This window comes from Bradyrhizobium sp. CSS354 (assembly GCF_029051725.1).
Classification (GTDB): domain Bacteria; phylum Pseudomonadota; class Alphaproteobacteria; order Rhizobiales; family Xanthobacteraceae; genus Bradyrhizobium.
On sequence record NZ_JAACFU010000022.1, the window covers coordinates 1 to 57,671 of the forward strand.

Genomic DNA, 57,671 nt, shown 5'->3' on the forward strand with positions numbered 1-57,671 from the left:
GACGGCGGGTGGTGTTGTAGGGGCGTGATGAACTCACTGAGCTAACCGCAGGCACGCTGCCAATCCTTCTCCCCCTTGTGGGAGAAGGTGGCGCGAAGCGCCGGATGAGGGGTTGTCTCCGCGGATTCAAATGAGAGATGGATTCGCGGAGACAACCCCTCACCCGTCTCGCCGCTTCGCGGCGACCACCCTCTCCACAAGGGGGAGAGGGTGCACCGTCTGCGCGGCTTCAACCTACGTCCCGTAAGTGGACCCCTTCGGCAGTGGAAACACCGGGTCTTGCGTCCGGATGTTCGTCGGCCACACCACCGAGATGTGCTCGCCGGCGTTCTGCATCACGACCGGGGTCGAACGCTCGTTCTGGCCGGAGAGCGGCGTGCCCGGCGGGAAGAATTTCACGCCATAGCCCTGGATGGTGCCGCCGGCGGGAATGTCGACGTCGAGTGCGGCCTTGCGAATGGCCTCGGGCTCGAAGCTGCCGTATTTCTCCTTGGCGACCGGCAGCACGTTGTTGAGCAAGATCCAGGTCTGGTTGAAGCCCATCGAGCAGTGCGGCGGCACGTCGGTGGCGCTGGTCTTGGCCTGGTAGCGCGAGACCATGGTCTTGGTGAGGTCTCCGATTCCAGGCGCAAGCTTGGAGGCATCGAGCAGTTGCGCCGGCACCGGATCGATGTTGCAGAAATTGTCGATGTCGGGGCCGAAGGTCGCGCGCAGCTTGTCGAGCTGGCTGTAGCCGGCGCCCGCGCCGAACAGCATCTTGAAGCGCAGGCCGCTCTCGCGGGCCTGGCGCAGGAACAGGGTGATGTCGGGGTTGTAGCCGGCATGCGAGATCACATCGACCTTGGCGCGCTTGAGCTTGGTCACGAGCACCGAGAGGTCGGGCGCGGAAGCCGAATAGCCTTCGCGCATCACCACCTGGATGCCCGCCTGCTTGGCATAGGCCTCGTCCGCCGCCGCGACGCCGACGCCATAAGGGCCGTCCTCGTGAATCAGCGCAACCTTGACGTCCTTCGGGTCCATGCCGAGCTTGCCTTGCGCGTGCTCGGCGACGAAGCCCGCGAAGGCCTGGCCGTACTGATCGGAATGGATCTGCGCGCGAAACACGTATTGCAGGTTCTTGTCCTTGAACACGGCGGTCGAGACCGCGGTCGTGATCCAGAGGATCTTCTTCTGCTGCTCGACCTTCGCCGCCATCGGCACCGCATGCGCGCTGGAATAGACGCCGTTGATGATGTCGATCTTTTCCTGGCTGATCAGCCGCTCGGCCTCGTTGATCGCCACGTCGGCCTTGCTCTGCGAGTCCGCCGCAACAGGCACGATCTTGGTCTTGCCGCCGATGCCGCCCTTTTCGTTGACGAGGTCGATGGCGATCTGTGCACCGACCGAGGAGGCGACCGAGCCGCCGGCGGCGAACGGACCGGTGAGGTCGTAGATTAGGCCGATGCGTAAATTCTCGGCTTGCGCCTGGGCCCGTGTCCAATCGAGGCTGAGTGCGGCGGCCGCAGCCGCCGAGCTCTTCAGCAGCTGCCTGCGTGAAGTCGGCATCCTATCCTCCCTCAAAACCCGTCTTATGATTTGGTCTTGTTATTCTTTTTCGAAGTATGGGGAGCGGGGCGCCGGAAAGTCAACATGGCGAAAGTCGGGGGCCGGCCTCCGCGTCGCAGAACGCAATTGCGAAATGGGCGGCGACGAGATCGCGCGCTACTGTTTCAAGCGACGGGCGAGATAGCTGGCGGTCTTCCCGCCGGCTTCGGCGACCTCTCGCGGCGTCCCTGACGCGACGATACGGCCGCCTTCGTCGCCGGCGCCGGGACCGAGGTCGATGATCCAGTCGCTGTGAGAGACGACATCCATGTCATGCTCGACCACAACCACGCTGTTGCCGGCGTCCACGATACGTTCGAGCTGGGCGATCAGCCGCTCGACATCGCGCGGATGAAGGCCGGTGGTCGGCTCGTCCAGGACATAGAGCGTGTGACCGCGTTGCGGCCGCATCAGTTCAGTCGCGAGCTTGATGCGCTGGGCTTCGCCGCCCGACAATTCGGTGGCGGATTGGCCGAGGCGGATATAGCCGAGGCCAACCTCGCGGACGACCGATAGCGACCGGTTCAGTGTTGGATCTCCGCGGAAGAATTCGAAGGCCTCGTCGACGCGCATCGCCAGCACATCAGCGATGGACTTTCCGCGGATCTTCACCTCCAGCGTCTTGTCGTTGTAACGCGCGCCCTTGCAGGTCGGGCAGGGTGCGTAGACGCTGGGCAGGAACAGAAGCTCGACGCAGACAAATCCCTCGCCCTCGCAGGTGCTGCATCGACCTTTCGCGACGTTGAAGGAAAAGCGCCCGGCATCGTAGCGGCGGGATTTTGCCTGCGGCGTCGCGGCGAACAGCTTCCGGACGTGGTCGAACAGGCCGGTATAGGTCGCAAGGTTGGATCGCGGCGTGCGGCCGATCGGCTTCTGATCCACCACAACGAGGCGATCGATCTGGTCGAGGCCGGCGACAATCTTGCCACCCAATGTCTCGACCGTGGGTGCCAGGCTGTCGTCGTCCGCGTCCGCGGCCGGTGTATGGCCGAGATGGTCGGCCACGGCATCGACGAGGAATTGGCTGATCAGGCTCGATTTGCCCGAGCCCGACACGCCGGTCACGCTGGCGAGAACCCCGAGCGGGATATCGACGTCGAGGCCGCGAAGATTGTTGCGGGTCACACCCCGGACTTTCAGATGCGCCTTCGGCTCGCGGCGGACCGTCGGCAGCGGCTTTCGTGGATGCGCGAGATAATGGGCGGTTCGCGATTGCGCGACCTGCCCGAGCCCTGCGGGCGGCCCGCTATAGAGAATGTTTCCGCCGCCTTCGCCGGCGTCCGGCCCGACGTCGACCAGCCAGTCGGCATGCCTGATCACCTCGATCTCGTGCTCGACCACGAAGATCGAATTGCCCGCGTGCTTGAGCCGGTCCAGCGCCCGCAGCAGCGCCTCGGTGTCGGCGGGATGCAGACCCGCCGACGGTTCGTCGAGCACGTAGACGACGCCGAACAGGTTGGAGCGGACCTGTGTCGCAAGTCGTAGCCGCTGCAACTCGCCCGGCGACAGCGTCGGAGTGCTGCGTTCGCAGGCGAGATAGCCGAGGCCGAGATCGAGCAGGACGGCCAGTCGCGCCGACAGATCCTCGCAGATCCGCCTGGCGACGATGGTTTTCTCCGATGCTCCCTCGGTCGCAGTCTTCGCGAACGGCTTCATCATCTCCTGCAGCTGCTTGAGCGGCAGGTGCGACATCTCGGCGATATCAAGGCCGGCGAACTTGACCTTGAGCGCCTCCGGCTTCAATCGCGTGCCGTGGCAGGTCGGGCAGTCCTCGGTGATCATGAATTGCGCGACGCGGCGCTTCATCATCGCACTCTCGGACTTGGCGTAGGTTTGCATCACGTAGCGTTTGGCGCCGGTGAACGTGCCCTGATAGCTCGGCTCCTCCTTGCGGCGCAGGGCCCGTTTGACCTCGGCCAAGTCGTAACCGGCATAGACCGGAACGGTCGGCTGATCCTCCGTGAACAGGATCCAGTCGCGGTCCTTCCTGGGCAGCTCACGCCAGGGCTTGTCCACGTCGTAGCCCAGCGTGGTCAGGATGTCCCTGAGGTTCTGTCCCTGCCAGGCACTCGGCCAGGCCGCGACGGCGCGCTCGCGGATAGTCAGGGTGTCGTCGGGCACCATGGATTTTTCGGTGACGTCGAGCATCCTGCCGATACCGTGGCAGGTCGGGCACGCGCCTTCCGGCGTGTTGGGCGAGAATGATTCCGCATAGAGCATCTTTTGTCCGCGCTGGTAATCGCCGGCACGGGAATAGAGCATCCTGAGCAGGTTCGAGATGGTCGTCACGCTGCCGACGGACGACCTCGTCGTCGGCGCGCCGCGCTGCTGCTGGAGCGCGACGGCGGGCGGCAGCCCTTCGATGTCGTCGACTTCCGGGATTTGCATCTGGTGGAAGAGGCGCCGCGCGTAAGGCGACACCGATTCCAGATATCGCCGTTGCGCCTCGGCGTAGATCGTCCCAAAGGCGAGCGAGGATTTCCCGGAGCCCGACACGCCCGTGAACACAACGAGGGCGTTGCGCGGAATGCTGACGTCGACGTTCCTGAGGTTGTGCTCACGCGCGCCGCGCACGCGAACGAAGCCGTCGTCCTGCACCAGGCCATCGGGTTGTCTTGATCGGTCATCCATCTGGCTGCTCCGGCCCACGTTTGGGAGGTTAACGGCAGGATCGCAGGATGGGTCCACCGATGCCAGCGCACTGGTTGCGTTCTGCACACAACGAAGGCCCGTCGCGGTTGATGCGACGGGCCTTGCAAGGGTGATGGGGCGCTCGGTACCGAGCCCGGTGGCCGGCCCGGCGTGTTACTGCGACAGCTTCACGAAGCTCGGAAACTTCAGCTTGCCTTCCGCGATCTTCTCGGGCCAGACCACGACCTGCTTGGAGTCCTGCCACTGGAAGACCAGGCCGGATACGGTCGTCGGACCCGACTTGATGCCGTGGGTGAACTCGTCGTCCTTGCCGTAGAACTGGATGCGGCCGATCGTGCCCTCGTAGTCGGTCTTTTCGAGCTCAGTGACCATCTTGTCGGGATCGGTCGAGCCCGCGCGCGTGATCGCCTCCGTGATGAAGTAGACCTCGTCATAGGCGGTGTAGCCGGTATAGGCCGGTGGCGAGCCGAACTTGGCCTTGAAGGCGGCCGCGAACGGCTTCGTCTTGGAGGTCACGGCGACGTCGGGCGTTGCGACCGCCAGCGACGGGACGCCGTCGGCAGCGCCATTGGTGTCCTTCCAAAAGGTCGGGCTCAGCGCCTGCGCGCTGATGCCGAACATCGGGATCGGCACCTGCTGGTTCTTCCACTGCACCGTCGGCTGCACGCCGACATGCGAGATGCCGGTGACGATCACGTCCGGCTTCTTGGCCTCGATATTGTTGAAGATCGGCGTGAAGTCGGTGGTGTCAGGTGAGAACCGCACGTGCTCGACGACCTTGAGGCCTGCTTTCGGAAGACAGGCCTCGTAGCCGACGTCGAGCGGCTTGGTCCAGGCGGCATCCTCGCTCATGATCGCGACCGTCTTGAATTTGAGCTTGTCGACCAGCAGGTCCTTGGCGGCGTCGCAGACGAGCTGGGCTTGCGCTGCCGAGGTCAGATAGCCGTGAAAGGTGTACTTGTTCTTCTCGTAGTCGTTATGGATCGCCTTGGTGATCTCGTTCGAGGCGGCACCGGGGGTGATCAGTGGCATCTTCAGCCGCGCCGCCCAGGGTTCGAGCGCCAGCACGACCTCGCTGATGTAGCTCGCGATCACGGCGGAGACCTTGTCCTCGCTCACCGCGCGCTGGAACGCGCGCACCGAGTCCGCCGAGGAGCTCTTGTTGTCGTAGGTCACGATCTCGATCTTGCGGCCGAGAATGCCGCCCTTGGCGTTGATCTCGTCGGCGGCGATCTGCGCGCCCCCCGGCGTCGCGGCACCGGCGATCGATTGCACTTCAGCGATGACGCCGATCTTGATCGGATCCTTCGATTGCGCGTAGGCGGGAGCGGCAAGGCACAACGCGAGCGCGGAGGCGAGGAGAAAGCTGCTGCTCGGATTCGTCGATGGTCGCATGGTCGTTTCCCTTTCGTTTGTTTCTTGTTGATGCTTGCGAACTAGAGAAAATCGGCGCCAGCCTCCGCGGCGAAGCGGCCGGGATCGCCCTCCCAGACGATCCTTGCATGTTCGAGCACATAGACGCGGTCGGCATGCGGAAGCGCGAAGGTCACGTTCTGCTCGCCGAGCAGCACCGTGATCGACGTCGTCTGCCGCAGCCTCGTTAGGGCCTTGGACAAGAGTTCGAGGATGACGGGGGCGAGGCCCAACGTCGGTTCGTCCAGGATCAGGATCTGCGGCTGCATCATCAGCGCACGGCCGATCGCCAGCATCTGCTGCTCGCCGCCGGAGAGCGTTTGCGCCATCTGGCCCTGACGCTCTTTCAGGATCGGGAACAGCTCGAACAGCCAGGCGAGTTGTGCCGCGCGCTTGTCGTCGGCCAGATGTTGCCCGCCGAGGTCGAGGTTTTCCCGCACGCTCATCTCGCCGAACAGCTCGCGCGATTCCGGGCACTGCACGAGGCCGCTGCGGGCGATCTTCGCCGGCGTCGTGCCGCGCAGCTTCTCGCCGTTGCGCACGATCTCGCCACTATAAGGCAGGAAGCCGGAGATGGTGTTGAACAGCGTGGTCTTGCCGGCGCCGTTGAGGCCGACGATCGAGACGAACTCGCCCTCGTGGACGTGGATCGAGACGTTCTCCAGCGCCTGCGCCTTGCCGTAGAACACACTGACATTTTCGACCTGGAGCAGCGGCACCTTGTCCTTGAAGCTGGTCTCGGGCCGCGCATGGGTCTCGATGGCGCCGCCGAGATAGACCCGCCGCACCGTCTCGTTCTTCATGACGTCCTCGGCCTTGCCGGTGACGATCTCCTCGCCGAGATACATCGCGAGCACGCGGTCGACCAGCGCGGCGACACTCTTGACGTTGTGGTCGACCAGCATCACCGCGCGGCCCTCGTCGCGAAAACTGCGGATCAGGTCGGAGAAGATTTCGACCTCGGCCCGCGTCAACCCGGCAAAGGGCTCGTCCACCAGCACGACCTTCGGATCGCGCGCGATCGCCTTGGCAAGCTCGAGCCGGCGCAGGTCGGCGAAGGGCAGCGTCGGCGGGCGGCGGTTCATCACGTTGCCGAGCCCGACCCGGTCGGCGATCCATTTGGCGCGCTCAACCAGCGCCTTGTCCGGAAACAGCATGAACAGGCTGTCCGGCAGCAGCGCGACCATGATGTTCTCCAGCACGGTCTGCCGGTTCAGTGGCCGCGAATGCTGGAATACCATGCCAAAGCCTTTGCGCGCGATCTTGTGCGCGGGAAGGCCGGCGACATCCCCGCCCTCGAAGATCACTTCGCCTGATGTCGGGCGCTCGATGCCCATCACGCTCTTCATCGCGGTCGACTTGCCCGAGCCATTCGGCCCGATCAGGCCGAAGATCTCGCCGCTATTGACCTCGAAGCCGAGGTTCTTCACCGCCGTCAATCCGCCGAAGCGCTTGGTCAGGCCGCGGACTTCGAGCACGGCCCTGTTTGAAGATCGCATATCCATCACGAGCGCGCCTCACGCGAGAGGGCCGCTCCGAGGAAGCCGCCGGGGAAGAACAGCACGACGAGGAGCGCGACCGCGGAGACGATGAAGGTCGCGAGCTCGCCGGTGGGCCTTAAGAACTCGCCGGCGACGATCAGGAAGATCGCGCCCAGCGCCGCGCCAAGCACGGTGCGCCGGCCGCCGAGCACGGCGGAGACGATCACGTTGACGCCGACCGCGACGTCGACGACGGTGCCGACCGAGGCGGTGCCGAAATAAAACACCAGCAGCGCGCCTGATAGCCCCGAGAAGAACGCACTGACGATGAAGGCGGCGAGCTTGTGCTTGACGATGTTGAAGCCAAGCGCGCCGGCCTGCACCGGATCCTGGCCGCTGGCTTGCAGCACCAACCCGATCGGCGACTGCGACAGGCCATAAAGAATGGCCGCCGAAATCGTCATGAAGCCGAGCGCGATCCAGTAATTGACCCCGGCGTTGATGGAGATGACGTCGGGAATGGTCAGGCCGATCTCTCCGCCGGTGAGGTCGGCAAACACCACGATGAAATTCTGCAGCATCAGCACCGCGACCAGCGTGGTCAGGCCGAAATACGGTCCGCGCACCCGAAGCGCCGGCAGCGCCAGCACGAGGCCGGCGATGACGGAGGCAAGCGCGCCGAGCACGATGCAAGCGTAAACCGACCAGCCGAACTGGGCATTCAGGATGCCGGCGGTGTAGGCACCGACGCCGATCAGGAAGGTCGGCCCGAAATTGACCTCGCCGGCGAAGCCGAACAGCAGGTCCCAGGCCATCGCGAACACGCCGAAATAGAAAGCGACGGTGAGAAGCCCGAGCACGTAGCCAGAGACGTAGAGCGGCAGCGTCGCCGCAATGACGACCAGCGCGAACGAGATGAAGAACAGGCGTGTCGTAAAGAAGCTGGCCATCTCAGCGCCTCCCCAGAAGGCCCTGGGGCCGGATGTACATCACGAAGACGAGCAGCAGCAGCGCTGGAATGGTGCGGTAGGCCGGCGAGATTAGATAAGCCGTGAGCGTTTCGAGATAACCGACCACGAAGGCCGCGATCAGCGAGCCGGAGACGCTGCCGAGACCGCCGAGCACGACGATCGAGAACGCGCTCGCGGTCAGCGGTCCGACGCTGTAGGAGCTGACGCCGAGGAACATTCCCAGCAGCACGCCAGCGATGCCGGCGAGGATGCCGTAGATCGCCCATACCACGACGTAGATGTTGGTCAGCTCGAGGCCGAGCAGGGTGACGCCGCGCGGGTTCATCGAGGCCGCCAGCACCGCCTTGCCGGTGCGGGTGCGGTTCACCAGGAGCCACAACAGCGCGATGACGAAGCAGCACACGATCGCGGTAAAGATCTCGTTCCTGGGCGTGCGCACGCCGAGAATTTCGACGACGCCCTCGACGATCGGCAGTACGGTCTTGGCGTTGTTGGTGAAGAAATAAGCGATCACCTCCTGGATCATGATCCCCCACAGCAGCGTGCCGGTGAGGACGAAGATCTCCTTCTCTTCATTCGGGATGCGCCGGGAGTCCTGGATCGGCTTCACCACCGCGAAATAGGTCGCAAAGGATGTGAGGAGGGCGACACCGACGCCGATCAGTGCGCCGGCATAGGTGCCGACATTCAGGATGCTGGCGGCGGCCCAGGCCGCCACCGCTGCCGCCACCATGATGGCCCCGTGGGAGAGGTTGAGGACGCCGGAGACGCCGAAGATCAGCGTGAAACCGGTGGCACCGAGAGCATAGAGAGCGCTGATGGCAAAGCCATCGATCAGAATCTGGAAAGCACGCATCTAGGATTGGCAATCTGATTAATGAGAGACGATGTTGCTGGAGCCACGTGCGGCGGGAGCCGCATGTGGCAGCTCCCGGGAGTTGGTCCCAGGAGCGTGTCCTGCTAGTTCGAGAGCTTGATGAAGCTCGGGAACTTGATGTCGACCTTGGCGACTTCCTTGGGCCAGACCGCGCTCTGCTTGCCGCCTTGCCATTGCAGCATCAGCCCGGTGATCAGGCCCTTGCCGTATTTGATCGAGTGCGTGAACGGATCGTCCTTGCCGTAAAACTGCACGCGGCCGATCGTGCCTTCCCAGTCGGTCTTCTCCAAGGCATCGACGAGCTTGTCGGCGTCGGTCGAGCCGGCGCGCTTCACTGCATCGGCGATGTAGTAGACCTCGTCATAGGCGGTGTAGCCGGCATAGGAGGGATAGTTGCCGAACTTCTTCTTGAAGGCTTCGGCGAACGGCACCGATTTCGGCGTCACCGCGACGCCTGGACCGGAGACACCCTGGTAGAGCACGCCTTCCGCAGCCTGATTGGTATCCTTGCCGAAGGTCTCGTTGGTGGCTTGCGAGGCGATGCCGAACATCGGGATCGGCACCTGCTGGTTCTTCCACTGCACCGTCGGCTGCACGCCGACATGCGAGATGCCGGTGATGATCACGTCGGGCTTGGAGCCTTCGATCTTGTTGAAGATCGGCGTGAAGTCGGTGGTATCGGGCGAGAAGCGGATGTGGTCGAGCACCTTCAGCCCGATCTTGGGCAGGCATTCCTGGTAGCCGACGTCGAGCGGCTTGGTCCAGGCGGCGTCCTCGCTCATGATGACCGCGGTCTTCATGTGCATCTTGTCGACCAGCAGGTCCTTGGCGCCGTCGCAGACAGAAAGCGCCAGCGCGGCGGAGGTCAGATAGCCGTGGAAGGTGTACTTGTTCTTCTCATAGTCGGCATGCACGCTCTTGCTGATCTCGTTGGAGGCTGCACCGGGCGTGACGAACGGCGTCTTCAGCCGCGAGGCCCAGGGCTCCAGCGCCAGCACGACCTCGCTGATGTAGCTGGCGATGACCGCGTTGACCTTGTCCTCGTTCACCGCGCGCTGGAACGCGCGCACCGAATCTGCCGAGGACGAGTGATTGTCGTAAGAGACGATCTCGATCTTGCGGCCCTCGACTCCGCCATTGGCGTTGATCTCGTCGGCGGCGAGCTGTGCCGCCTGAGGGATGGAGGCGCCGGCAATCGCCTGCGCTTCCGCGATCACACCGATCTTGATCGAGTCGGCCGCGAGTGCCGCGCCTGAGTTCATCAACACAACGGCCGCGACGGTACCGAGTGTTATTCGCAACGCAACAGAGAGCGGTTTCTTCATCTTGTTCTCTCCCTTAACAGGCCTCTTATGAGCCATTATGCGCGCGACTATACCGGCGGAGACATTCTCGGCAAGTGAAACTGCGTTCAGGATTGCGAGGCACGGACTAAAGTCTAGCGCTGCGCAAATAGCGGGCAGGAAAGCTGCCGGGACCCGTTTCACGCGCAGGCATGCAGATTTCGTTGGTAGGCATGCGCAGCTATCGCACGCGCGCAGCAACCCAATCGTTGAATTGCGATGTCGTCGCGTCGGCTCAGCGCGCTCGCAGCAGCAATGGATCGAGCGGCTCGAGCCGTGCCGGATCGAATGCCGAGATGTCGACGTTGCGCGTCGCACCCTCCGCGATCAGTTGCGCCATGGCCTCGCCCGTGGCGGGCGCATTCAGGATGCCCCACACATTGTGCCCGGTCGCAACATAAAGACCTTCACTTCGCGGCACCTTGCCGATCAGCGGCAGGCCGTCCTGTGTCACCGGCCGGAAGCAGGCTTGCCGCGCAATGATTTTCTCGGCGCGGAACAGCGGCGACAGCCGCTCGGACATGGTCTGCAGGCGCGCGATCGCATCGTGGTCCGGCGTCACGGCAGCCGGATCGAGCGGAAGCGGCGCGATGTCGGAGAGCGCGGTGATATGCGTGCTGCCGTCAGCGCGAGGAAAGACCTCGATCGACACGGCACTGCCATTCTCCTCGTAATCCAGGAACAGCGCATCGCCCGGCACATCCGTGCCGGTGTCGTACACGATGCTCGGGCTGCGCTGGCCATAGACGGCGGGCAGGCTCATCCATTGCGCGGCGAGCAGCGACCATGGTCCCATCGCGATCACCACGGCGTCCGCCTCGACGATGCGGCCGTCGACCTCGACGCCTGTCGCGGTCGTACCGTTCGTATCGCGCAGGATGCCGGTCACCTGGCCGGTGCGAAGCTCGGCGCCTTGCACGAGCGCCGCGTTCATCACGGCTGAGGTGAATTTTCTGGGGTGAACGATCGCAGTGGTCTCCATCGTGCCGATGCGCTGCGCGGTGATGACGCCGTTGCTGAGCCAGCCGAGCGCGGACGGTGCATCCCGGCGCGGATGGCCATCGGCGGCAACGAAGCCGCTATAAGCGGTCATCGGGCGATAGCCCCAATCGCCTGCGATCTCTTCCGGCAGTTGCGCATGGATCGCAAAGCTCCGTCGCGCCAGCGCATCGAGCGGCGAGCCCTTGCACCAGTCGCGCGCGAGAAAGCCGCCCGCCTTGCCTGACGCCGCGGCCGCGACGTCCGTCCGCTCCACGACGACGACGTCGATGCCGCGGCGGCGGAGAAACCAGCCGATGCAGGCTCCGATCACGCCGCCGCCGCAGATCACAACGCGCATGAATTCCCTCTACACAATGAAATCCTTCGCTTGGAGGTCCGCGGTATGGACCCCCGCCAGCGTGATCGTATCGGTCGCCGTCAGGTGGATCACCGCATTTCCCTTGCTGTCATCACTGATCAGGCTTTTCAGCGCCGCCCAATCTGCGAAGCCGTAATCGTGCAAATTGATCACGTCATGCTCTCGCGCCGTGCTGCCGACAGCCTTGTTGCCCTGATCGAAATCGTTGATCACGTCCATGCCCGAATTTTGGTCGAAGACGAATCTGTCGTTGTTCGGTCCGCCCCAGAGCTGGTCATTTCCGCCACCGCCATTCAGCATGTCCTTGCCACCCGTGATCGAGCCTGCCGTGAACGGGGCGTAGGTCCGTGCATCGCCATACAGCAAATCGTCGCGGCTGCTGCCGTGGAGGATATCATCTCCGCCATGCGCATTGCCTGACATGTTCGAGGCATCTCCGACGAGCACGATGGACGTGGAGTCCGGGTTGCCGTCGACCGCCGCGATCAGGATATCGTTGCCGCCACGGGTATCGTCGCTCATATAGCCGGCGTCTCCGACCAGAGACGCGCCTCCGGATTGGGCGGCGGCACCGACCGTGTAGATGAGAATGTCGTTGCCGCCGCGCGCATCGCCGCTCATGGAGACGAGAGCGTCGCCCGATATCGAAGCGCCGCCGTAACTGCCGACCTGGGTCACGCTGAGGATATCATTGCCGCCACGCGCATGATCGCTCATGGAACCGGAGTCTCCGCTGAACGTGCCGGACGATCTGTTTCCCATCGATGCAATGACGACGTCATTGCCGCCCCTCGCGTCGGCCGACATGGCGCTTTCGGCATCGCCAGAAATGCCGAGAGTCGCGTAGATCGATGAGGATGCATCGACATGAAGTACATCGTTGCCGCCATGGGCGTCGCCGGACATCGCCTGCGCATCCCCGTCCAGGATCGCGTAGTCGCCGAAGCCTGTGACGGTCGCAGCGAGATGGTCGTTTCCTCCGTGAGAATGTCCTTGCAGGGTCTGGTCGTCGCCAACGAATGTCAGGACCGCGTTGCTCCCGTCGACGGTCGCGATCATCTTGTCGCTGCCGCCCCGGCCGTCGTTCGGCAGGCCCGGGTCTCCGAACTCAGTCACGAATTGCTGGTTCCCAACGCTGACGATGATGGTGTCGTCTGGCATACGGCGCATCGCGCAACTCCCGGTTCAAGTCGGGCGCGGCAACGAGAGCATCATGCTTCGCACCGCGCTGCGGTCCTGCCGCGCGATTCAATCTTCGTTGGATTGATGGCGGAGATTTGCCCGAGGCGTAGCTTGATTGCGATCAGGGAACCACGGGCGCCGGCGATCCATGCCGGCGATCCATGCCGACGTCCATGCTTGCGATCTCGCGCGCGGGGGCTCAGCCCGGGCCTGCGCCTTGCGTGGCGGTGTACACCGCATAGAGCGATTGGCTCGCGGCCATGAACAGGCGGTTGCGCTTCGGGCCGCCAAAGCAGACGTTGCCGCACACTTCGGGCAGCCGAATACGGCCGAGCAGCTTGCCGTCCGGCGACCACGTCGTGACGCCGCTGTAGCCGACGGCACGGCCGGCATTGCTGGAGGCCCAGACATTGCCGTTGACGTCGCAGCGCACGCCGTCCGGCCCGCACTTCACGCCGTCGATCACGCACTCGCTGAACCGCTTATGGTTGGTGAGCTTGTTGTCGGCGCCGACGTCGAACACGAAGATCTCGCCCTTGCCGCCGGGACCGGTGTCGCCGGGTCCCTTGCCGGTTGAGACGACGTAGAGCTTCTTGAAGTCCGGCGAGAAACATAGCCCGTTCGGATCGGGCACCTGCTCCTCGGTGACGACGAGATCGACACGGCCGCTGGGATCGATGCGATAGCAATTGGTCGGCAGCTCGCGCTTGCCCGGTGCGAAGCCAGCCGGCTGTCCAATCCGCGGATTGAGCTTGCCGCCGGAATTGCTCGGACCGCCCGCGGCGTCGGGCTCACCTTCGTAGAGCTGGCCGCCATAGGGCGGATCGGTGAACCAGTAGCTGCCGTCGGGATGCGCGACGACGTCGTTCGGCGAGTTCAGCTTCTTGCCGTTGTAGTTGTCGCAAAGCACGGTCGCGGTGCCGTCATGCTCATAGCGCGTCACCCGCCGGGTCAAATGTTCGCAGGAGAGTTGACGACCCTGGAAGTCGAACGAGTTGCCGTTGGAATTGTTGGACGGCGAGCGGAACACGCTGACGCGACCGTCGTCTTCGCTCCAGCGCATCTGCCGATTGTTGGGAATGTCGCTCCACAGCAGATAGCGGCCCTGTGCACTCCACGCCGGGCCTTCGGCCCACAGCAAGCCCGTATAGAGACGCTTGATCGCCGTGTTGGGCTGCGCGAGATCGTTGAAGGACGGATCGACCGCGATGACGTCGGGGTCCCAGAAATAGGTGGTCGGCGCGCCATTGGGACCGAAATCGCGTGGCGGGGTGGTGATCGTCGTCGGCGGCGCGGCCGGTCCGGTCTGGGCCCGCGCGGAGCCGGCGCCGGCCATTGTGGCGGCGGCGCCGAGTGCAAGCCCCTGAACGAGCGTTCGTCGTGAAAGCGCAGCATCCTGGTCACGCTGCTTTTGGCGTGTCATCGCGTCCTCCCGATCATGTTCGGCTAGCCGGTTGATCCGGCCGAGCAGGGCAAGGTTAGTCCGGTCCGATGACGGTTGCGAGGGGGAGGTACGCATCCTCAGCGAGATCGGGGCGGCAAAAGCGCTGCAACATCGAACATGGAAACGACAAATTCGTCCGGCGGGATCGGGTTTACCGGAGCTGCCTTTGGGACATTGCCAAACGGGGGAAATGTCAAGCCTTGACCTCCTGCGCGATGCTGGCAGAACGTCATCCGGGGCGTAAGTCGGAGTTTACTGTGGTCGCTGTCGTCGTACTGGTTTTGCTGCTCGGGATTGCATTTGCGGCTGGCTATTTCACCCGCGACTACGTGTCCCGCAAAAGGAGAGCCGAGGCGCGCCGCTGGCGTGAGTACAGCGAGCCGGATTGGCTCAGTGCCAACACACCGGCCAATACCAACGAGATCGCGATCGCCGGCAAGGCTGCGCCGGTCGCCAACGGCGAGCTCGGCCAGATGCTGAATCGCTGGGAGAGCAGGGCTCGCGCTCGTCGTACGGCGTAGCTCGACGGTCTCGCCTGGGTCCAATCGGCCAGACACACCGGCACCGGGTCCTTCCGCGCATCCGGCGGTGCGATCATGTCAGCCCTTCTGTCCATTTTTGGCGTTGCAGCTACTGCCATTTCTCGTCTAGAAACGGCACATCGAGCCTCCCGGCAACCAACCGCCAACGGTTTTGACCGAGGATTTGAGGGCTCAAAGGGTCTGGCAATGCTGATTCGCGGCCAAATCGATGGGATTTCCGGGGAGGTGGCTCTGGCCGCCGCCACGATCCCGGCCGCGCTGCTGCCCACCCTCCTGATTGGCGGGCTTCTTCTTACTTGCCCCTGAGGGCCGGCTGGGCGCCATGCGCCTGGGCGCTCAGGGGTTGGTCGAGATCACCGGACACCTCAAGCGCCCAGAAGACTGTCGGCGCAAAAGCTCAAAAGGAATTTTCGAAATGGCCCCCGTGAACAAGTCCGACAAGGACCGCGTCATCATTTTCGACACCACCCTGCGCGACGGCGAGCAGTGCCCCGGCGCCACAATGACCTTTGAGGAGAAGCTCGAGGTCGCCGAGATGCTGGATGATATGGGCGTCGACGTCATCGAGGCCGGCTTCCCCATCACCTCCGAAGGCGACTTCCAGGCGGTCAGCGAGATCGCCCGCCGTTCCAAGAACGCAATCATCGCCGGTCTGTCGCGCGCCCATCCGGCCGACATCGACCGCTGCGCAGAGGCGGTGAAATTCGCCAAGCGTGGCCGTGTCCACACGGTGATCGCGACGTCGCCGCTGCATATGCGGGTGAAGCTGAACAAGACCCCGGAGCAGGTGCTCGAGACCTCGGTTGCCATGGTCGCGCGTGCCCGCAACCAGATCGACGACGTCGAATGGTCGGCCGAAGACGGCACCCGCAGCGAGATGGACTATCTGTGCCGCATCGTCGAAGCCGTCATCAAGGCCGGCGCCACCACGGTGAACATTCCGGATACTGTCGGTTACACCACGCCCGACGAATACACCCACTTCATGAAGACGCTGATCGAGCGCGTGCCGAACTCGGATAAGGCGGTGTTCTCCGTGCACTGCCATAACGATCTCGGCATGGCGGTGGCGAACTCCCTGGCCGGCGTGATCGGCGGCGCACGCCAGGTCGAATGCACCATCAACGGCATCGGCGAGCGCGCCGGCAATGCCGCGCTGGAAGAGATCGTGATGGCGATCAACGTCCGCAACGACAAATTCCCGTTCTGGAACAAGATCGACACGACGCAGCTGACCCGCGCCTCGAAGGTGGTGTCGGCGGCGACCTCGTTCCCGGTGCAGTACAACAAGGCGATCGTCGGCCGCAACGCGTTCGCGCATGAGAGCGGCATCCACCAGGACGGCGTGCTGAAGGACGCCTCGACCTACGAGATCATGCGGCCCGAGATGGTCGGCCTGAAGCAGTCCTCGCTGGTGCTGGGCAAGCATTCCGGCCGCCATGCCTTCGTGCACAAGCTGGAGGAGATGGGCTACAAGCTCGGCCCGAACCAGCTGGAAGATGCGTTCACCCGGATGAAGGCGCTGGCCGATCGCAAGAAGGACATCTACGACGAGGACATCGAGGCGCTGGTCGACGAGGAAATGGCCGCTTCGCACGACCGCATCAAGCTGACCTCGCTGACCGTGATCGCCGGCACCCATGGCCCGCAGCGCGCGACCATGAAGCTCGACGTCGACGGCCAGATCAAGATTGAGGAGGCCGAGGGCAACGGTCCGGTCGACGCGGTGTTCAACTGCATCAAGCGCCTGGTGCCGCACGAAGCCAAGCTCGAGCTGTACCAGGTCCACGCAGTGACCCAAGGCACCGACGCGCAGGCCGAAGTCTCGGTCCGGCTGTCGCATGAGGGACGTGCGATGACCGCGCGCGCGGCGGATCCGGATACGCTGGTGGCCTCGGCCAAGGCCTATCTCGGCGCGCTGAACAAGATCGTCATGAAGCGTCAGCGCGACACCGTGACGACTGCGGCGGCGAGCTGACGAACGAAGTTTGTCATTCCGGGGCTCGCGAAGCGAGAACCCGGAATCTCGACATTCCGGGTTAGGTCCTAACGGACCTCCCCGGAATGACTCTGCATGTGGCGGCGAATACCTGCCCTGCTAAGGGCCAATAGCGGCTCCGCCTCCCAGCCGCTATTGATGCAACCGGCATAAGGACAGGCCACCCGCGCGACGGGTGGCCCAAACAACAAAGGGAGAGATTATGCGCATCTTCGCGATCGCTGCGTCCATGGCGGTCCTGGCACTTGGCTTGACCGGGCCGGCATCGGCCCAGTCGCCCATCATCATCAAGTTCAGCCACGTGGTGGCTACCGACACGCCGAAGGGCAAGGCGTCGGAGAAGTTCAAGGAGCTTGCCGAGAAGTACACCGGCGGCAAGGTCAAGGTCGAGATCTACCCGAACTCGACGCTTTACAAGGACAAGGAAGAGCTCGAGGCGCTCCAGCTAGGCAGCGTGCAGATGCTGGCGCCGTCCAACTCCAAGTTCGGCCCGCTCGGGATCCGCGAGTTCGAGGTGTTCGATCTCCCGTACATCCTGCCTGATCTGAAGACGCTGCGGAAGGTGACGGAAGGTCCGCTCGGCGCAAGGCTGCTCAAGCTGCTGGACTCCAAGGGCATCACCGGCCTTGCCTATTGGGACAACGGCTTCAAGGAGATGAGCGCCAACAAGAAGCTGGTGACGCCGGCCGACTATCAGGGCGTCAAGTTCCGCATCCAGTCCTCGCGCGTGCTCCAGGCCCAGTTCAAGGCGCTCGGCTCGCTGCCGCAGGTGATGGCGTTCGGCGAAGTCTACCAGGCACTTCAGACCGGCGTCGTGGACGGGCAGGAGAACACCTGGTCGAACATCTATACCCAGAAGATGCACGAGGTGCAGAAGTACATCACCCAGACCAACCACGGTTATATCGGCTACGTCGTGATCGTGAACAAGAAGTTTTGGGACGACTTGCCGGCCGACATCCGCGACCAGCTTACCAAAGCGATGAAGGAAGCGACCGACTTCAACAACACGCAGTCGCAAAAGGAGAACGAGGACGCGCTCGCCGAGATCAGGAAGAGCGGCAAGAGCGAGATCATCAAGCTCACGCCGGAGCAGGACGAGGCGATGCGCAAGGCGATGGAGCCGGTCTACAAGGACGCCGCAGGTCGCATCGGCCAACCGCTGATCGACGAGTTCCAGAAGGAAGCGAAGGGCACGACGAACTGATTTGACCGGACGTTGAAAGGGGCTTCCGTGCCTGGCGCGGCAGCCCCTTTTGTTGCGAATGATTTCCGATTGCGACTGAACTAAAATTCAGGAGCGTTACATCTTGGAAAGGACGCGCTCCCTGTCCAAGTTGTAAGTTGCGCGTAAGCCGCGCTGCGCCCATCCTCACGACATCCTTCCAGAGGAGAGTTCGCATGAGGAAGTTCACCATCGCCGCCATCGCCGTGCTCAGCATCGCCGGCTCGGGCGCGGTCTATGCCCACTATCATCGCCCGTGGATGCACGATCACATGCGCCACATCCGCATGAATCCGGAAGACCGCGCCGCCATGGTCGACGCGCGGATCGCCGCCGTCCATGCCGGGCTGAAGCTCAACGCCGACCAGGAAAAGCTGTGGCCGCCGGTCGAGGCCGCCGTGCGCGACTTCGCCAAGCTGCGCATCGACCGCGCCAATGCGCGGATGAATGCCGGTGCCGGCGATGCCGGCAAGGACGCTAATAAGGACGCCAACAAGGATGCCGACAGGCCGGAGGATCCGGTCGCGCGCCTCCGCCAGCGCGCCGAGGACATGGGGGCGACGTCGGCGGCCCTGAAGAAGATCGCCGATGCCGCCGATCCGCTCTACAAGACCCTGGACGAGGGCCAGAAGCGGCGCCTCGCCGTGCTGACCCGCCACCGCGGCCCGTTCGGCGGCGGCGAAGACGGCCCGCGCCACCACTTCATGGAGCGTGGCATGGACCGCATGATGGAGCGCGGCATGGACCACTTCCACCGTGACCGTTTCGACCGCGACGGCGGCCCGGACCGGGACCGCGAGGGCCGGCTCTGAGCCTGCAAGGGCTGCCGCGATCAGCCCTGGCGAAGCCGCTGGAATCCAGCGGCTTTTCGCTTTTTTGAGGGATGTGGGCGAACCCTTGGCATACCCTTGGAAAACTTGCGTGCCATCGCTTGCCAGACCCGGATCGCTTTGCTAAACGACCGGCCTCGCAAGGCTTTAGCCGCCTTTCGGGCGCATAGCTCAGTTGGTAGAGCAGCTGACTCTTAATCAGCGGGTCCCAGGTTCGAGCCCTGGTGCGCCCACCAAAGGAAAATACTTATTTTCCAAGACCTTCGCGGAGTGGTCGCCGAGAGCAAAATGGGTCTCGTGCGACGTTTTCCAAATCGACCGCATCGCCAGCGCGGCACGACTTCTCCTCCGTTTTATATCCCTACCCGTTCCATAAAGCGTGCAGTCCAAACGGTACAGGCCGATTGGCCGCTCTAGTAGAATAGGATGTTAGAGCGAGCACACGGACGATCTGTGCGGGCCGTCCGTACGGAGTAATCGTCCTGCGAACTGTGTGTGTTTACTCGGTCATCAGGGCCGGGCTCGGCAGCGCCGTGATCGACTTCACCTTCTCCATCGCAAAGCGCGAGGTGACGCTTTTGAGCGGCACGGCGTTGATCAGCTTCTTGTAGAACACGTCTTAGCACTGCATGTCGGGGATCACGACGCGCAGCATTGGGGCGTTGGAGTGCCAATTGGCAATCCCGGTTCTTGATCGGTAGTTCCCGTTGTTGGATTGGTATTTGCATTCGGGGCAGCAGCCGACGGGCTCGCTGGCGCGCCCGAGTTCGCCATACTCGCTGCTCCCGCGCCCGAAGGAGATGTTGCGGCCGAACCTCCCGTACCCGTATCGTCGTTGAAGTCCGTTTCGGGTCGCAAGCGGCGAGCCTAGACGAGCCTTCTCATGTCCGACTATGCCCGTTGCGATGGTCTGGCGATCCTCCGGTGCTAAAGGCCGGAATGCAACAGTCGTGTTTTGTCTCTTTGGTGCGGATGATCGACTGGGAAGGCATGGCGCACGCTGTGCGCCTGTTCGATACGCGGACGCCGCCCAATCGGCTGTCACGGTCAGTGCGTTAGGAGGGACCCCGGTGTTGCGAAATCCAAAGCTTAAATGAACTTCGCTGGGGAGAGAGCGACATGTTATTCTGATCGATAGTCTCTATTTTGATTGTACAGGAGACCGGATCATGATTCCTCAAGATCGGTTTCGCAGCCTCTTTCCTAAATATTTGCTCGCGCTTTTCGTGGCTGTCGCAATCCCGCTAGCCTTCAACGGCGTTATCGAAGGGTGGTTCGGCTATCGCGATCAGCGCGCGAGGCTTGACCAGTGGCTTGGTCTCCAATCAGCATCTGCGGCTGCCGAAATACACGATTTCATCCACGGTGTCACAACTCAGCTTGGATGGCTGGTTCAGCTTCCGTGGACTGAGGAGCCCGACGAACGCCGGCGAACCGACGCGTTGCGCCTCCTTCGCCAGGCGCCCGCCATCACCAGTCTTACGCTCCTCGACGGCAATGGTCTGGAACGTCTCTACATCTCTCGGATCGGCCTCAATCGAATTGAGAGCCGCGCGGATCGATCAGCCGATCCCGCCTTGGCTGGTGCCCGGGTAGCTCAGGTCTGGTTTAGCGAGGTCAGCTACAATCGAGGCTCCGAACCGTACCTGACGGTGTCGATTGTCGGCAATCGACCGGCTGTCGGTGTTGTCGTCGCCGATGTCAACCTTAAGCTGATTTGGGACGTGATCTCCGCGATCAAATTTGGAAAAACCGGCTACGCCTTCGTTCTGGACCGATCGGGCCGCCTAATCGCCCATCCCGACATCAGCCTCGTTCTGCGCGGGGCGGAAGAAGCAACCTCCGAACCTTTCCGCGCTATACGCGACGCTATAGGTCCGGGGCGGGGTTTCGCAACGAGCCGGGATGCACAGGGGCACTATGTTGCTGCCAGCGCGGCTCCCGTACAGGGTCCCGATTGGACCGTCGTGGTCGAGCAGCCCCTATCTGAAGCTTACGCGCCGCTCTATGCCGCCCTATGGCGGACCGTCATGCTTCTGGCAATGAGCAGCATACTCGCAGGCATTCTGGCCTATGTACTGGCGGACCGGATGACGGTGCCGATTAAATTGCTCGAGGAGGGCACGGAGAAGATTGGTGCCGGGTCCTTTGACCACCGCATCTCAATCCACACCCGGGATGAGTTCCAGCGCCTTGCAAACAGTTTTAACAGAATGGCTTCCGAGTTGGAGCAGGCACAACAGCACCAGGAGCGCATAGCCAAGCTCAAGCGTTTCCTTGCCCCCCAGGTCGCCGATCTCGTCGATAGAGCTGGCGACGACAGTGTGCTGGACGGCCGCCGTACGGAAGTCGTCGTTGTGTTCTGCGATCTGAGAGGTTTCACCGCGTTTTCAGCAGGAGCTGCGCCTGAAGAGGTCATGAGCGTACTGTCGGAGTACTATGAAACCCTCGGCAGGGTCATTGCGGAATTTGAAGCAACGCTGATTAACTTCTCTGGGGACGGGCTGATGGTTTTGGTGAACGCACCAGTCCCCATCGAAGAGCCCGCCTTGAGAGCAATCGATCTCGCCGTCGACATGCAGAGGAACGTGCAAGCCCTGATCGCCGGCTGGCGATCGCATGGCTACCACGTTGGTTTCGGAGTCGGCCTTGCTAGCGGGCCCGCGACAGTCGGCCGGATCGGCTACAAGGACCGGCTCGACTACACTGCCATTGGCAGTGTTGTGAATCTCGCTGCCCGACTGTGCGCATCTGCCGCAGACAAGGAAGTTCTGATCGACGCCGAAGTCGCAGCAGCCGTCAAGGGCAAACGGCCCCTTGAGGAGCTTGGGGACCGCAAAATCAAAGGATTCGACGAAGCTATTCCGATCTTCGGGATATCCTTCAGCTGTCTCTAGCAGAGCCTGACCGCCGGATGCCTGCACAATCTCGTCGAGGACTGTCTGGGCATTCAGGGCTATGCTGTGGCAATCGGCCGACGGCAGCGGATCGTAGCCATGAGGTGCGCCAACTCCAGAGCGGTAACGCTACGAAGACGTGCCAAGCGGCGTGATGTCCTGCTTCTGATGGCAGGTATTGCGACGTGGACAACTAAATCGTTTGCGCAGAAACCCTCCTTGCCCGTCATTGGCTATCTTTGTCCAGAATCGCCCGAGCTCTTTGCCACTCGACTTCAGGCTTTTCAGCAGGGGCTTGGAGAAGCCGGCTTTGTCGAGGGCCGCAATGTAAAAATCGACTATCGATGGGCCCGCGGTGAGTATTCCCGATTGCGTGCGTTGGCAGCCGAACTGGTCGCCCGCAATGTGGATATTATCGTAGCACCTGGGGGCGCTCCCGTGGCACTTGCCGCGAAAGCTGTGAGTTCGACCAAGACAATCGTTTTTGAGATGGGCGGCGACCCCGTCCAGCTACAGGTGGTCGATAGCTTGTCGCGGCCGGGAGGAAGCATCACGGGAGTTTCGAGCCTGAGTGTCGACGTTTCGCCAAAGCGGCTTGAACTTATGTGCGATCTGGTGCCCACGGCGACGAAACTGACGGTTGTCGCCAACCCGACAAGTCCGACCGCACAGTCACAATTGCAGAAGCTTCACGCAGCTGCGGGCACCTTGGGCGTTCGATTAGATATTTTGGACGTAAGTAAGGAAGATGAGTTTGAAACGGTGTTTGATACCGTGGCTAAGGACAGGGCAAGTGGACTTGTATTTACCTCCGATCCCTACTTTGCCTTTCGCAGTTCGCAGTTGGCTTATCTCGCGAAAAAGTATCGTGTGTCCGCGATCACACAGACCCGAGACTTTCCCGTTGCTGGAGGTTTGATGAGCTATGGAGGAGATTTCATGCAATCGCATCGGCGCGCGGGGCTCTATGCTGGAAGGGTACTGTTGGGGGAGAAACCTTCTGATCTTCCAGTCCAACTCGTTACGAAGGTGGAACTCGTTATCAACTTGAAGGCGGCCAAACTGCTAGGTCACGCGTTCTCCTCTGCATTCGTTGCCGGCGCAGATGAGGTGATCGAGTAAACTACGCGGTCCGGCTGTCGTCGGCTCTCATAGGCTATCTTGGACGGCTAATTGTTCGTGTCACCTCACGAAGTAGACCTTGCGCCGCTCCGAGCTACAGTCAGCATGAGCCAACGTGGCGATCTGCCGATTCACACAAGCCTCTGAAATAAAGACCGTCCCACGACGGTCTTTATTTCGACAAGTTGTTTCAGCCAGGCGATGCGTAGACGGTCTACTTGCCGTCGACGGACTATCGCCCGGGATTTCGGCTGACCGGAGACTTGGCGCGATCAGCTGGCTGAGGTCGCGCTTCAAGAATCATGTTGAAAGGGGTCTCCGTAGCCCGACGCACGCTCGAGAACCCGCCACTGTGGATGACTTCGCACAATTTGCTTCACCGCCTGTGCACCAAGAGCTCCGCCAACTTCTTGAGATCGTGAAGTAGGCAGGCAGATCATGGTCGAGCCAGCGTAGTAGAGACGCCCGACCGGGTTCATATTCTGCTCCAGAGTATCGTCTGCCATCGGCTCAACAATCATCCAGGTCCCATCGATTTCAGCGATTGACGAATGTGAGCGGCGGCGCCGGCCGGGTCTCCCATGTCATGCAGACAATCGAAGGAGGTTACGAGCTCGAAGTCTTAAGACGACTTGTGTCGGTGCTGTCGCCGTCATGGCGTATCAAGACCGATCGACTGCAGTAGGTTTCCGTCCACTCAGCGGGCGGGGCGGACGCTTTGGCAAGCTGATCCCGCAACACGATGGAGTGGTCACAGGCGACCGTACTGCATCCTTGGCGCGCCGCTCTGCAATTTTGATTTTGGATCGAAGGTCTTCGAGTTCTGAGAACTTAGAAGCGATTTCGTTCAATCGCTGGGCAAACCGGAATTTGCGAAAATTCTGCAAATGCGCCTCCCATCACGCCATTCTGAAAAATTCACTCAGAGCGGCGAGGCGGATTAAAGCAAGTGATCTGTAAAGCTATCGGTCCTGCCACCGCTCGCGCTGCTATCAGTTCCGGAAATGGAACTGCAGCTTGTTGCGCGCCATTGAGCCCCTTGATTTAGCAACATGAGCAGAGGCTTCAATGTGAAGCCTCCCCTCGCATCGCTTGTAGAATCGCTCTACGCTGGCTCGGCCAAACCTTACGGGGAAAGCAGGGAATGGTTAGGCGTTAGGCCCACCGCGTGTTACCGGACAACGACGCGTCGGGCCGCGAGTGCGTAATCGCACAACTACGAAAGGCACGTGGCAATTGCGAGAATGACGTCGGCGCCGAAGTCTCCCGAATACATGGAAACCAGAAATCCCGCGCCGAGAGCAGCTACAATCACTTTGAGCGTCATCATTTGACATCCCCTCTTAAGTCGCGAAGACAAACGTAGGCTCGGTCTGTTTCCGGGGTGCTTCGGGGCTTCAGCAAACGGTTTCGTTCACCGAGGTGTTATCAACCGGGGCCTAAGAGGATTCTCGGGTGACTATGCCCTGGGGGTAATCGAGCGTAGCCAAACGGAACGCAAAGAGGCCCCCGCCGAAGACAATCAGCGCGCTCTAAGCGCTGATGTTATCCGGGCGCCGATAATGCAAGGCCGACAAGCGACGACAACGAGGCGCCTGGTACTTGGCGTCATATGAAGGGCGCGCCTCGCAACTCTCAAAAATTGGGAAGACGCCACTAGCTCGCTAGCGAACGTGGTTATTCCAGTGCGGGCGGAAGAGCAAAGGAACAAGGCACGCGAAGCGAGAGTTTGTGATCGTTTGCATGCACGGGAAGCAAAGCCGAGCGTGCGCTCCAGACGGTGCACGCTGGCGGGCCGGCACCCGCTTTGATCAAGTGTATCAAATCGGGTACACGCTCAGGCGGCGATTTTCGGCGCTTTCACCGCTCCAATTCCTTGATGGCGTCCTTTAGCAGTTCGAGAAGCCGGATTTCACATGCCCCCATGACGAACTGATCGGCGTCGTCAGGCACGACGATCTGCCCCTGCACGTGTCCATCGTGGGATTGGATGATGAAGTCTCGGGCCTTGCACGCTTCGTTGCGGACGTTCGTCATCGCCTCAAGCAAGCCCCATTCGATTTTGACAGCCATTGCTAACCCTCGCTCTTGGGGGGCACGCGCGTGAGCTACCGCGAGTCATGAGAGTTGAGAAGCGGCAAAGCCGGCAGATCGATCGGCTCGCCCGGAGGTCGATCAACTCTGTTCGCTTTCTTCCGCTGACGAGGACGCCGATATAGCCGGCACCCACCAGTAGGGCCCCTGCGATCATCAGCTAGTGGGGGAATGAAGGACATGATCCTGCCCTTGAATACAGGCGCTATGACGAACCTATCAACCATTTCGTGATTGTACAAATCAAATATTTAATTTATTTAATTCGTGTATTGAAATGTTGATTGTGAAAAATTAAATGTGCGGGGTGCACTTCAGCACAGGACCTTCCGACCAGCACCCCTATGATCGCGGGCTGGGTGCGCCCCCTGCGCCGCGTCCTCCGCCAAGTCGGCCGATCGACGCCGGGCCCGAGGCCGCGAACGACAACACGGGCGCCTGGCCTCTGCTTTCGTTTCCTGATGGCTGGTACGCCACCTGCTGAGTTGGACGCAGCGTCTGCCTCTATGCTCGGCAACCGGCAAAGCGGGCACCTGGCCGGACCGGGCTGAGCCTGCTCGGCGTGGCCCGCATGTCTTCGAGGCATTGCTGAACCACCTGCCCCGCCAAGTTGGTGCGCGCACCTACGACACCAACGCCTACTTCAAGGCAGCTCAACCGAGCCAGCGAACGTTAAACAGCGTCCCATTGGAGGGGTCCTAAGGCGCGCGATTGCAACCCAAGATTCCTAGCAGTCGTCGTCCCAGCATGACATAATGATTCTTATTTGCGTTTCGGAGGGAAAGCCCGATGCGCTTGGCATTGCCTTATCTCGGAATTTGTCTCTGCGCGTCACTCGCGGCGTGGTTCTCCTTCACGCTGATCTATTGACCGAGCAGATCATCGCCAGTTGACAGCAGCCCCATGTAGGTACCGCTCTCGTGCAGTTCCAGCCAGCCCGACGGCGCACCTGATGCCGGCGGCTTGGCCTGACTTGCCCGCGACTGTCATGCCAGTTCGGGACGATATGCACAGATCCTGCAGCGCTGCATGCCGAGCAGACCAGGCGCACGCCGACGCGCGACCACGGCTGATCCTGCGGGAGCGTATCGAACCGCACCTCCACCCTGCGATCGCAGCGGCCGTTCAGGCATCGGATGTTGCAAGTCATATGGCCGTCGGCGAGCCATTCCGCAGGGCTGTGGGGCGGAGAATGGCCTGCCCATTTCGTGTATCGGCGAGTGCGCGTGCCGCCATCCGAGCGGCATCCCAAGTAGCGCGCAAATTTTCGATTCCTAGTAGCTCGGAACGCGCTCAAGCTACCGCTTGTCGTAAGTTGGGAAAAGTTGCTTGAAGCTCTGACGGTTTACGCTGGCAGGTGACCTCAGAACCCCGGTAGTCGCATCCGCCGCAAATGAAGCGCGGCTCGATATCCGACAAGCGGACATCGTCCGGCCAGCGATTGGCGCTGAGAGCAACGTTATGACCGCAATGGGAATAGACCAGGACGCCACGCAGGCCCATTTCCGCGCATCTGGCCGAAGGTGATATTGATCGGCCGGCCGTAGGCGTGTGGCGGACGGAGCGGGACATGCCGCCTATCAATGCGGCATCCTAGTTACCTCGCAAATTATCGAATCTTAGTTGGTCGAGGCGCCCCCTACTGCGCGTTGTGGGTTGGAAATGGGCACGTGTGAACTAACTCACAAGCGACGAGCGCGCGGGCTGCTACAAAGGCGTCATTGCTTGACCAATTCATTTGAGAACACCCCAGTGCTCCCTCCAAGGCACTGGGGTTTTTCATTGGATCAGGCATAAAGCCGACCGCCACCGATCCGCACCCGCACGGGGCTGACCACCTATTGATCGTCAGGGCCTGCGTGAGTCTGATCGGCCGCATGGGGCAGCATCAGCACGATATGGACGAGCTCGCGTGCATGGAGCGCATCTGCCCGGTGTTGGCGGAGCAGACAAGGGTGCCGGCGAGGGCCGGTGCACTGCGCGAATTGGCTGAAAATCACGGCCTCAAGGTTGCGAAGAGGACCGTGATCAGGATCGTAGATTGCTTCCGGCGCAGGCGGAAAAGACGAGCCATTCGGGCGGTTGACAGGATACCCCTTCCGCCCCACTGGTTGTCCACGCAACCCGTAGGACGGATCTCGCACGGCACGCAAAGTCCAAGCCGCTTGCGGTCGAAGCGGCGGCAACTCCACGATTTGAACGTACGGTGGGGCAGGGGAGTGAACGTTTCTTTGATTGGCTCCAATCGGACGCCGATTGCTGAAGCTAGCTCAAACTTGCCCATGATGGACTGGACCGAGAGTTCAAATTTTCCAATTGGTAGAAGGCGGCGTGTGCACGACGTGTGCACCGAAAGATCAAGAAAAATCTAACAACGGCAAGCTTTAGCGGTTGCTCCGAAGCGCGTTGTAAAGGGGACGCGAGGGGATGTGGTCGAATCGACGTGAAAAGCCGCGTACTGCAATCCAAAAGCTACACTCGCTCATGGGAAACGGAGAATGGACAAGCTCTTCGTATTGATGTCGGAAAGGGGCTCGCTTGGTTCGGTACGAGAACAAAGTATCGAAATGTCGGGGATTCGAGTCCCTCTCCCGCTACCACGTATCCCCCACTATTGCGGTGGGCCTCAGAAAGACCTCCCCGCCTTTTAGTGTGGCGAGCTTGCCTTTCACTTCGACCTCGAAGCCTTTCCAAGCCCCCTTTAGAGGAACGGTGACGCTGTGAAGTTCACTCCCTTCAGGGCAGTCGAGCTGCACAGTCTCCACGCTCGTTCGCTAACGCAGGCTAAATCGGGTTCCGGTCACTCCTCGGGGGTCTGCTGCCCCGCGTCTGGCCGTCGCTGCGATTGAGTGCTCGGCGGCGATTGCAATGCAGGCACAGACGAGGCGCGTCGCTCCGCCTCTTGGACTTTATGCCGGAGATCTTCCAGATCTGACAGTTGGGAAAAGAGGTCGTTCAACCGTTGGACAAGAAGGATCGAGCGATAACCTTGCATCAACGCCCTCCTGAGGCCTGCAGTTATCCCGACAGCAAAAGGACCCCAGCTCCAGGGCGGTGAAGCTGGGGCTGTTAAGCTGCCTTGGCGAAGGCAGCCGCCCCTTTGGGGGAGGGGCACGGGAAAACTTGGCAATCGGCAAGTCGTTCCTAGCCAAAAAAATGAGCCCCAGCTCCGGTTCAATGGGAAGAGCTGGGGCCCGGCTGGATTGAATTACCCACTTGGGGATGGCATTGGAAAAATTGGTAATCGACGAGCCGTTCCAACTGCCATGCCGCCAAAAATGTTAGCGGCCTCTGTCGTCCTTGCCGTTGGGGCTGCCATCGCCGCCGCCGTTACCCCAGCCATTGTTGCCGTGGACCGCGCTCGCACCCGATTTAGCAATCGCATCGGACGTGAGGGAAGTGGAGAGCAGTAGCGTCATGGATGGAGGTGTCACGGCAGCGAACTTTCCGCAGGTCTTCAGAAATTCGCGGCGGTCGTCCTGGTCAGGCATGGGTTCTCTCCGGGGCTGGCAGAAGATTAAATACCTTAAATTCAATTAAATCAATATCCTATGTTAATAGGCTCGTCACGAAGTACGACCATAAGATTCGGCACCAGGTGTTCGCTCTTCGCTACTCCCATCATGGAGCCGAGCCCATCAGCCCCGCCGCGAGGTAAAGGATATATCTAGCCGCGCCTGGCGAGTAGCCAGTCGCGCTGTTTCCTCCGCGTTCGGCTCCGTGGAAAGTAACACATAGAGCTCGTTCGTGGTCTCGCCTCCCACCCTTGACCTCCCTGCCCGACGTCCAATTGGTCCAGATGTCGGCAAAGCACAGGGAGGGGCGGGTCTCGTCTCCGGCTACGGCGTTGTTGAACTCGCTGAACGACCTGAACGGCAACACACATCGGTGCTCCGGAGCCGGCCATCGCGTCCAAAGTTTGCTTTTCACGTTGCCCATGTTGGTGGTCCAGAATCCGGCTCCATCCAGAGCAATTCCTTGAAGTCGACCGCTTGCCCGTGGCCTCCAGCTTCCGCGGCTCGCTTCATGGTCGCCTCCATGAGCTCGTGCGCCGAGGAGTGGTCAATCGATAGGCGGTCTCGACCGATCGAAAGCGCGACTGGACGACTATAAATTAGATTGAAATTCCAAATTGAATTTGGTTTAATATAGAAAATTAAATCGAGGTTGTATTTTCGAGGTTTTGAGATCATGCCTCATTCTCCGTCCATCGTGCCCCATCCATATTCACGTGACGTCTATCTTGTGCTTGAGGATTTCGGAGGTGGGCTCGGACGTGCCTGGAGCGAAACCTCCGAAGACGACGTTGGTCGAGCGACGCTGATGCGCCAAATAATGGAAGGCCAATACAAGCATCCTGCTCGGATCGTAGTCTTCAACACGGTAGAGGGCTGGTCCCGTGATGTAACTGTAGAGATTGCAGATGAACTGCGCCGGTGTTTTGTCGAGTTCGATGACATTGCCCCAGCCGCGTTGGAATTCATCGAGAGAGTTGGAAGGAGTTGATTGTGGTGCCCGCCCGTACCTTAGTTGCGCTAATCTCATCAGTTTATCAGACATGAGGATGCTGCGGCAGCACGAACGAACAAGCTACCTCGGCGAGGCGTGAGACGAGCCTGGTGGGGTATAAGGCCAGCCCGTTATTATGTTTGATTGTGTTTGGAGCTGCCATGTCGGTGGGTTGGGATCGCGCTGTTGAATGGGACGGAAAGGTCCTCACGGGTTGGGTGGTCGTAAATGGCGTGGCCACCAAAGTGACTGCGGACCGAGCGACGATCCATGCCCGTGCTGCAGGGTTTAGCGATGCGCTTAGCTGGGAGATTAAGCGCTTTCGGACGGAAATCTTTGAAAAGCTGATGCCATTCTTCGTTCGTCAGGACAGTTGATGGCAAGCTATGACCTTGCGCGTTCGGGTTTTTCCGCAGTGATGGACAACGTCGGACGCCTTCCTCATCTGCGAGATGACAAGTGTGGTACAGCGCAGCCAGGAAAGAGTTCATTTTTCGGTGGCCGAAGGGAACAGGGCGACACGCACCTCCAATCCGTCGTTCGCAAAATCGCTGAAGAAATCGGCATAATGATCCCGCCAGAACATTTCCAGTATTTAGCGCGGTTTGACATACCTCACTCGGAGAATATCGCAGTGTTTGAAAAGGCGTGTATTTCCTTTTCGCGCGGCATAAACGGGTCCGCGCCGGATACTGCGGAAAGTGAGCCGTTGATCGTTGAGGCCGAGGAGGTGGCGGCATTCGAGACAACTCACGTCTCTTGCGGCCGTCGTGGTCCACCGTTTCCTGGCCTCCCGCAATGACTGATGGCTGCAAGCGGGTTCTTTTTCTTTGTACTGGCAACTATTACCGCAGCCGGTTTGCGGAGGAACTATTCAATCACCTTGCTGAACAAGAGGAATTGCCTTGGCGAGCATTCTCCAGAGGCGCTGCCGAAAGGGGGGCGCCGGAGAACACGGGATCCATCTCCCGCTTTGCGCTCGAGGCGTTGCAAGCACTGGGAATTAGCCCGAGCAGGGCTGATGAACTTCCGCAGCCGTGCACCTTAGCTGACTGCCGGCAAGCAGATATCGTCATAGGATTGAAAGAGGCGGAGCATCGATCGATGGTTGAACGCCGCTTTCCGGCCGTCGCGGATCGGGTCCTATATTGGCAAGTGGACGATCTCGACGTCGCCGAGCCCGGCGATGCCCTGCCACACCTGGAGCTAATGGTCGCGAACCTGATCGCTATGTTGCGAACGGACGACCCGCGGTCCTAAAGGCCTGCCGGCGAGCCCGAGGCAGGAACGGTAGGAGGCGCGGGGCAGCCTCCGCTCGATGGCGAGTCGTCAAGGTCCACGTTCATAGTCGCCAGGATGTAGCCGAAGGGTGACGCAAGGCATTCAGTTCCTCGACCTCCCTCTCCATCCGTGTTCCCCATGCGGAATCGTTGCGGTGATCTCGACGTCATTGCCCGCCGACACGCGCCAGGCTGCCACCCCGAAGCACAAGGTCAGGGTCAGGGCGAGGGCAAGCAGAAGCATAGAGACGAAATGGCTCACGCGCGTGTACCCGCAAATCTAAAACCAGTTGAGAGCGTGCACAGAGGCCCGATTCGGAAAATGCAGACGATCTGACGCATCGGCCGTTTTCCCCATCCTTACACGGGGCCAAAAGCGCTCACGATCCCGATCGTGATCGGCACGAGCGCGACCACCACCCACAAAGCGGGCGAGTTGGAGGACAGGCCAACGACCAGTATCAAAACACCGATACCCACGAGGGCCGCTGAGATTGCGTAGGCGACTGCCTTTTCCATCTGTCGATCCACGACAACAAGGGATCGGTCGCACAAGCAGGACTCGAGGCAAATCGAAACGTTCCTTTCTCGATTTAATTCGGTTTCAAATTCTATTTAATTCTGTTTTTGCGACTTAATTTCGCCAAATTAAAAGGCGCTTTCTGCGCACTGGGGCAGGGCTATTAACCCGGAGTCCTGCATGTTCAATCGAGTAGTCGTAGCTTTAGTGCTCGTTTTTGCGACATCCATTTCTTCTGAAGCGCGCCCCTTGCGCGCCGCTTCGCCACCAGAATGCAACGTGATTATGCCGTGCGACTTTTCATCTTCGCTGGTGCAGGCGCAGAGATACACGAGACCGGCACCGCGCCTGCAGCGAAGTGCCGTTGCTAGCCTACGGATGTCTGTGGCCAGCTCAGGGGCCTTAACTAGTGAGATCGTCAGCGGTCGTCCGGCCGGTTGCCCTCGCTCGTTCTGCGGATGTGGTGCGGCGATACGAGTGTTTGGTCGGGTAGTACCGGAACTGAACCTCGCAGCCAATTGGCTGCGCTTTCCCCGCACCTCGCCAGCACCGGGAATGGTTGCCGCGCGACGTGGACACGTCTTCGTCCTTGAACAGCACATCGCCGGTGACATCTGGAAGGCGTACGATGCCAACTCAGGTGGGCACGCAACGCGAATTCACCCGCGCTCCCTGCGAGGGTACACCATCGTCAACCCTCATGCGGCCTAGGGCCATCGCGCAGCGTTCCCATTAGATTTTTCTCGCCACGTTCCGGAGCATTCGGCTCGCGGCTTCCGCCCAAAAAAAGGGCCGCAGCGGTTTTCGCCGCGGCCCTGAAGTGGCAACTTGATTCTGCGCCGGCTTGTTCTCGCAGTTTGTCCCGAACAACGAGGTTGATAGGTCCGCCATCACGGAAAGCGTCAATGCAGCCAAGGCGTTCCATGACGATCATTGGTGTTCACTTCAGAACGATAGAATTCGACGATGCGGTGCTTCATTGAGACCCGGACACGATAACCAGCGGATATCCACGCTCTCGCTTGAGGACCTGCTCTCTTCAGTGTGCTCCACCACGCAGTGAAGGTGTAGGCCGATCTCGGCAGAGGCTTCCCCAAGATCGCTTCAATTTCTGAAAAGGTCAGGCGGAGACTTTGACCGTTCTCCGTTCGCAGCCTTTCATGCAATGGCTGGTAAATCGACCTCGGCATGCGAGCACTATGTCGACAAAATGGGCCGGCTGCCCGGCATTAGAATAGCAGTCTGGTGCATATAGAGCGCGGAGGCAAAAGGCATTATCATTCTGGTCTGCAAGACCTCGCGGAGCCTGACGCAGCGATGTCTCTTCAGTGTTCCCTTAGCTCTAGGTCTCTCAGCAGCACGTGGAGAAAGTCGCTGGCGTGGTCATAGCGTTTACGACCATTCACGATCTTGCGGGTGCGCTGCTCCAGTGTGTTGGCGATGGCTTCCGCGCCGGGTAGATCAGCCTGGTGCGACCACTGCTGTAGCAGCCGATCCGGAATGTCTTGAGCGGATCCAAACAGCTTCAACACACAATATTTGCCATCGTGCTTGCGATCAGCTTTCACAGAAAAAGCGAATAACCCTCGAAAGGTATTACGGGAAACGGCAGGTTTTGCCATTGACATCCCCCAACGTAAAATCGACTCGCTTTAAGTCTAGAAATCTGACGCGTTAACAAAATAAAATCCAGCGGAATTTAATCGCTTGCCTTCGAAAAAGAGGTCATCAGAACTGACGTAAATCGAAGCACCGTGTGTCACAGCTCGCGCCGTCCTGCGTCTCCGATACCCTATGCTGCTACGGGACAGTCGACCTTAGCAGGCGGCCGGGTAGGACGGGCGGGCCAAAGGGCTGCCCCGCAAAATTGCTACCAGACCTCGCAAGTGACTGAGACGAACCGATGTTCGCTCAACCCTCTCCCGAAGTCGCTCTCGTGCGCATGATCAGACAGTCGGTCTGGCGCTGCCCGGTGAATGGCGCGCGATAGATCTGTCCCCGATCGAGGCCAGTTCGATTTTGCATCGGCTGCGGCGACCCACTCGATCGGAGTGGCGCGACCGCAGGCCGGCACCTAGCCGCTCGATAGGCATTGTCTGGTCGCCATTTTATGGTTTGACGTAGGTCCATCCCTGCTCCTGCAACTGCATCACCCTAACGACGCCCGACCTCACCACTTGGGCTTGGGCAACGATCGGAATGTCTTTGTTTTCGGCCTTTTGCATTTTCTCTTGCGTGTTTCCACAGGCTTTGAATGATACTTCCGGCGTGCTCAGAGCCATTTCCTCAATTCGCGCTTTCACCGGCGACGTGTCATCGCGGAGCATATGGAGGCCGGGGCCGAAGGTAATCACCTCAACTTTCACTCCTTCACCAACCTCCTTGTAGTATTGCGCGACGTTGAGTGCGTTGTTCAACGCAAGATTCATTGACGCGGAGTCGCTTGTGTTGACCTGAAGGATTAAGCGGTGCTCTTTCTTGGCAGCAGACGATGGCGCGATGCGCGCCAGCTCAAATTGTTTTGGCGTCGCGGCCCGCGCCGATGAATTCGCGTGCGTTCTGGCCGCGCCATGTGTTGAGGCTGCAGGCAAACTTGGCTGTGCCGGGAGCAGGCGAGTCTCCTGTGCCGCGGAACTAGACAGCCCGACCAGGAGCGAGATGATTGTCGCGATCATCGCTGTGATAATCTTCGGAAATTTGGGCATTATGTTGTTTCTCCAAGCAAGCTGAGGTTCATGATCAATTGTTGGGCTTCGCGATCGCGCGTGGCCATTTGCATGTTGCCGCCAATTTTGCACGCACGCTCTCGATACCATCGAGAGCGAACACTGCACCGGCGCCGGTCCCCGTTCGGCGTGACACATGCACGGAAAGTGCGCTGTGGCCGGGGATCGATTGCAACAGGCGAACGACATCGCTTTCAAGCGCGACACCGCGCGCTGACGTGATTGTCGAGACCTGAAAAGGTGGATCATCATTGATGCGCAGGGAAAGGGTGTAATCCTCGCGGCGGCCCGAAAGGCCGGCTCCATCAAGCAACACTTCGGTCAGGCCGCCGCGACAGCGTATCGACAGGCTCATTGCTGCGTCGGAACTGCCCCCTTGAGATGGCAGTGTAGCCTTGATGATCGATGAATAATCAACTGGCGAGGTGGTCTCGCTGACGATCCACGCCCCGGCTCCATTTGCGGACCGATCAGAGACGCGAACCGGCGCCATAGGGTCTTCGGCGCCTCGGGGCCGAGCGAGGTCATTTGCGATCGCGAGCGTCACGACGAGAGCGATCAGGGTGAACGTCATTGTGTCGCCTGGCTCGAACGCGGCAGACGATCGAGCCAGGCCTGCGCCGCGGGAAAACGCGTCAGGCCAGGGACCGTCGCCGCCAAGTTGATCGACTTCCATTTCGGATCGAAACCGGGCTCCTGCAGCTTGTTGATCCGCGAGAACAGGCGGTCGACAAAGCGCGCCACACGATGAAAGCGATTGGATTTGGTCGGCCAATTGAAAGCGACCAGCACGGTCGGAACGGCAATAGTTGTCACGCGTTCCCCCTGCCTGATCAAGTTCGGGTAATCAGCTGCGTCCAGCCAAGATGGCAGATAATAATCTTCAAACTTGCTCTGGTAGGGGACCGGCAAGAACTTGAAGCCGGCATCCCAGCGACCACGTATGAATGCATCCACCGGCTTTGATGTTATGAAAACGACGGCGGCCAGCTCACCCCTGCGCATTTGTTCCATCGCAACCTGATGTGGGATGAATGCTTTATCGACCTCGATCCCCAGCCGGCTGAAGATCAGCGGGCCCGAATAAGCTGCGGCGGTACCTTGGGTGTTGAAATTGACCTTCTTTCCGACCAGATCACTCAAGCTCTGAATTTCGGGCCTGACGAATACGTGCAGTTCAGATGGAAACAGGTTGAGCACATAGGTGATCCGTCGCTGGATGTCCGGCACTTGGCTCTTGTACTCGTCAAGTGCGTCGGAATTGATGATTGCTGCATCAATGCCCCGCAAATACAGCAGCGAATTGACGTTTTCGGTTGCGCCACGGGTCACGATGGGCAACACGTGGAGGTCCGTTCCATCATCGGCCACTCGCGCCATTTCCGCGGCAAGCCGAATGGGAGCTCCTTCCAGCAGACCTCCGGCAATTCCGACAGTCCAATCGTTCATGGCCGCAATTTCCGCCCTTGCATGATCCGCACGCGCCCGCGGAGTCTGCTGGGCCATTGCTAGGCAACAGCCCATGATCAGAAGCGGAGCGGCTATCACGATGAGGAGAAACCAAGAGCGTCTTCCAACCAGCTGCTTCATCGATCCGGCTCCCCTAGGAACGTCTATTCTGTTTTGTCCGCTGCGCTCTTCACTTCGACACGTAAGTTTAAGTTCGATCTGACTAGTTGATACAGCGCACGACCATTTGTCTGCACCGATGCTGCTAACGACCAAGTGCGTCGAACCGCTCCCTTGCTTCCTTGACCCCTCCGGCTGCTGCTCTGGCGTAAAGCTCTCGCGCCTTGGACGTGTCGCCGCGCGTTCCGCTCGCGCCCCATTTTGCAAGCAGGCTCGGATCATACGTTTCGGCGAGCGCGAAACTTGCCGGTGCGCTCCCTAATTCAGCAGCACGCTCCAGGACAACTCGTGCCGCGCCAATGTCGCCTTGTCGAAGCAATCCGGCCGCGCGAGCGATCAATCGCACGAGCTCGGCGGCGTTTTCGTTCCCGAGAACCGGGGATGGCGCCTTTGGCTCAGCTGGTATCATCACGAGTTCTCGCGGAGTTTGCTCGGGCGCGGGCTGCGGCGACCCCGGCAGCAGTGTCCTGAGCAGCTCCCCTGTCGGCGAAGTGCTGGCTCCGCCTTCATCCGCCGCCCCCTCGGGTAGCCGCGGTCCGACATTCGGGCGTGCTGCGGCAAGTTCTTGCTCACCTCCGCTAGGTCGATCGCTTTCTCGCTGAAGCTGCTCTTTCAACTGTTCGGCTCGATCATCGTCTGCTGCGGCTTGCGCTTCATACGCGAAGAGTCTGGAACGCGCCCACGAGAGCTCTTGCGCCTGTGCATCTGCTTTTTCCTGCTCTTCCTTCAATGCGAGCTTCAGTTTAGCCGAGGTATCCTCGGTCGCTCGCTTGGTCTGCGCCGCTTCTTCTGTCGCCTTCGCGATCTGCCAGGCACGGCTGTCGAGCTCGATTCGCATCGTCGCGAGCGTCTCCTCCAGCTGTTTGGTGCGATCGTGCTCCTGTCTGAGGCTTGCCTGTGCCTCGGCCAATGCTCTCTCCGCAACCTCTTTCGCATTGATTGCCGCGACTTGCCTGGCTAGCTCTGCCGACTGGGTCTCCAGGCCATGGTGGGCGGCTGACAGATCCCGCTCCAACTTGTTTGCCCGATCTCGCTCCCGCTCGGCAGTGTGTTGCAGCTGTCGCGGGTCACTCTGTGCCGGGTGTTTGAGTTCGCAACCCTCGGTGCCAATTTCGCGACTTAGCCGCGCCTGCAATTCGAGATCGTGACGCGTCGTGGCAAGTTCCCGCTCCAGACGCTGGGTGCGCGAGCGCTCCTCCCGGAGCGATTTGTGCAGTTTCTCGGTTTCATTCTCGGCGGCTTCCGCGATGCTGTTCCATTGCTCGCGTGCATGTTGCAACAGTCCCAGCACGGTGTCCTGCTCTTGTCTGCACGTTCGAAGGTCACCGGCAAGGGCCTGTACCCTTTCCTGTTCCGAGGTCTGCGTTTGCCAAGACCCCCCGGTGTTGCTGAGCGTGGCTTGTGCGAGCTTCAGAATCTTCGTGTCGGCGGATTGTTTCAGCTGCGCCGGACGCCGCTCCCCAGTCGCGCCGCGCAGATGCGTCGTCATGGTATGGGTGTCGATCGCCGGCCGGTTTGGTTGCCGCGCGAGAACGGGTGTCGTCAATACCGACAATATCGTCAGGATAGTCGATGCAACCCACACCGACATTGTTGCGCACTTGCGCACATAGCTAAGAACGTCATCCGGAGCAAACCAGACCTCTCCGCGGCGCAGGGGCGATCTAAGGCCCGATCCTACCTGCATCGGCGCTTGCGCTCCCATCCGCGACATTAATGGGCGGCCCGTTAACGGCAATTCGGATATAAACAAAAATAAACCATATAATCAGTTTAATCAACGTTTTATATATCAACCTAATTTTTACAGACGCGACTCGTGACTTTCGCCTCAGAAGGAGATGGTCCAATGATCCACCGAATCCGTTCGTTCATTGCTGCGATTATCACCAGCGTTGCTATGCTGGCCCTGCCCGAAAGAGGCGGCGCAATGGCGGGCTCCGCAGGATCCGGCACTGGGACAGGCACGAGCAGCGCCAGTACTGGCGGCTCAGCGCCGTCCGGCATGGGTACAAATGCCAGCAGCGCCAACCCTGGTCGCTCGGCGCCTCCAGGAATGGGGACGCAAGACGTCGGCACTGGTGCAAACCTGAACCGCAACATCCAAACCAACGGTCCGGACGTTCAACCCGCCACGTCAAGGTCGCGCGCTGCAGCGCAGGCCAAAAGAAATGCCGGCGCTGGCCACGCTCCAAATGGTCTGCCGATCGGAGCTATTGGCACCGGCACGAGCAACGAGGAGCAAATGGTCGTTGGACCGTCACTTAGCCGAAACAGACCGGCAGCGAGGGTCTATGGAAACACCGCTGGAACATTTGGGAGGGGCTCCAGCCTTTCGGACCAGGTGAGCGGGCCACGCGCCGCACCAGCTGGGGAAAAAGTGCTGGACGCCCAAGCGGTAATCCAACGGCGAACGACAGTTTCGCATAAGCGCATTCCCGGCCCAGAAAATGGAACCCGGTAGTCCGAGCGGCCCGAGCCGGGCAGCGAGCGCGCTCCGGCATCAACCTGCTCAGGTCTGCGCGCCGCCGGGCCGTTCGTTCGAAATGAGCGTGTGACCGGTCGACCTGGACTGGGAGCCGCCGGCAGAGTCTGGTTCTCTACGAGACGCCCTGAAGAGGACTTGCCTGGCTTCCGGCCGAGGGCTTGGGCGAGGGCATTCACGCGGTGATGCGCGCGCTCGATTCGGCGGCATTCGGATCATCTCGGATCGGTGGAGGCGGGGAGCCAGCCGTGCATTGTTCGAAATGCTCGCGAAGGACGCCATTAGCCAAGTGCTCCCAGAATTCGGCCTCCGCGAGAAGCTTCCAGCTTCGATCAGGATAATGCGCGGAAGTCTGTCGGCACAGCGACGCCATCGCGCGCAAGCGGCGTACGGTCTCCATCCACTCCTCCCAATTCTTTTCCTCCACCTTATTTTCTGTTTTGTGTCGGATTAATTATGATTATATCGAAGAACTAAATTCGCCTCCATGGCGTTACTGCCAATGCGATTTCCACTTTCACTTTGCTTTCAAATCGTCTTTCAGATGAAGCGCGGCAGATAAGAGCCCCACGGGCAGCCAATCGACTGGCTTGGAGCTATGTCAGGAGGTGATTGGGGGATTCAGCGGCGATCTCTGAAACGATCGTCTTCGAGCTCGCTGAAAATTACGCCCGCTGCTCGCTCTTATTGAAACCTCGTGCGGCAATTAGTCCCAAACCGGCGCCTCCGCATCCGGGATGCCGACCCTAGCCTCGCTCTTTCTCCGAGGCTTCGCCTTTCCGCCCTTCGCACTTGCTCTCGAAGCATCTGTAATTGAGCAAGCAAGCTGACGAGCTCCATCGCCTTTCGACGCAGAACAGCCAAGCGGCTGCAAACTCGATTACTCACTAAAATACCCCCAACCAGGTCCTCGCGGGATCAGCGACCGAAAGCCTGAGCTTGTGACGACCTGCCGGTGTGATGCTTAACGCACGGTTCATGAGGGCGTCAGTTCGCTTTACGACGATCGGCCAAAATATTTTCGCATCCCTCCAGAGCATCCCTAAGAAAGCCGTGACTAGAAGTAGGTGCCTCAAAAGAAGATCTGTATGAGTGCTGCTCCGTGATCGAGCGCATCTAATCGCTGTCAAGCCCGGTTCTGAGCCGGTGCGACAACCATGTCGCTCCAGATCAACTACGAACGCCAAATGAGGCGGTCGGCCCGAATTCGTGTAATGCGGTCAGTTCGGCTACGTCGGTATCGAAGCCCGCTACGCATCAGCACAGCGGCGTTCCATCGAATATCTCCCTGGCCCGCACCACCGGCTCCTCGACCCAGGCCTCGCGAGCGAACCAGTTGTGATTGGCGCGACAGACCGGACAATGAGTATTGCCGTAAAACACAACGCTCCGCAGGAAAGCCTCACGGTCCGACCTAATACCAGTAGGAATTGCGCGACCAGTTTGGGGACATTTGACCATGATCATACCCACGTGAGCCTCCCTGGAAAATTACTCGTTGTCGAAGGAAAAAGAACCAGCCGGCTGGAGGGCGTCGTCATCTCAGTGCGGGTTACTTGGGGGGCATCGCACACTGGGAGTGCTTGTTCGAGCAAAGGGCGGCTTGCTCGTGACGGCGTTTTTCCAACCGGCCGGATCGCTGCTTGAGCGATCCTTGGGCGCCGCCGAGTCTTTGGCTCGGCAGGGCGGGCGTTGATTATCCGGCCCTCGAGAGCTCCTGGGGCGCCGCTGGAATGGGCCAATCTGAGCGGGTGGGAGTTTTGTGCGGACTATGCCGCCTGCGACGAAGACGATTAGGCTGCCTAATGATGGGCAAATTGGCTAACTCGATCACCTGCTTTCACCCCACTCTCGTCAGCGAAATATTTCTCGTAGATTAACCCTGCAGATTAAACCTTGCGCCGTCAGTCCGGTTTGCGACTCTCGTTAAGCATTATTTTTTGCTGTCCTGCAGGCTTGCCGGCAGGGAGGTCAAGATCATCGCGGCGAGCCTCTAAGACGCTGTTCCCGTTGCTTGGCGTTTCGGCACGGAACACGCTTCTTGGTACTTGAACGATTGCATCCGGTTCAAACATGAAATAAATTTTGATTATATGGCGAAGATATAAATCCTCTTGTTAATTGCCGTCAATCCCGTAAGTTATTTTTTATTAAGCTTTTTGGTCGGAGGATACGATGCGGAAATCGATCCAGAAGAAGCACAGCTCCACCTCGGTTGCGCAGCAGTTGGCCCAAATGCGTGAGAAACTAGCGAGCATAGACGAAAAAGAGCGCGTCTTAAGCGAGCGGAGTGCCCATCGGGAAGTTTACCGGTATCTCCTGGACTCTCACCGGTTGATTGCGCCGGTGAGCTTTCCTGGAGAACAAGTGTTGAATATTTCTGCGTCTGGGGTGAGCGAGGGTGGTCAGCTGGCGGCGTGACTGGGGCCGTAGCGTCAGTTCGAACGAATCCGAATCAGGTGATGTGCACGCGCGCCGGATGTGCATTCGCGCCGCTGCAGTACGGCGATCAAGCTGAATTTCCTCGGCTACTGTAGCTCGTTTGATTGCGCCGCGGATGATACACCGCAGGATGTTGTCGACACAGCGGCGAGACGGATATCGCTGATACTGAGCATAGCCATGCTGGAAAAAACATCGGCAGAGATGGTGTTCAGACCGGCCGCGGGTGCAGTCTTCGCGCTGCTGGACGGTCGATCAGTGCTTTTCACCGAGACAGGGCAGAAGATCTATGAGCTGGATCAGGTGGGGGCATTCATTTGGTGCAAGTTGGCACAAGGCGCTTCTCTGGAAGAGGTCCATCAGGAGCTTGGCGAGCTAGGCATTGGCGAGCGCGCAGCGCGCGAGTTCACGAGGCAGACGATGAACGTCTGGATCAATCGAGGGTTGCTCGAGCTCGACTGGCGAATGTCGGCCAATTGCGCCTTCTCAACGATTCTTGGTCAGCGCAGGATCAGTATCCGGGCCTCAAATTGGGACCTCCTGCAACAGTTGATTTCGCTGTTTTGTGTTCCGGACGACAGCGGCGGGGAGGCGGAGGATATTGCGATCGAGACAACGGTGCTGGACGATCAGGTATTCTTCCGCGGGAATGACGCGAGCATCCACAAATGTGAAGCCGCAGCTCTGGCACCTACAATCAAAGCTTACATCACCGAGCGACTTATCAGAAGCAATCAGTGGGCTTTTGCGCTCCACGCCGCTTCTCTTGCGAAGTGCGGCATGGGTTTGCTGCTGTGCGGCCAACCGGGAGCCGGCAAGTCAACTCTCGCACTGGAGCTGGTGGACGCTGGATTTCAGTATGCCGGCGATGATGTTGCGCTGATTGCGGTTGACGGAGCGATCTGCGGCATCCCATTTGCTCTCACCGTCAAGAAGGGGTCGTGGGAGTTGCTGTCGCGACTGTACAGCAATTGGAACGGCATGACGCATTGCCGGTCGGATGGCGCCGAGGTGCGGTATTTGCCGATTTCGGATGCGCGCAATGGATGCCTTTCCGCCAAATGGATCATTTTTCTGAACCGGGTTGCAAGCGGCCCAGTCGAGCTGACCTCGTTGGATCAGCTTGATTCGATCAAGCGGCTCATTGAGGGCGCATTTGCCGCGGACGGGAAGTTGTCGCAGGCCGGCTTTTTCGCTTTGAAGCGGATTGTTGCGGGCGCGCAATCGTTTCAACTAACCTATTCCGAATCGGCGATGGCTCGGCGGCTGCTGATGGATTTGTGCAATGGCCAGGCATAGTGCGGCACTGACGAGCCTTTGCAATTGCTTGCGGGGGTTGCCGCCCGTGGAAGTGGAGTGGACCTCCCTGATTGGGCTCGCAAACCAGACGTTAACGACGCCTGCTCTCATTGACTTTGTCGATCAATTTGCATCGGTGTTGCCAGAGGACGTCTGCGCGTACGTCCGCCTGATCCATCGCCGAAACGTGCTGCGCAACGAACGGTTGGCCGGTCAATTGGAAGAGGCTCTCATAGCAATGAACGGCCGGGGAGTTACGCCGGTGTTGCTCAAGGGGGCGGCGATGTTAGTCACCGCGCCTGTCGAACGGCGAGGAGTTCGTCTGATGTCCGATCTGGACATTATGGTCATGCCGGACGAAGCTGAAAGAGCGATCGCCTCTCTGGGCGCAATTGGCTATGAAGTTCATGATCAAGCGCGGCCCGAAAGTGCGAGATGGTATGTCGAGCTAACTCGACCGCGGGATGTCGGAACCATCGATCTGCAGCGAGCCGCTCCAGGACCCGCGCACCTCTATGCTGGCCCGGGACATGCCCTGAACCATTGCGTTCCCGCACTGTTGGGGCGGGGAAGCGCGTACGTCCCGACGCCCACTTATCAAGCGCTCATGTTGATAATCCATGATCAGTTTCAAGACCACGGTTATTGGCTTGGCGAACTCGATCTGCGGCATCTTGTTGAGTTGCGCGACCTGAACAATTCCGTCGAGGGCCTGGACTGGGATGAACTTGCCGCTCACGTCTCGGGCGAATTGATGAAGAACGCCGTCGAAACCCAGCTGCTCGCTCTCGCTGCGCTGCTTGGGGTCGAGATCCCGCGCTCAATGCGCTCCCGATTGATTCCTCGTCTGCAGTTCATGCGACAATTGATGCAAGCGCGGTTTCCGGCCACACGTGTGCCGTTCCTCGCAATGACGGTCCTGGACCTCAGAAATTACCGGAGGGAGGCGACCTCTGGCTACACGCAAACCGGCATGCGCCGGCCGGGCTTGTGGTCCGTGCCAAGAACGGACACCTTACAGTTTCTGTTGAGGGCAGCCACCGCAGTTCGTGTGGGAAAGGTTTAAAGCTAACAACGCTCGCACGAGCGCCTTGGCAGGGCCAAACAGCTTCAGCAACCAGCATTCTGCAGTTGCGCGGAGCTAATGACTTTGACCACCAGCATTCCGATCGGACGATTCATCGTTCTCGCGAATCCTGAACTCTTCGAGCGTGTGCCCCAATTGGAGCGCGGCAACTAGCCAGCGAGGCTGTTTTCCACGTCCCGACCAAGTCTCTGTGGGGTGGAGTGGATTGAAATATTTCGGCACGACCTTCGGGTATTTGCGGCGCGGTGGCTGGTCCGTTTCATCCTTGGCCGCCCCGCTTTTAGCTTGACCGAATTGATCCGGTTGGTTGAGTTGCGCAAGACGTTTCTCGAGCTCCTGCTTCTCGACTTTAATCTTTTCGGCAAGTATCTTCGTCAGCTCTTCGTGGAGCATCCAAAGTTCCTCGAAATCCATGGCTTCGAGATCTTGCCGACGCATAGCATTCTCGTCACCGTTCGACTGACGCCTGATCCATCCGTCAGCGTGGACCAAAGTCAGTGGTTAAATTGACGCGATAATGAATAAATAATATATAATTAAATAATTATAGCGAGGGTTATTTTGCTAAAATGGAAGGCAATCAACGATTTGCTGCAGCGCGGGAAAAGAGGACTCACTCGTGCTCCTCCTGGGCGTCTTAAGATATAACCGGGAGCGTCCCTCCCCGGTTGCACCGTCGGACATTCGAGACCCGAAGGCCCAAGTCAAGCTCAGGCACCAGCGCTAAGGGACATTGAAAGGTAAACCCGCAAGCCAACCGTATTCGTGGAGAATACTGCGTTGCAGCTTGCCGGTATGGCCACTTTGATGTGGTTCTCGTCACGTCGGCGTCGCTTGAATGGTTCCATGCCCGCTCGCGGGGTGAATTTCGCCCCATCCGCGTTTTAACTGTGCGTATAGCTCATCTTTTCGGCTTGATTAGCTGGTGCAACGCAGTTATCTGGAGCGCGAATTTAAGCTTGGTTCCGTATATTTCTTTGGGTAATCGAGTTCACCGTCTTGATTAATGCCGATCTGGGGCAATAATAAGTTGGGCGCAACTACGGGTGCAAATATGCCGGCTAAGAAACTCGAATTAGAATCGATGTCCCTTGACGATCTCTGGTCGCTCCATGAGGAAATTAGTGGGATCTTATCGGATCGGATCAAGGCAGAAAAGCACGAACTAGAGAAGCGCTTGGCGGTTCTCGGGGGCGGGATGGCTGTTTTGGCGGACGCGAGCGGGTCGGGCGTGTCTCCGAACGGCAAAGTGAGACGCAAGTATCCGCGGGTGCTGCCGAAATACCGGAACCCCCAGACGTCGGAGACTTGGTCGGGTCGCGGCAAGCGGCCGCGGTGGTTGGTTGCTGCCGTGAAGTCTGGCCGTAGGATTGAGGACTTTCGAATAGGGGATGCGAGTTCGAAGCTTCGTCAGCGCGCGTGACCTAATCTGCACTGATCGATGGGATGGTTGCGGTCAAATGGCCGGCGCAGCGCCGTGATCCTGTGCGCCTAATAGGCGTTGCGTCCCCGCAGCACTTCGATGGGAGTTCGCAGCAGGATTACAAGATCAAGGCGAAGGCTCCAGTTGTCGATGTACCAGAGATCGTATTGTACTCTTGTTTCGACCGTGATGGCTGTGGGGGTCGGACCGCGGCAGCCATGGACTTGGGCCCATCCGGTCAATCCTGGCCTGACCCTGCGGCGAAGGGCGTAGTTCCGCACGAGCTTGTCAAATTCTCCGTCGTGAGCCAAGGCATGAGGACGCGGACCCACCAGCGACATGCTGCCGTCGAGAACATTCAACAGCTGTGGCAGTTCATCGAAGCTTGTTCGACGCAGCCATTTGCCGACGCGGGTGACGCGTCGGTCGATGGGATGGGCCTGACGGATCGCGGGCCCGTCCTCAAGCACATGCATTGTCCGGAATTTACGGATCAGGAAGATCCGGCCATTAAAACCACAGCGTTGTTGTCGAAAGAATATGGGGCCGGGCGAATCCAGCTTGATCGCAAATGCGGCCATCACAAGCAGCGGGGCAAATATCGTCAAGGCGAGCCCCGCGACGAAAAGATCAATCATTCGCTTGGTCGCACAGTCCAGCGGCGTAAGAGGACCACGCTGGAGTTCAACACAAACGGTACTTCCAAGACTTCGCGTAGGATGTCGAAGCAGTTCGGATGTCGTACCGACCGGCACGAACACGACTGGTAGCGGCAAGACCCGCAAGTCGGCAACGAAGGCCCGAAGTTCGGGCCACCGTTCCGGGTCCGCTTCCACCACCACCTGGTCGAACTCGGAACTGCGAATGTAGTCAATCACGCGAGCCGTAAGCCGCCTTCGGCAGGCAGGACCGAAGCCGATTGGGGGCAGGCTGAACCGGCCTCGGACAGAATAACCATGCATCGCCAGCGTTTCAGACAGTCCGGCGTCTTTCGATGGCGGCTGGTCACTGATCACAACAATGTTTGTGGTGGCGAATTTTCTGCCGCTCAAGCCTCTTCCCAGAAGCGCTCTCACTCCCCACCGCTCGGCCAGAAGCAAGCCCAGGCCCAGGACAGCGAAAAGTGAGCCTGCTTGGTGAGAAGAGCCGGGACCAATTGCAAAGCCGCACCCGGCCCATATCAAGAGCAACAATGACGCCCATGCGATCCAGACGGCGCGCATCTGACTTCGGAGGACAAGAAGCTCAGCTGGCCGATAAAGGCCGTGGGTCTTCAACAGACAAACAAGACATGCTGCGCTTACTAGCGCCAAGCCAAGTGCGTCGCTTAAGTCGCCTGCAGCCCACCCATTCTGAGTTTGGCACAGCCACGTCGAAACGACGCTCGCAAAAACAATGGTCGCAACATCCGCACAGAGCGCCACGTATTCGATCGAGTCGTAACGGAGGGGCCATTTGTGTTGGCGGGATACTATCGGCCCGGGACTGACACGATCCGTAACCTCCCGATCGGGGAAATGTCGGTTCACGAAATTCATTGTCTGAACACCAGCTAGTTAATATTTAATATATTATTAATTGACCGATTTATCAAGAAAAAATCTTAGTTTTAGGCGATTAAATATGTCGCGCTGCTCGGAGGATCCTATCTAGATCCCTGCCGCGAGTTCCGTGCGCGCATGCTGTCGAGATAGGTCGGATCGAGCTCCGAAATCAGCTTCTCGAGATAGATTTTCCCCTCGGCCGAGGCTGATCGGTACGCGGCCACAAGCGCTGGTCTGATAGCAGGTCGACGCGTAACGACGAGGCTGACGTCCCGCTTGATCAAGTCTCGAAATTCAAGCTCCCGTACCACGGCATCTGTAGCGAGTGCGACGGATAGCCTTAGCGGAAGCAGATCCAGATCATTCGGCGCAGTATAGTACGACATCTTGAGCATCGCTGCCGTCTGGATCGAATTCTGTTTCGACGCCGCCGCGAGCATGAGCCAAATGTCGCCGCGGAGCGGCGACGAGCGTAGCGCGCGGGCAAACGCATTCGACGCTGCCGGAAGTTCCGTTTTTTGCTCGTCCGCGGCGAGAGCCGGATCTTTACTGGATCGTGATTCCCCTCGGATCCAAAAGTCTTCATGCGCTGCCGCAACCGAAACTGGTTTCGAGGTCTCGTTCGACCATCCTGCTGCGGCCGAAATAGCTGCCGCTAACGAAGACTGACCTCCGAGATACCACCCAGGGAGGATCATCCATATCGTCGGTATGATCAGCGCTATTCCAAGCACCGCCAGGGCAACGCGCGGCCAAAGGGTGACAAACGCTGGCGCGAGCCTTGGACGAGATGCCGGAACTGGACCGGCCATCCGGTCCGAAGCCTCTTTCGATTCCAAGGACATTGCCTCACGGCCCGCACCGGAGACGCTTTGACCGAACGCTAGTCCAAAAAGCGCAGCGACCAAAAGCGATGCTCCCAAACTCAGAATTCCATGGTCAGCAAAGGCCAGTATTGTCAGTGCAATCGAAGCGCCGGCGCCCAAGGCTGGGTACACGTAGTCGTAAGCTCGTGAAAGAGAACGCCTGATCAGAATACAAGCGGCGAGCATCGCTATAGCTACAACGCCGCACAGGAACGCCCAGCCCATGTCTATAACCATTGCGGCGGCAGCCGTTGGCCTTTCTCGCGGGGCGCCAATTCCCATGTCCCGATAAAGCGGCAAAAGGACCGTCGAAGTTCCGGCACCGGATCCCGCCGGCCTGACGTCCTGGAGCATCCGTTCCGTCGCGATCTGGCTGCTCGTTGACAAGGCGATCGTCACATCGGTGTTCGTCCTAAACGGAATGACCGTTACGCTGGCAACAAAGAATATTGCGGCGGTTGCGAAAACGCCGGCGGTACCCCACAAGCCCAAGAACCACCTGCGAATTGCGAACACCGAGAGCAAGATTCCTGATCCGAGGAGGGCGGCGATGACGGCGGTGGAGTTGGTCCGAACGAGCAGCGCGGCCAAGCAGACAATCATTGCGATGGTCGCGGTGGACAGAACAAGGAGCGGAACTGGCGCAATTGCTCCTGGCCGACTGTGTCGCGCTATCTGATCGGCCGCGCGTATTGCCGTCGCGCAGGAGAACAAGACGCCGAGCACTGCGACGGCTGAGCCATCGGCCCCGCCGATACCGTCAGTCTTGCCGAACCATATGGCCGTGGCAATCGTGGCTATCGACAGTAGAATATGTAGGACTTGCGCTGCACGATATCGGTCAAGCGTGATGACCCCAGTGACGAGGGCCGCGGCGAGAACAGCGCAATACTGCGCGAGCGAGAGCATAGTCGCCCCCTTGTCGACTGTGATCGTTTCGGCGAGGGGTTTGCCTAGGGCCGCCGAAGCGGTTGCCCAGATGGGATTGCCGAGCGTGTCCATAGGCATCGGCACCGCCTGTAGCGCCATCCAGAGGGCCGGAGCCGCGAGCACAACGACGGCACCAGGCCGGAGCACCTTGGCGAGCCCGAGGGAGGCGAGGGATGGAAAGATCGCTACAACCAGCGCGGCTGTTGCTAGTATGAATGATGCCAATCCCAAGCTTTGCAGGCTTTCCGGCATTGCGAGCGCCGCGATGATCGCCACAAACTCGGCTAACATGACAAGCCGGAAAATCATGTAAACACCATGGTGTGGTGCGGCCACTCCGCTGGCCGAAGAACGTGCAGGCGGCTACGAGAAGGCCTCAAGAGCCAGAAAGGCCATAACGGATGTAGTGGCTGTCATGATAGTAGTAGCTCCGATGTCCGTCATATCGAGCCATTGCCTTGGTATCCGTTTTGCTGAGAACTGCCCCTATCAGCGATTCGTGAACGTTGGGTGCGGTGTGCAGAGCGTGCTGCACGACATCGATTTTGGTCCGGCCCCATTCAACGACCAAAATGTAGCAGTCAATTAGAGACGAAGTGGCTCGGACATCGACCAAGGGGGTCAGGGGAGGAAGGTCGACGATGACGTAGTCATAGTCTTTTCGCAAACGGTCGAACAGCTTGCTTATATCGTCGGCGCACAGAAACTCGCTGGTGTGAAGCAGGGGTCCCCGCCGCACGCAGGGAAGAAACGCAAGGTTGGTCGTGGGATCTCGCCAAATTGTGTCAGCCAGGGATCGGCTGCCGTTTGCAACTTCGATGATTCCGCTGGTAGCCTTGGGTGCAAAGATCGATGAAAGCGACGGATTTCTGAGGTCGCAATCGACGATGATGGCCTTCTTGCCGGTGTGCCCGATCAATTGCGCGAGTGAGGCTGCAATCGTCGTTTTCCCCTCATTCGGTAGGGCCGAGGTAATGCCGATGACCTGAGAGGAGATTTTCGCCGGGTTGTGATCGATGGCCAGCTTGATGGAACGAATTGCCTCGGTATATCGAGATAGGGGCATCCCGACCACGGTCCGATGAATTGCCGTCAGAGACGAAACTATGCGTTGCTGAACATCATCATCGGTTGGCTGCGAGCGAACCGGCAGCTTCGGAGATTTGCGGGCTGGCAATAATGGGACCAAAGAAAGGCAAGGCAATTCCAACACGGTTTCCAGTTGTGAAGAGGTACGAAACACGCGGTCCATGAGGTCTCTGAGGAGCGCCAGCCCGAGGCCCAGAGCGAGACCGCCGAAAATGCCGAGCGCCAGTACCAACCTGGTCTTCGGCTTGCTCTTGCTCGCCGGCGGCGAAGCGGGAAAAAGTACCCGCGTTTCTGAGATAGAAAATGTCTCCTGCTGTGCGGAGCCCATGTAGCGCTGCAGGAAGGTCTCGTACAAGCTACGCAAGCCCTTTGCCCGGCTTTCCAGATCCTTGATGGTCAGCTCAGCAGAATTGACCGAACGAGACTGCGAAACGGCCTTGGACAGCTGCTTTTCGATTTCTTCCTGCCGTTGTTTGGCGAGTTCGAATTCGCTTCGGCTGACTTCGGCAAGTCTCCTGACTTCGTCGAAAATGGAGACGCGAAACTCCCGCGCGCGGTTCCGGACACTGACGACTGCCAAGTGGTCGCGGCCAACCCTGGCCGTCAACTCGGCCTCGCGTCTCGTGAGTTCTAGATATTGCTGGCGCAGCCCCGTAATGATCTGACTGCTCAGCGCGTCGGTCCCGATGGCATCCAGATTAACAATGGAGGACGGCTTTGTCGGATCGGAAGCAATCAGAGTTTCATAGCGAGCCAGCTTGGCCGTGGCCTCGGAGGTCTGGGCGCGTGCCGCAGCCAATCGATTGTTGATTTCGGTGATCTGCTGCTCGTCGATCGGCTTTCCGTCCAGGGAAACGATATTGTTCTGGGTCTTGTAGACGTCGACGGCACGCTGCGCAGTGAGGGCTTGGTCACCGAGATCGCTCAGCCGCTCCTGCAACCAGCTTGTTGCTCTGCGATTGGCCTCGAATTTCGCGCTGAGTTGGTCGGCAACATACGTATTGGCTACCGCATTGACGATCTCGGCGGCTCGGGCTGCGCTGCTTGAACTGTAGTTGATCTCGATGACGTTGCTGTACCCGACACGTCCCGCCGAAAGCCGACTGAGAAATGCGTCTACCATCGTGTCCGATGGCTCGCCTGGCGAATCGGATGGTCCATCCTTCTTCTTCGATCCAGCCGAGCCCCACGATCGAATTCGCTGCCAGAGGGACTGTAGAGACAGCCCTGACGCGGTAAAGTCCGGATCGTGCATCAGTTTCAGCTGGTCGATGACCGCAACCGCAGTGGCCCTTGATCTCAGGAGCTGAAGCTGGGTCTCGATTTGACTGAGATCGAAAGCCGGCTCGGCAAGGAGCGATTGCTGCTGAACAAATAGAGGCCTGGCGTTGGCCAACAGGATCTGAACCTGCGCGGTATAGGTTGGAGACACCAACCGGAGATAGAGCAGGCTGGCCGCGGTGACGAGTCCAGCGGTCACAAGGATCATCAGATATTGGCGTCGTAGCAGCCCAATACCGAAATTGATGACGTCGCTGATACCTCCGCCGTCCGCCTGGGTGGGTTGAGCCAGCACGTTCACTGGCGACCGTAGTCTATCCGTGTGTTGAAGATTGTTCTGGAGCATCACGTACCTGTCCGACGGTGGGGTCACACGTTAGGCGTTCGCCCGCAGATCAACGTTTAAAGAGGACGTGCGGGTCGGTGAGGGAGATTATCTAGCTTATAAAAATTGACTTGCCAAATTAAATAAGTCATCTATTAATTAAAATAAGGAAAATATCAGGAAAGGGTCGCATCTTCGGGCCGTTACGGCAAAGTTTGCGGTCCGGTCGGCATTTTGCATCGATAATAACACAAACCTTAAACTCGGGTTGGCATGCGGACGATTAATCCCATCGAGCGATTATGGTCCGCCGCATGGAACCCGACCCAATTGAGGGCCGGCGGGAGGTACCCGATGCTGGAACTGCGATCCTTGGCGATCCCTGATGTCAAAGTCATTCGAACGGAACGGTTTTCGGACGGCCGCGGCTACTTCTGTGAGACTTTCCAGCGATCAGCTTTTGCGGAAAAGGGAATCCTTCACGACTTCGTTCAGGATAATCAGTCCAGCTCAGCTCGGATCGGCACGGTGCGCGGCCTGCATTTCCAGCGCCCGCCCTTCGCCCAGGCGAAGCTCATACGGGTGTTGAGCGGGGCCATTCTCGATGTTGCCGTTGATATCCGACGTTCATCGCCCAACTTCGGCAAGCATATCGCAATCCAGTTGGATGGTGAAAGCGGTGAGCAGGTGTTTATTCCGAAGGGGTTCGCGCACGGCTTCTGTACGCTGCAGCCCAAGACCGTCGTCTTGTACAAGGTCGACCAGGTCTACGCCCCGAGCCATGACGGCGGCATCTATTGGGCCGATCCGGCATTGGCGATCAAGTGGCCCGTGACAACCTCCGAGGCTCAAGTATCGCCAAAGGATCAAACACTTCCTGCGCTCAACCAGCTTGGTTGCGTTTTCGAGTAATGGAGACGACCGTAATGCGTATCTTGGTGACCGGCGGAGCGGGCTTTATCGGTTCTGCAGTGTGTCGCCATTTGTTGCTGCAGACTGGTGCCGCAGTGATCAACGTCGACAAGTTGACATACGCAGCCAACCTGGATTCGCTGGCGAGCGTCGAGAGACTAGAGTCTTATTCGTTCCTGCAGTCCGACATCTGCGATCGCGAAGTTATGGATCTCGCATTTGCCGACTACGAGCCGGACGCGATCATACATCTGGCCGCCGAAAGCCACGTCGACCGTTCGATCACCCGGCCCGATGCCTTCATCAACACCAATATAGTCGGCACCTACACGCTGCTGGAGGCCGCTAGGACTTACTACGAACGTCTGCCCTCTTCGAAGCGGAAGCAATTCCGCTTCATCCACGTATCGACAGACGAAGTTTACGGTTCGCTGGGGCCGGACGACTTGTTTCGCGAGGACACGCCCTACAGACCGAGTTCGCCGTATTCGGCCAGCAAGGCCGCCTCCGACCACCTCGCACTGGCGTGGTTTCGAACCTACGGTCTACCGGTCATCGTATCGAATTGTTCGAACAACTACGGCCCGTACCAATTCCCGGAAAAGCTGATCCCGCTGACGATCCTCAATGCGATCGACCGGAAGCCTCTGCCAGTCTATGGTAACGGCAAGAATATTCGCGACTGGCTTCACGTCGATGATCATGCCGCCGGCTTGATAAGACTGCTGCATGAAGGGAAACCGGGCGAAAAGTACAATTTCGGAGGAGACGGCCAGCGATCCAACCTGGAGGTCGTCACCCGGATTTGCGACGTGCTGGATCAATTATCCCCGGGCGCAGGAGCGAGACGATCTCTTATTGCGTTCGTGCCGGATCGTCCGGGGCACGATGCGCGCTATGCGATCGACGCGTCGAAGGCACATCGCGAACTTGGCTGGGAACCGACGAGAACCTTTGAACAGGGCCTGGCCGAAACCGTCGGATGGTATTTCAAAAATCGTGCGTGGTGGGAGCGTGCGCGCTGCGGTGTCTATGACGGCTCGCGTCTCGGTCTCCTGGCCGCCCAACATTGAGGTGAAGATGTCAGAGCGTCCCATCCTCATTGCCGGACGGAATGGCCAGTTGGCAAGGTGTCTTCGCGATCTCGCTGCGGTGCGCGGTCTGCCCGCGGTGGCTCTCGGGCGCCGAGAGCTCGATCTGGAGAACCGCGAGGGAATCGACAAGCTCATCGCGTCGATCGCGCCGTCTGCAATCATCAATACGGCGGCTTATACCGCGGTGGATCAGGCCGAATCTGAAGCAGCGAAAGTGTTCAGCATCAACCGCGATGGCGCGGCGGCGCTAGCAGATGTTGCGTGGCAGATGAATATTCCACTCATTCATCTCTCGACCGACTATGTATTCGACGGTGCGAAACCGGATGCGTACGACGAAAGTGACGTTCCCGCGCCGGTGAATGTTTACGGCGCATCGAAGCTTGCCGGCGAAGCTGCCGTATTGGCCGCGCACCCACTTGCGACCGTAATCAGGTGCTCGTGGATTTACAGTCCCTATGGCAGCAACTTCGTTCGGACGATGCTGCGGTTATGTGAGACGCAGGCAACCGTGAGGGTTGTTCAGGACCAACTTGGAAATCCCACCTATGCATTCGACCTCGCGGAGGCCGTCCTTCGGATCGTAGACCGATCCGTAACGGACGATCGGAGGGCCACGGCCGGCATCTTCCACCTCGCCGGGCGAGGCGAGACGAGCTGGTACGACTTTGCGCAGGCGATCTTCTGCGCACGCGCCCGCCGTGGAGCGCGAATTCCGGCGCTCGAGGCCATCACGACAGAAGAGTATCCGACCGCCGCGCGTCGGCCTCGAAACTCGCGCCTGGACTCATGCAAGGCCGAACGTGTGTTCGGGATTCGATTGGCGTCCTGGCGCCATTCACTCGAAGCTTGTCTCGACCAGCTGGTCGGAGAAGGAGAAACCGATGCTGAAGGGAATCGTGCTGGCTGGGGGCAGCGGAACGCGCCTCTATCCGATCACGCGCGTGGTCAGCAAGCAGTTGCTCCCGATCTATGACAAGCCCATGATCTACTATCCCCTGTCGACGCTGATGTTGGCAGGGATTCGTGAGATTCTGATTATTACCACGCCTTCAGACCGGTATCAGTTCGAGCGGTTGCTGGGCGACGGGAGCCAGTGGGGAATTCGGCTCAGCTACGCTGAGCAGACCCGTCCCGCCGGTCTCGCGGACGCCTTCATTGTTGGTGCCGATTTCATCGGAAACGATCGTGTGGCGATGGTGCTTGGAGATAATATCTTCTTCGGCGATGGCCTGAGCGAACTGCTGGCCAGGGCGGCAGGACGTGAGGAGGGTGCCACGGTTTTTGCCTATCACGTGCGGGACCCCGAACGATACGGCGTCGTCGCGTTTGATGAGGAGGATTGCCCGGTATCGATAGAGGAGAAACCGAAACGCCCAGCGTCGAATTGGGCAATCACGGGGCTGTATTTTTTTGACAATTGCGTTGTCCGCTACGCGCGTCGCGTCGAGCCGTCGTCGCGCGGAGAGCTCGAGATTACCGATGTTCAGATGCGCTACCTTTCGGCCAACGCGCTGCACGTTGAGCGCATGGGGCGGGGGTTTGCCTGGCTGGATACCGGCACGGTCGAGTCACTCATCGATGCAGGGACGTTCGTGCAGACCCTGGAAAAGCGGCAGGGAATGAAGATCGCCTGTCTCGAGGAGGTCGCCTTCAGACTCGGCTTCATCAATCGTGGTCAACTTCTCGCGCTGGCCCAGCCGCTCGGGAAGAGCGGCTACGGCGAATATCTGAGCGAAATCACGCGGCTGCCGTAATTCGCTTTGCAAGAGGGTTACCCAGCGCCGACATCTAGAATCATGTTAAATAGGTGCGCATTGAATTGACGGCCGGTTTAAAATAGCATTAAAATATATATGGTTGGGTTATTTAATTGGTATGGCCATGCTGGTTCAAAAGGCGAGCGACTTCGGCCGGGGAGCTCGGGCCGTTTTTCCGGGGGAGGAGATTCCCGCCCTTTCGCAGGAATGGACGTTCTGGAATGCATTCGCCGGCTTCGAACCGCCCAACCTCTGGGCTCGGCCGCTTGCCGATCCGTTAGCAAGCTGGTCATCCACACTGCCGCCTCTCGTTGGTGAGGCCCCGTTCCTTCAACCGTCGTCTCGGGCCGGCTCGGGCGATCCGTCAGACCTGCGCGGCGTTCTGCCCGGTCTCTTCTCCACATCTTTCCAGTCGCGATTGTCTGCCCTGCTGTCTTCGACATCTTTGACGAGCGGCCATCAGGGCGTGGGCCCGACGTTCGCGGCTGTGGCAAACGAAGGGACGCCGCCGAGATCATCATCGGTTTCGAGCTCAGGCACCACCCGCTGGGCCCATCCGAGCGACGGAATCTGGAATGTCGCTACGAGCTGGAGCGCCGGCGTCCCGGGCATCATTGACTCGGCGTTGCTCGATGCAGCCGGAACGTATATCGTCACCAGCACGGCCAGCGTCGATATTGGGAGCCTGGTCCTCGATACAGGTGCGACGCTTTCGTTCGGTGCCGGGACGCCCTTCATCGTCGAAGGCGATGTCCTGAACAATGGGAAAGTCGAAGCCGGGGCGTTTCTTGGCGACCGCATTGCGACAGGGGACTTCAAGGGCGACGTCAGCGGTACGGGATCTTTCGAAATTTCAGACAAGGCGGTCCTGAGGATCGGAGGTTCGATTTCCGGCCAGTTCTTGAATGGATCGTTCTCCGGCATAACCGTATCGTTCGACACGGGAGTTGGCACGCTTGTCCTCGATCAGTCGGCCAAGTTCCACGGGTTAATCGCAGGTTCGTCGGCCGGGGCGCCGCTTTCGCCAGGCAACCTCATCGACTTGAAGGATCTCCCTTTCACGTCGTCGATGTCGGCGACCGTCCATTACGACAATAGCTCGAACATTAGCACAGTCGATTTCAGCAATGGTGCGGCCAATGTCACCTTGCTGTTTTCGGGGATGGACCTGAATTGGAATTTCAAAAGCGATGGGCAGGGAGGCACCATTGTCTCCGATCCACCCACGAATCCCATCGTGCTGGAAAACCAGAAGCCAGGCACGCCGAGAAGTGTCTGGGAGATCCAGCCGGGCGACAATTCGACTCTGACCCAGGGATTTGCGACAGCAATCAGCACCAATGTCGGCGGAACTGTCCAGTTCAAGATCAACAACCTGACCGGCAACCCCAACTATCACGTCGATGTTTACCGGTTGGGGTATTATGGCGGCAATGGCGCCAGGCTGGTTACGAGCCTGCAGCATCAGGCGGGCGCCGCGGTCGTCCAACCCGCTGCACTAAGTGACCCGTCGACCGGTCTCGTCGATGCCGGCAACTGGAGCGTAACCGATTCCTGGAGCGTGCCAACCGATGCTGCCTCGGGCGTCTACATCGCCAACGTCATAAACGGCGCCGATATTTTCCAGATCCCGTTCATCATAAGGAACGACGCTTCGCACAGCGACGTCGTCCTGCAGACAAGTGATGAGGACTGGCAGGCCTACAACGGCTGGGGAGGCGCCAATCTTTATTTCGGAAACGGCCCGGGCATCAACGGATCGGCCTACGCCGTCAGCTACAATCGCCCCCTCGTGACGCGTGACGGCACCGGTACGTTCTCCGAGGGGGGAGACTCTCCGTTCGCGGCTGAGATTGCGGCCATCTATTGGCTTGAACAGAACGGTTACGATGTTTCTTACATTTCCGGAATCGATGCTGCGACAGACGGCTCGTTATTGCTCAATCACAAAGTCTTCATGGACGCGGGGCATGACGAGTATTGGACCGAAGCGCAGCGTGCCAACGTAGAGGCGGCAGCGCATGCCGGCGTGAACCTTGCGTTTCTCACGGGCAACGAGATCTTCTGGAAGACAAGGCTGGCACCCAGCATCGATGGCAGCGGAACAGCCAACCGCACGCTCATCAGCTACAAGGATACGCACGCAAATGCGTTGATTGATCCGACGGGACAGGCGACCGGCAACTACTCTGACCCGCGGTTCGGTTCGACGCCTCTTCCCTCGAATCAGTTGACCGGCACATTGTTCGCCGTCAACGCATTTCGATACGATACGATCACGATACCGTACTCAATGACCCAATTGCGCTTCTGGCGCAATTCGGCCGTCGCGCAAACAGCACCCGGACAGACCGCCTCGCTCGTACCTGGTCTATTGGGCGTTGAATGGGACGTCGCGCCGGACAATGGATTCCGTCCAGGCGGGTTGGTCAGTGTCTCATCTTCGACAGTCAATGTGGACGGAAAGTATCTGCTTGATTACGGCAATACGTTCGGAGCAGGCACGGCGACCCACAATCTCGTGCTGCATCGGGATCCCGTCAGTGGCGCACTAATATTCTCGGCCGGATCAATCAACTGGCCGTGGGCGCTTGCTACTGACCACGACGGACCTGCGACTCCGGTGGACCCTAATGTCCAGCAGGCGATGGTTAACCTTTTCGCCGACATGGGGGTTCAGCCGGGGACGCTGCAGGAGAACTTGACGGCTGCGATCCAGTCGACCGACCGTACGGCGCCGAGCTCCGCTATCACCAATCTCTCGGCTACCAGCGTTGTCGAGGGGCAATCGATCACGGTGACGGGGACGGCCACCGACGTAGGTGGAAGGATTGCCGGCGTCGAAATCTCCACGAATGGTGGAACAACCTGGCATCCAGCCAACAGCAATGTCGGCGCGGCGAACGTGGCGTGGTCGTACACGTTCGTCACAGGCGCTCAGGGAACATATTCTCTCAAATCCAGGGCGGTCGACGACAGTCTGAACCTGCAAACACCCGGTGCGGGCACTAGCTACACGGTCACACGATCTTCCAACACGACACTATTCAGTTCAACCGATACGCCTGCGGTGATCTCGAACAGCGATTCCGGCGCGGTTGAGCTTGGCGTCAAATTCGTTCCCGCCGTGTCGGGCAAGATCACCGGCATTCGCTTCTACAGGGGGCCTGAGAATACCGGTACCCATATCGGTAATCTCTGGACCACAAACGGCACGCTGCTTGCGAGCGCCACCTTTAGCGGCGAAACCGCGAGCGGCTGGCAGCAGGTTGATTTTGCGACGCCGGTCAGTGTGCAGGCCGGCGTCACGTATGTTGCGTCGTATCACACGAACACCGGCCACTATTCCTCAACCGACTTCTACTTCATCGACTATGATGGTCTTACGAAAGGTGCGCTCACCGCGCCCGGTAGCAGCCTCAACGGCGTCTATGCCTATGGCAGTAGCCCGATC

General features: G+C 59.6%; 44 protein-coding genes, 1 tRNA gene and 3 pseudogenes (1 of these 48 running past the window's edge). 21 read left to right on the forward strand and 27 right to left on the reverse strand.

The genetic code is table 11. From position 1 onward, the window contains the following. Window positions 1-234 precede the first annotated feature (234 nt). The 10 genes from GWG67_RS33390 to GWG67_RS33435 all read right to left on the reverse strand — a co-directional run bounded on the left by GWG67_RS33390 (window position 235) and on the right by GWG67_RS33435 (window position 14,286). Window positions 235-1,545, reverse strand: coding sequence for an ABC transporter substrate-binding protein (locus GWG67_RS33390; RefSeq protein ID WP_106945503.1), 1,311 nt, complete (start codon window positions 1,543-1,545; stop codon window positions 235-237). Window positions 1,546-1,701: 156 nt separating this feature from the next. Further along, window positions 1,702-4,215: an excinuclease ABC subunit UvrA gene (gene uvrA / locus GWG67_RS33395; RefSeq protein ID WP_275173749.1), complete on the reverse strand. Its 2,514-nt coding sequence runs from the start codon at window positions 4,213-4,215 to the stop codon at window positions 1,702-1,704. Between the two features lie 174 nt (window positions 4,216-4,389). Continuing rightward, a complete protein-coding gene (locus tag GWG67_RS33400) occupies window positions 4,390-5,631 on the reverse strand; it encodes an ABC transporter substrate-binding protein (protein WP_275173750.1) in 1,242 nt (413 codons plus the stop codon). Window positions 5,632-5,672: 41 nt separating this feature from the next. Beyond that, the gene (locus GWG67_RS33405) at window positions 5,673-7,154 is read right to left on the reverse strand and encodes an ATP-binding cassette domain-containing protein (RefSeq protein WP_275173751.1); all 1,482 of its coding nucleotides are present in this window, start codon (window positions 7,152-7,154) and stop codon (window positions 5,673-5,675) included. Beyond that, window positions 7,154-8,080 carry a branched-chain amino acid ABC transporter permease gene (locus tag GWG67_RS33410; RefSeq protein ID WP_275173752.1) on the reverse strand — a complete coding sequence of 309 codons (927 nt, stop codon included), beginning with the start codon at window positions 8,078-8,080 and terminating at the stop codon, window positions 7,154-7,156. The genes GWG67_RS33405 and GWG67_RS33410 overlap by 1 nt, the downstream gene beginning before the upstream one ends. A 1-nt stretch (window position 8,081) precedes the next feature. Then, window positions 8,082-8,957 (reverse strand): branched-chain amino acid ABC transporter permease, encoded by an 876-nt coding sequence (locus tag GWG67_RS33415; protein ID WP_027570854.1) that lies wholly within the window; start codon window positions 8,955-8,957, stop codon window positions 8,082-8,084. A 104-nt stretch (window positions 8,958-9,061) separates the two neighbouring features. After that, window positions 9,062-10,303 carry an ABC transporter substrate-binding protein gene (locus GWG67_RS33420; RefSeq protein WP_275173753.1) on the reverse strand — a complete coding sequence of 414 codons (1,242 nt, stop codon included), beginning with the start codon at window positions 10,301-10,303 and terminating at the stop codon, window positions 9,062-9,064. A 253-nt stretch (window positions 10,304-10,556) separates the two neighbouring features. Beyond that, window positions 10,557-11,660, reverse strand: a complete 1,104-nt coding sequence (locus GWG67_RS33425; RefSeq protein ID WP_275173754.1) for an FAD-binding oxidoreductase — start codon at window positions 11,658-11,660, stop codon at window positions 10,557-10,559. Window positions 11,661-11,669: 9 nt separating this feature from the next. After that, the gene (locus tag GWG67_RS33430) at window positions 11,670-12,851 is read right to left on the reverse strand and encodes a calcium-binding protein (RefSeq protein ID WP_275173755.1); all 1,182 of its coding nucleotides are present in this window, start codon (window positions 12,849-12,851) and stop codon (window positions 11,670-11,672) included. Between the two features lie 211 nt (window positions 12,852-13,062). Next, entirely contained in the window at window positions 13,063-14,286 is a 1,224-nt protein-coding gene (locus GWG67_RS33435) for an SMP-30/gluconolactonase/LRE family protein (protein WP_275173756.1), read from the reverse strand. 278 nt (window positions 14,287-14,564) lie between these two features. Here GWG67_RS33435 and GWG67_RS33440 point away from each other — a divergent pair, with 278 nt between their 5' ends. From GWG67_RS33440 to GWG67_RS33465, 6 genes are all read left to right on the forward strand, one after another. After that, the gene (locus tag GWG67_RS33440; RefSeq protein ID WP_275173757.1) at window positions 14,565-14,828 is read left to right on the forward strand and encodes a hypothetical protein; all 264 of its coding nucleotides are present in this window, start codon (window positions 14,565-14,567) and stop codon (window positions 14,826-14,828) included. A 75-nt stretch (window positions 14,829-14,903) separates the two neighbouring features. Further along, entirely contained in the window at window positions 14,904-15,155 is a 252-nt protein-coding gene (locus GWG67_RS33445; RefSeq protein WP_275173758.1) for a hypothetical protein, read from the forward strand. Between the two features lie 109 nt (window positions 15,156-15,264). After that, complete coding sequence (locus tag GWG67_RS33450; RefSeq protein WP_275173759.1) at window positions 15,265-16,827, forward strand: 2-isopropylmalate synthase; 1,563 nt, start codon at window positions 15,265-15,267, stop codon at window positions 16,825-16,827. A 223-nt stretch (window positions 16,828-17,050) separates the two neighbouring features. Next, a complete protein-coding gene (locus GWG67_RS33455; protein ID WP_275173760.1) occupies window positions 17,051-18,055 on the forward strand; it encodes a TRAP transporter substrate-binding protein in 1,005 nt (334 codons plus the stop codon). Between the two features lie 194 nt (window positions 18,056-18,249). Next, window positions 18,250-18,885: a Spy/CpxP family protein refolding chaperone gene (locus tag GWG67_RS33460; protein ID WP_275173761.1), complete on the forward strand. Its 636-nt coding sequence runs from the start codon at window positions 18,250-18,252 to the stop codon at window positions 18,883-18,885. A gap of 178 nt (window positions 18,886-19,063) precedes the next feature. Then, window positions 19,064-19,139 (forward strand) — tRNA-Lys (locus GWG67_RS33465). Window positions 19,140-19,402: 263 nt separating this feature from the next. On the opposite strand, the pseudogene GWG67_RS33470 reads toward GWG67_RS33465, so the two are convergent. Beyond that, window positions 19,403-19,558, reverse strand: a pseudogene (locus GWG67_RS33470) (transcriptional regulator); the annotation flags it as partial. Between the two features lie 514 nt (window positions 19,559-20,072). Here GWG67_RS33470 and GWG67_RS33475 point away from each other — a divergent pair. Then, window positions 20,073-21,800 carry an adenylate/guanylate cyclase domain-containing protein gene (locus GWG67_RS33475; RefSeq protein ID WP_275173762.1) on the forward strand — a complete coding sequence of 576 codons (1,728 nt, stop codon included), beginning with the start codon at window positions 20,073-20,075 and terminating at the stop codon, window positions 21,798-21,800. Window positions 21,801-21,968: 168 nt separating this feature from the next. After that, window positions 21,969-22,922: an ABC transporter substrate-binding protein gene (locus GWG67_RS33480; protein WP_275173763.1), complete on the forward strand. Its 954-nt coding sequence runs from the start codon at window positions 21,969-21,971 to the stop codon at window positions 22,920-22,922. Window positions 22,923-23,154: 232 nt separating this feature from the next. Here the strand turns inward: GWG67_RS33480 and GWG67_RS33485 are convergent. From GWG67_RS33485 to GWG67_RS33510, 5 genes and pseudogenes are all read right to left on the reverse strand, one after another. Further along, window positions 23,155-23,544: pseudogene (locus GWG67_RS33485) on the reverse strand (hypothetical protein); the annotation flags it as partial. Window positions 23,545-24,782: 1,238 nt separating this feature from the next. Continuing rightward, complete coding sequence (locus GWG67_RS33490) at window positions 24,783-24,995, reverse strand: hypothetical protein (RefSeq protein ID WP_275173764.1); 213 nt, start codon at window positions 24,993-24,995, stop codon at window positions 24,783-24,785. 3,302 nt (window positions 24,996-28,297) lie between these two features. Beyond that, window positions 28,298-28,507 (reverse strand): hypothetical protein, encoded by a 210-nt coding sequence (locus GWG67_RS33500; protein WP_275173765.1) that lies wholly within the window; start codon window positions 28,505-28,507, stop codon window positions 28,298-28,300. A 213-nt stretch (window positions 28,508-28,720) separates the two neighbouring features. After that, window positions 28,721-29,074: pseudogene (locus GWG67_RS33505) on the reverse strand (SOS response-associated peptidase); the annotation flags it as partial. A 169-nt stretch (window positions 29,075-29,243) separates the two neighbouring features. Then, complete coding sequence (locus tag GWG67_RS33510) at window positions 29,244-29,576, reverse strand: hypothetical protein (protein WP_275173766.1); 333 nt, start codon at window positions 29,574-29,576, stop codon at window positions 29,244-29,246. 110 nt (window positions 29,577-29,686) lie between these two features. Between GWG67_RS33510 and GWG67_RS33515 the strand changes: the two genes are divergently transcribed. The 3 genes from GWG67_RS33515 to GWG67_RS33525 are packed head-to-tail and all read left to right on the forward strand — an operon-like array spanning window position 29,687 to window position 30,785. Continuing rightward, window positions 29,687-29,902 (forward strand): hypothetical protein, encoded by a 216-nt coding sequence (locus tag GWG67_RS33515; protein WP_275173767.1) that lies wholly within the window; start codon window positions 29,687-29,689, stop codon window positions 29,900-29,902. Then, a complete protein-coding gene (locus GWG67_RS33520) occupies window positions 29,902-30,327 on the forward strand; it encodes an NUDIX domain-containing protein (protein WP_275173768.1) in 426 nt (141 codons plus the stop codon). The genes GWG67_RS33515 and GWG67_RS33520 overlap by 1 nt, the downstream gene beginning before the upstream one ends. Further along, on the forward strand, window positions 30,324-30,785 hold the full coding sequence (locus GWG67_RS33525) for a low molecular weight phosphatase family protein (RefSeq protein WP_275173769.1): 462 nt from the start codon (window positions 30,324-30,326) through the stop codon (window positions 30,783-30,785). The genes GWG67_RS33520 and GWG67_RS33525 overlap by 4 nt, the downstream gene beginning before the upstream one ends. Window positions 30,786-31,165: 380 nt before the next feature. Here the strand turns inward: GWG67_RS33525 and GWG67_RS33530 are convergent, their stop codons facing one another. Beyond that, window positions 31,166-31,324 (reverse strand): hypothetical protein, encoded by a 159-nt coding sequence (locus GWG67_RS33530; RefSeq protein ID WP_275173770.1) that lies wholly within the window; start codon window positions 31,322-31,324, stop codon window positions 31,166-31,168. Window positions 31,325-31,505: 181 nt separating this feature from the next. Here GWG67_RS33530 and GWG67_RS33535 point away from each other — a divergent pair, with 181 nt between their 5' ends. Further along, window positions 31,506-32,036 (forward strand): hypothetical protein, encoded by a 531-nt coding sequence (locus GWG67_RS33535; RefSeq protein ID WP_275173771.1) that lies wholly within the window; start codon window positions 31,506-31,508, stop codon window positions 32,034-32,036. 614 nt (window positions 32,037-32,650) lie between these two features. Here the strand turns inward: GWG67_RS33535 and GWG67_RS33540 are convergent. The 6 genes from GWG67_RS33540 to GWG67_RS33565 form a co-directional block, all read right to left on the reverse strand. Next, the gene (locus tag GWG67_RS33540; RefSeq protein ID WP_275173772.1) at window positions 32,651-32,947 is read right to left on the reverse strand and encodes a hypothetical protein; all 297 of its coding nucleotides are present in this window, start codon (window positions 32,945-32,947) and stop codon (window positions 32,651-32,653) included. A 486-nt stretch (window positions 32,948-33,433) separates the two neighbouring features. Then, on the reverse strand, window positions 33,434-34,030 hold the full coding sequence (locus GWG67_RS33545) for a DsrE family protein (RefSeq protein WP_247363357.1): 597 nt from the start codon (window positions 34,028-34,030) through the stop codon (window positions 33,434-33,436). Between the two features lie 34 nt (window positions 34,031-34,064). Then, the gene (locus GWG67_RS33550; RefSeq protein WP_247363356.1) at window positions 34,065-34,625 is read right to left on the reverse strand and encodes a hypothetical protein; all 561 of its coding nucleotides are present in this window, start codon (window positions 34,623-34,625) and stop codon (window positions 34,065-34,067) included. Further along, the gene (locus GWG67_RS33555) at window positions 34,622-35,641 is read right to left on the reverse strand and encodes a TAXI family TRAP transporter solute-binding subunit (RefSeq protein ID WP_275173773.1); all 1,020 of its coding nucleotides are present in this window, start codon (window positions 35,639-35,641) and stop codon (window positions 34,622-34,624) included. The genes GWG67_RS33550 and GWG67_RS33555 overlap by 4 nt, the downstream gene beginning before the upstream one ends. A 124-nt stretch (window positions 35,642-35,765) precedes the next feature. Continuing rightward, on the reverse strand, window positions 35,766-37,271 hold the full coding sequence (locus tag GWG67_RS33560; RefSeq protein ID WP_275173774.1) for a hypothetical protein: 1,506 nt from the start codon (window positions 37,269-37,271) through the stop codon (window positions 35,766-35,768). 2,151 nt (window positions 37,272-39,422) lie between these two features. Beyond that, window positions 39,423-39,638 (reverse strand): hypothetical protein, encoded by a 216-nt coding sequence (locus GWG67_RS33565; protein ID WP_275173775.1) that lies wholly within the window; start codon window positions 39,636-39,638, stop codon window positions 39,423-39,425. Window positions 39,639-40,340: 702 nt separating this feature from the next. Here GWG67_RS33565 and GWG67_RS33570 point away from each other — a divergent pair. The 3 genes from GWG67_RS33570 (at window position 40,341) to GWG67_RS33580 (ending at window position 42,972) form a co-directional block, all read left to right on the forward strand. Further along, the gene (locus GWG67_RS33570) at window positions 40,341-40,586 is read left to right on the forward strand and encodes a hypothetical protein (RefSeq protein ID WP_275173776.1); all 246 of its coding nucleotides are present in this window, start codon (window positions 40,341-40,343) and stop codon (window positions 40,584-40,586) included. A 201-nt stretch (window positions 40,587-40,787) separates the two neighbouring features. After that, window positions 40,788-41,906 (forward strand): serine/threonine protein kinase, encoded by a 1,119-nt coding sequence (locus GWG67_RS33575; protein WP_275173777.1) that lies wholly within the window; start codon window positions 40,788-40,790, stop codon window positions 41,904-41,906. Continuing rightward, window positions 41,893-42,972 carry a nucleotidyltransferase family protein gene (locus GWG67_RS33580; protein WP_275173778.1) on the forward strand — a complete coding sequence of 360 codons (1,080 nt, stop codon included), beginning with the start codon at window positions 41,893-41,895 and terminating at the stop codon, window positions 42,970-42,972. Before GWG67_RS33575 ends, GWG67_RS33580 begins: the two co-directional genes overlap by 14 nt. A 75-nt stretch (window positions 42,973-43,047) precedes the next feature. Here the strand turns inward: GWG67_RS33580 and GWG67_RS33585 are convergent, their stop codons facing one another. Continuing rightward, on the reverse strand, window positions 43,048-43,431 hold the full coding sequence (locus tag GWG67_RS33585; RefSeq protein WP_275173779.1) for an H-NS histone family protein: 384 nt from the start codon (window positions 43,429-43,431) through the stop codon (window positions 43,048-43,050). A gap of 616 nt (window positions 43,432-44,047) precedes the next feature. Between GWG67_RS33585 and GWG67_RS33590 the strand changes: the two genes are divergently transcribed. Beyond that, window positions 44,048-44,416, forward strand: coding sequence for an H-NS histone family protein (locus tag GWG67_RS33590; RefSeq protein WP_275173780.1), 369 nt, complete (start codon window positions 44,048-44,050; stop codon window positions 44,414-44,416). A gap of 68 nt (window positions 44,417-44,484) precedes the next feature. Here the strand turns inward: GWG67_RS33590 and GWG67_RS33595 are convergent, their stop codons facing one another. The 3 genes from GWG67_RS33595 to GWG67_RS33605 form a co-directional block, all read right to left on the reverse strand. After that, complete coding sequence (locus GWG67_RS33595) at window positions 44,485-45,954, reverse strand: exopolysaccharide biosynthesis polyprenyl glycosylphosphotransferase (RefSeq protein ID WP_275173781.1); 1,470 nt, start codon at window positions 45,952-45,954, stop codon at window positions 44,485-44,487. A 107-nt stretch (window positions 45,955-46,061) separates the two neighbouring features. Continuing rightward, window positions 46,062-48,065 carry a hypothetical protein gene (locus tag GWG67_RS33600; protein WP_275173782.1) on the reverse strand — a complete coding sequence of 668 codons (2,004 nt, stop codon included), beginning with the start codon at window positions 48,063-48,065 and terminating at the stop codon, window positions 46,062-46,064. 67 nt (window positions 48,066-48,132) lie between these two features. Further along, window positions 48,133-50,472, reverse strand: coding sequence for an AAA family ATPase (locus GWG67_RS33605; protein WP_275173837.1), 2,340 nt, complete (start codon window positions 50,470-50,472; stop codon window positions 48,133-48,135). Window positions 50,473-50,805: 333 nt separating this feature from the next. On the opposite strand from GWG67_RS33605, the gene rfbC reads away from it, so the two are divergent. From rfbC to GWG67_RS33630, 5 genes are all read left to right on the forward strand, one after another. After that, window positions 50,806-51,363, forward strand: a complete 558-nt coding sequence (gene rfbC, locus GWG67_RS33610) for a dTDP-4-dehydrorhamnose 3,5-epimerase (protein ID WP_275173783.1) — start codon at window positions 50,806-50,808, stop codon at window positions 51,361-51,363. Between the two features lie 14 nt (window positions 51,364-51,377). Next, complete coding sequence (gene rfbB, locus GWG67_RS33615) at window positions 51,378-52,436, forward strand: dTDP-glucose 4,6-dehydratase (protein ID WP_275173784.1); 1,059 nt, start codon at window positions 51,378-51,380, stop codon at window positions 52,434-52,436. A 7-nt stretch (window positions 52,437-52,443) separates the two neighbouring features. Next, on the forward strand, window positions 52,444-53,433 hold the full coding sequence (gene rfbD, locus GWG67_RS33620; RefSeq protein WP_275173785.1) for a dTDP-4-dehydrorhamnose reductase: 990 nt from the start codon (window positions 52,444-52,446) through the stop codon (window positions 53,431-53,433). Then, the gene (rfbA, locus tag GWG67_RS33625; protein ID WP_275173786.1) at window positions 53,342-54,214 is read left to right on the forward strand and encodes a glucose-1-phosphate thymidylyltransferase RfbA; all 873 of its coding nucleotides are present in this window, start codon (window positions 53,342-53,344) and stop codon (window positions 54,212-54,214) included. Before rfbD ends, rfbA begins: the two co-directional genes overlap by 92 nt. 127 nt (window positions 54,215-54,341) lie before the next feature. Further along, on the forward strand, window positions 54,342-57,671 hold the start of the coding sequence (locus GWG67_RS33630; RefSeq protein ID WP_275173787.1) for a DUF4082 domain-containing protein. The gene runs 3,576 nt beyond the window's last position; only the first 3,330 of its 6,906 coding nucleotides appear in the window; the start codon lies at window positions 54,342-54,344; its stop codon lies off the right edge, out of view.

Coding starts and splice junctions, on each gene's coding strand:
- GWG67_RS33510 (WP_275173766.1), bottom strand. CDS start 29,576: ATGTCTGATAAACTGATGAGATTAGCGCAACTAAGGTACGGGCGGGCA.
- GWG67_RS33445 (WP_275173758.1), top strand. CDS start 14,904: ATGTCAGCCCTTCTGTCCATTTTTGGCGTTGCAGCTACTGCCATTTCT.
- GWG67_RS33525 (WP_275173769.1), top strand. CDS start 30,324: ATGACTGATGGCTGCAAGCGGGTTCTTTTTCTTTGTACTGGCAACTAT.
- GWG67_RS33400 (WP_275173750.1), bottom strand. CDS start 5,631: ATGCGACCATCGACGAATCCGAGCAGCAGCTTTCTCCTCGCCTCCGCG.
- GWG67_RS33425 (WP_275173754.1), bottom strand. CDS start 11,660: ATGCGCGTTGTGATCTGCGGCGGCGGCGTGATCGGAGCCTGCATCGGC.
- GWG67_RS33555 (WP_275173773.1), bottom strand. CDS start 35,641: ATGAAGCAGCTGGTTGGAAGACGCTCTTGGTTTCTCCTCATCGTGATA.
- GWG67_RS33570 (WP_275173776.1), top strand. CDS start 40,341: ATGCGGAAATCGATCCAGAAGAAGCACAGCTCCACCTCGGTTGCGCAG.
- GWG67_RS33430 (WP_275173755.1), bottom strand. CDS start 12,851: ATGCGCCGTATGCCAGACGACACCATCATCGTCAGCGTTGGGAACCAG.
- GWG67_RS33460 (WP_275173761.1), top strand. CDS start 18,250: ATGAGGAAGTTCACCATCGCCGCCATCGCCGTGCTCAGCATCGCCGGC.
- GWG67_RS33410 (WP_275173752.1), bottom strand. CDS start 8,080: ATGGCCAGCTTCTTTACGACACGCCTGTTCTTCATCTCGTTCGCGCTG.
- GWG67_RS33535 (WP_275173771.1), top strand. CDS start 31,506: ATGTTCAATCGAGTAGTCGTAGCTTTAGTGCTCGTTTTTGCGACATCC.
- GWG67_RS33415 (WP_027570854.1), bottom strand. CDS start 8,957: ATGCGTGCTTTCCAGATTCTGATCGATGGCTTTGCCATCAGCGCTCTC.
- GWG67_RS33595 (WP_275173781.1), bottom strand. CDS start 45,954: ATGAATTTCGTGAACCGACATTTCCCCGATCGGGAGGTTACGGATCGT.
- GWG67_RS33500 (WP_275173765.1), bottom strand. CDS start 28,507: ATGCCTGACCAGGACGACCGCCGCGAATTTCTGAAGACCTGCGGAAAG.
- GWG67_RS33560 (WP_275173774.1), bottom strand. CDS start 37,271: ATGTCGGTGTGGGTTGCATCGACTATCCTGACGATATTGTCGGTATTG.
- rfbA (WP_275173786.1), top strand. CDS start 53,342: ATGCTGAAGGGAATCGTGCTGGCTGGGGGCAGCGGAACGCGCCTCTAT.
- GWG67_RS33435 (WP_275173756.1), bottom strand. CDS start 14,286: ATGACACGCCAAAAGCAGCGTGACCAGGATGCTGCGCTTTCACGACGA.
- GWG67_RS33455 (WP_275173760.1), top strand. CDS start 17,051: ATGCGCATCTTCGCGATCGCTGCGTCCATGGCGGTCCTGGCACTTGGC.
- GWG67_RS33475 (WP_275173762.1), top strand. CDS start 20,073: ATGATTCCTCAAGATCGGTTTCGCAGCCTCTTTCCTAAATATTTGCTC.
- GWG67_RS33590 (WP_275173780.1), top strand. CDS start 44,048: ATGCCGGCTAAGAAACTCGAATTAGAATCGATGTCCCTTGACGATCTC.
- GWG67_RS33585 (WP_275173779.1), bottom strand. CDS start 43,431: ATGCGTCGGCAAGATCTCGAAGCCATGGATTTCGAGGAACTTTGGATG.
- GWG67_RS33480 (WP_275173763.1), top strand. CDS start 21,969: ATGGCAGGTATTGCGACGTGGACAACTAAATCGTTTGCGCAGAAACCC.
- GWG67_RS33515 (WP_275173767.1), top strand. CDS start 29,687: ATGTCGGTGGGTTGGGATCGCGCTGTTGAATGGGACGGAAAGGTCCTC.
- GWG67_RS33540 (WP_275173772.1), bottom strand. CDS start 32,947: ATGGCAAAACCTGCCGTTTCCCGTAATACCTTTCGAGGGTTATTCGCT.
- uvrA (WP_275173749.1), bottom strand. CDS start 4,215: ATGGATGACCGATCAAGACAACCCGATGGCCTGGTGCAGGACGACGGC.
- GWG67_RS33420 (WP_275173753.1), bottom strand. CDS start 10,303: ATGAAGAAACCGCTCTCTGTTGCGTTGCGAATAACACTCGGTACCGTC.
- GWG67_RS33605 (WP_275173837.1), bottom strand. CDS start 50,472: ATGCTCCAGAACAATCTTCAACACACGGATAGACTACGGTCGCCAGTG.
- GWG67_RS33545 (WP_247363357.1), bottom strand. CDS start 34,030: ATGCCCAAATTTCCGAAGATTATCACAGCGATGATCGCGACAATCATC.
- GWG67_RS33575 (WP_275173777.1), top strand. CDS start 40,788: ATGCTGGAAAAAACATCGGCAGAGATGGTGTTCAGACCGGCCGCGGGT.
- GWG67_RS33530 (WP_275173770.1), bottom strand. CDS start 31,324: ATGGAAAAGGCAGTCGCCTACGCAATCTCAGCGGCCCTCGTGGGTATC.
- GWG67_RS33450 (WP_275173759.1), top strand. CDS start 15,265: ATGGCCCCCGTGAACAAGTCCGACAAGGACCGCGTCATCATTTTCGAC.
- GWG67_RS33490 (WP_275173764.1), bottom strand. CDS start 24,995: ATGGCTGTCAAAATCGAATGGGGCTTGCTTGAGGCGATGACGAACGTC.
- GWG67_RS33520 (WP_275173768.1), top strand. CDS start 29,902: ATGGCAAGCTATGACCTTGCGCGTTCGGGTTTTTCCGCAGTGATGGAC.
- GWG67_RS33600 (WP_275173782.1), bottom strand. CDS start 48,065: ATGATTTTCCGGCTTGTCATGTTAGCCGAGTTTGTGGCGATCATCGCG.
- rfbB (WP_275173784.1), top strand. CDS start 51,378: ATGCGTATCTTGGTGACCGGCGGAGCGGGCTTTATCGGTTCTGCAGTG.
- GWG67_RS33405 (WP_275173751.1), bottom strand. CDS start 7,154: ATGGATATGCGATCTTCAAACAGGGCCGTGCTCGAAGTCCGCGGCCTG.
- rfbC (WP_275173783.1), top strand. CDS start 50,806: ATGCTGGAACTGCGATCCTTGGCGATCCCTGATGTCAAAGTCATTCGA.
- rfbD (WP_275173785.1), top strand. CDS start 52,444: ATGTCAGAGCGTCCCATCCTCATTGCCGGACGGAATGGCCAGTTGGCA.
- GWG67_RS33580 (WP_275173778.1), top strand. CDS start 41,893: ATGGCCAGGCATAGTGCGGCACTGACGAGCCTTTGCAATTGCTTGCGG.
- GWG67_RS33390 (WP_106945503.1), bottom strand. CDS start 1,545: ATGCCGACTTCACGCAGGCAGCTGCTGAAGAGCTCGGCGGCTGCGGCC.
- GWG67_RS33550 (WP_247363356.1), bottom strand. CDS start 34,625: ATGACGTTCACCCTGATCGCTCTCGTCGTGACGCTCGCGATCGCAAAT.